Origin of the sequence: Nonomuraea deserti, assembly GCF_004348685.1 — a bacterium.
In the GTDB taxonomy this organism is placed as follows: Bacteria; Actinomycetota; Actinomycetes; order Streptosporangiales; family Streptosporangiaceae; genus Nonomuraea; species Nonomuraea deserti.
Window position 1 is genome coordinate 1 of record NZ_SMKO01000003.1, and the last position, 57,671, is coordinate 57,671.

49 protein-coding genes (1 of these 49 running past the window's edge) are annotated in these 57,671 nt (G+C 71.8%); 22 read left to right on the top strand and 27 right to left on the bottom strand.

Annotated features, from left to right (window positions below; all coding sequences use genetic code 11):
- Positions 1-1,002: ATP-binding protein (locus tag E1292_RS01785; protein ID WP_246089862.1), on the top strand; the 1,002-nt coding region annotated here is incomplete at its 5' end.
- Entirely contained in the window at positions 999-2,186 is a 1,188-nt protein-coding gene (locus E1292_RS01790) for a tetratricopeptide repeat protein (protein ID WP_165974317.1), read from the top strand. The genes E1292_RS01785 and E1292_RS01790, both read left to right, overlap by 4 nt.
- On the opposite strand, the gene E1292_RS01795 is transcribed toward E1292_RS01790, so the two are convergent.
- Positions 2,187-3,167 carry an aldo/keto reductase gene (locus E1292_RS01795; RefSeq protein ID WP_132591308.1) on the bottom strand — a complete coding sequence of 327 codons (981 nt, stop codon included), beginning with the start codon at positions 3,165-3,167 and terminating at the stop codon, positions 2,187-2,189.
- 62 nt (positions 3,168-3,229) lie between these two features.
- On the opposite strand from E1292_RS01795, the gene E1292_RS01800 reads away from it, so the two are divergent.
- From E1292_RS01800 to E1292_RS01810, 3 genes are all read left to right on the top strand, one after another.
- Positions 3,230-4,108 (top strand): LysR family transcriptional regulator, encoded by an 879-nt coding sequence (locus E1292_RS01800; RefSeq protein WP_132591310.1) that lies wholly within the window; start codon positions 3,230-3,232, stop codon positions 4,106-4,108.
- A gap of 31 nt (positions 4,109-4,139) precedes the next feature.
- Positions 4,140-4,340 carry an EF-hand domain-containing protein gene (locus tag E1292_RS01805; protein WP_132591312.1) on the top strand — a complete coding sequence of 67 codons (201 nt, stop codon included), beginning with the start codon at positions 4,140-4,142 and terminating at the stop codon, positions 4,338-4,340.
- A gap of 64 nt (positions 4,341-4,404) precedes the next feature.
- Positions 4,405-5,580 (top strand): PucR family transcriptional regulator, encoded by a 1,176-nt coding sequence (locus E1292_RS01810; protein ID WP_220446605.1) that lies wholly within the window; start codon positions 4,405-4,407, stop codon positions 5,578-5,580.
- On the opposite strand, the gene E1292_RS01815 is transcribed toward E1292_RS01810, so the two are convergent.
- A complete protein-coding gene (locus E1292_RS01815) occupies positions 5,581-5,991 on the bottom strand; it encodes a PPOX class F420-dependent oxidoreductase (RefSeq protein WP_132591314.1) in 411 nt (136 codons plus the stop codon).
- A gap of 104 nt (positions 5,992-6,095) precedes the next feature.
- Here E1292_RS01815 and E1292_RS01820 point away from each other — a divergent pair, with 104 nt between their 5' ends.
- Positions 6,096-7,028 (top strand): nucleoside hydrolase, encoded by a 933-nt coding sequence (locus E1292_RS01820; RefSeq protein ID WP_132591316.1) that lies wholly within the window; start codon positions 6,096-6,098, stop codon positions 7,026-7,028.
- 30 nt (positions 7,029-7,058) lie between these two features.
- Positions 7,059-8,720: an alpha-amylase family protein gene (locus E1292_RS01825; RefSeq protein WP_132591318.1), complete on the top strand. Its 1,662-nt coding sequence runs from the start codon at positions 7,059-7,061 to the stop codon at positions 8,718-8,720.
- Positions 8,721-8,755: 35 nt separating this feature from the next.
- On the opposite strand, the gene E1292_RS01830 is transcribed toward E1292_RS01825, so the two are convergent.
- The 4 genes from E1292_RS01830 to E1292_RS01845 all read right to left on the bottom strand — a co-directional run bounded on the left by E1292_RS01830 (position 8,756) and on the right by E1292_RS01845 (position 12,695).
- Positions 8,756-9,496, bottom strand: coding sequence for a cytochrome d ubiquinol oxidase subunit II (locus tag E1292_RS01830; protein WP_132591320.1), 741 nt, complete (start codon positions 9,494-9,496; stop codon positions 8,756-8,758).
- 9 nt (positions 9,497-9,505) lie between these two features.
- On the bottom strand, positions 9,506-10,756 hold the full coding sequence (locus tag E1292_RS01835; protein WP_132591322.1) for a cytochrome ubiquinol oxidase subunit I: 1,251 nt from the start codon (positions 10,754-10,756) through the stop codon (positions 9,506-9,508).
- A gap of 149 nt (positions 10,757-10,905) precedes the next feature.
- A complete protein-coding gene (locus E1292_RS01840; RefSeq protein WP_132591324.1) occupies positions 10,906-11,574 on the bottom strand; it encodes a response regulator in 669 nt (222 codons plus the stop codon).
- Positions 11,574-12,695, bottom strand: coding sequence for a sensor histidine kinase (locus E1292_RS01845; protein WP_132591326.1), 1,122 nt, complete (start codon positions 12,693-12,695; stop codon positions 11,574-11,576). Before E1292_RS01845 ends, E1292_RS01840 begins: the two co-directional genes overlap by 1 nt.
- Before the next feature lie 68 nt (positions 12,696-12,763).
- Here E1292_RS01845 and E1292_RS01850 point away from each other — a divergent pair, with 68 nt between their 5' ends.
- The gene (locus E1292_RS01850; RefSeq protein WP_132591328.1) at positions 12,764-12,982 is read left to right on the top strand and encodes a hypothetical protein; all 219 of its coding nucleotides are present in this window, start codon (positions 12,764-12,766) and stop codon (positions 12,980-12,982) included.
- A gap of 29 nt (positions 12,983-13,011) precedes the next feature.
- On the opposite strand, the gene E1292_RS01855 is transcribed toward E1292_RS01850, so the two are convergent.
- A complete protein-coding gene (locus E1292_RS01855; RefSeq protein ID WP_132591330.1) occupies positions 13,012-13,914 on the bottom strand; it encodes a fatty acid desaturase family protein in 903 nt (300 codons plus the stop codon).
- Between the two features lie 199 nt (positions 13,915-14,113).
- On the opposite strand from E1292_RS01855, the gene E1292_RS01860 reads away from it, so the two are divergent.
- Positions 14,114-14,998: a phosphotransferase enzyme family protein gene (locus tag E1292_RS01860; RefSeq protein WP_132591332.1), complete on the top strand. Its 885-nt coding sequence runs from the start codon at positions 14,114-14,116 to the stop codon at positions 14,996-14,998.
- Positions 14,999-15,121: 123 nt separating this feature from the next.
- Positions 15,122-16,501: an FAD-dependent monooxygenase gene (locus tag E1292_RS01865; RefSeq protein ID WP_132591334.1), complete on the top strand. Its 1,380-nt coding sequence runs from the start codon at positions 15,122-15,124 to the stop codon at positions 16,499-16,501.
- Here the strand turns inward: E1292_RS01865 and E1292_RS54755 are convergent.
- The 3 genes from E1292_RS54755 to E1292_RS01880 are packed head-to-tail and all read right to left on the bottom strand — an operon-like array spanning position 16,423 to position 21,532.
- Positions 16,423-19,269: an AfsR/SARP family transcriptional regulator gene (locus E1292_RS54755; protein WP_132591336.1), complete on the bottom strand. Its 2,847-nt coding sequence runs from the start codon at positions 19,267-19,269 to the stop codon at positions 16,423-16,425. The two genes, E1292_RS01865 and E1292_RS54755, sit on opposite strands and share 79 nt — an antisense overlap.
- Positions 19,270-19,309: 40 nt before the next feature.
- Entirely contained in the window at positions 19,310-20,047 is a 738-nt protein-coding gene (locus tag E1292_RS01875) for a hypothetical protein (RefSeq protein WP_132591338.1), read from the bottom strand.
- A gap of 42 nt (positions 20,048-20,089) precedes the next feature.
- The gene (locus E1292_RS01880) at positions 20,090-21,532 is read right to left on the bottom strand and encodes an FAD-dependent oxidoreductase (RefSeq protein ID WP_165974318.1); all 1,443 of its coding nucleotides are present in this window, start codon (positions 21,530-21,532) and stop codon (positions 20,090-20,092) included.
- Between the two features lie 65 nt (positions 21,533-21,597).
- On the opposite strand from E1292_RS01880, the gene E1292_RS01885 reads away from it, so the two are divergent.
- Positions 21,598-22,200, top strand: a complete 603-nt coding sequence (locus tag E1292_RS01885; RefSeq protein WP_132591342.1) for a TetR family transcriptional regulator — start codon at positions 21,598-21,600, stop codon at positions 22,198-22,200.
- 160 nt (positions 22,201-22,360) lie between these two features.
- Here the strand turns inward: E1292_RS01885 and E1292_RS01890 are convergent, their stop codons facing one another.
- From E1292_RS01890 to E1292_RS01925, 8 genes are all read right to left on the bottom strand, one after another.
- On the bottom strand, positions 22,361-23,299 hold the full coding sequence (locus tag E1292_RS01890; RefSeq protein WP_132591344.1) for a beta-ketoacyl-ACP synthase III: 939 nt from the start codon (positions 23,297-23,299) through the stop codon (positions 22,361-22,363).
- Positions 23,300-23,585: 286 nt separating this feature from the next.
- Positions 23,586-23,798, bottom strand: a complete 213-nt coding sequence (locus E1292_RS01895; RefSeq protein WP_132591346.1) for a hypothetical protein — start codon at positions 23,796-23,798, stop codon at positions 23,586-23,588.
- 37 nt (positions 23,799-23,835) lie between these two features.
- The gene (locus tag E1292_RS01900; protein ID WP_132591348.1) at positions 23,836-24,186 is read right to left on the bottom strand and encodes a nuclear transport factor 2 family protein; all 351 of its coding nucleotides are present in this window, start codon (positions 24,184-24,186) and stop codon (positions 23,836-23,838) included.
- Between the two features lie 3 nt (positions 24,187-24,189).
- Positions 24,190-24,507 carry a DUF3140 domain-containing protein gene (locus tag E1292_RS01905; RefSeq protein ID WP_132591350.1) on the bottom strand — a complete coding sequence of 106 codons (318 nt, stop codon included), beginning with the start codon at positions 24,505-24,507 and terminating at the stop codon, positions 24,190-24,192.
- Positions 24,508-24,592: 85 nt separating this feature from the next.
- On the bottom strand, positions 24,593-25,039 hold the full coding sequence (locus E1292_RS01910; RefSeq protein WP_132591352.1) for a YdeI/OmpD-associated family protein: 447 nt from the start codon (positions 25,037-25,039) through the stop codon (positions 24,593-24,595).
- Positions 25,040-25,112: 73 nt separating this feature from the next.
- Complete coding sequence (locus E1292_RS01915) at positions 25,113-25,907, bottom strand: alpha/beta fold hydrolase (RefSeq protein ID WP_132591354.1); 795 nt, start codon at positions 25,905-25,907, stop codon at positions 25,113-25,115.
- A 250-nt stretch (positions 25,908-26,157) separates the two neighbouring features.
- Positions 26,158-27,168, bottom strand: a complete 1,011-nt coding sequence (locus E1292_RS01920; protein WP_132591356.1) for a LacI family DNA-binding transcriptional regulator — start codon at positions 27,166-27,168, stop codon at positions 26,158-26,160.
- A 139-nt stretch (positions 27,169-27,307) separates the two neighbouring features.
- Positions 27,308-28,321: a LacI family DNA-binding transcriptional regulator gene (locus tag E1292_RS01925; protein WP_132591358.1), complete on the bottom strand. Its 1,014-nt coding sequence runs from the start codon at positions 28,319-28,321 to the stop codon at positions 27,308-27,310.
- 110 nt (positions 28,322-28,431) lie between these two features.
- On the opposite strand from E1292_RS01925, the gene E1292_RS01930 reads away from it, so the two are divergent.
- The 5 genes from E1292_RS01930 to E1292_RS01950 are packed head-to-tail and all read left to right on the top strand — an operon-like array spanning position 28,432 to position 37,211.
- Complete coding sequence (locus tag E1292_RS01930) at positions 28,432-29,691, top strand: ABC transporter substrate-binding protein (protein ID WP_132591360.1); 1,260 nt, start codon at positions 28,432-28,434, stop codon at positions 29,689-29,691.
- Positions 29,688-30,614: a carbohydrate ABC transporter permease gene (locus tag E1292_RS01935; RefSeq protein WP_132591362.1), complete on the top strand. Its 927-nt coding sequence runs from the start codon at positions 29,688-29,690 to the stop codon at positions 30,612-30,614. The genes E1292_RS01930 and E1292_RS01935 overlap by 4 nt, the downstream gene beginning before the upstream one ends.
- On the top strand, positions 30,611-31,375 hold the full coding sequence (locus tag E1292_RS01940; protein WP_132591364.1) for a carbohydrate ABC transporter permease: 765 nt from the start codon (positions 30,611-30,613) through the stop codon (positions 31,373-31,375). Before E1292_RS01935 ends, E1292_RS01940 begins: the two co-directional genes overlap by 4 nt.
- On the top strand, positions 31,368-33,200 hold the full coding sequence (locus E1292_RS01945) for a glycoside hydrolase family 127 protein (protein ID WP_132591366.1): 1,833 nt from the start codon (positions 31,368-31,370) through the stop codon (positions 33,198-33,200). Before E1292_RS01940 ends, E1292_RS01945 begins: the two co-directional genes overlap by 8 nt.
- 15 nt (positions 33,201-33,215) lie before the next feature.
- Positions 33,216-37,211 carry an Ig-like domain-containing protein gene (locus E1292_RS01950; protein ID WP_220446606.1) on the top strand — a complete coding sequence of 1,332 codons (3,996 nt, stop codon included), beginning with the start codon at positions 33,216-33,218 and terminating at the stop codon, positions 37,209-37,211.
- A 158-nt stretch (positions 37,212-37,369) separates the two neighbouring features.
- Here the strand turns inward: E1292_RS01950 and E1292_RS01960 are convergent, their stop codons facing one another.
- Positions 37,370-38,980, bottom strand: a complete 1,611-nt coding sequence (locus tag E1292_RS01960) for a cellulase family glycosylhydrolase (RefSeq protein WP_132591368.1) — start codon at positions 38,978-38,980, stop codon at positions 37,370-37,372.
- Positions 38,981-39,157: 177 nt separating this feature from the next.
- Complete coding sequence (locus tag E1292_RS01965; RefSeq protein ID WP_132591369.1) at positions 39,158-39,805, bottom strand: TetR/AcrR family transcriptional regulator; 648 nt, start codon at positions 39,803-39,805, stop codon at positions 39,158-39,160.
- A gap of 120 nt (positions 39,806-39,925) precedes the next feature.
- On the opposite strand from E1292_RS01965, the gene E1292_RS01970 reads away from it, so the two are divergent.
- Genes E1292_RS01970 through E1292_RS01985 form a run of 4 tightly spaced genes read left to right on the top strand, consistent with a single transcriptional unit; the run spans position 39,926 to position 44,186 of the window.
- Complete coding sequence (locus E1292_RS01970) at positions 39,926-40,414, top strand: (2Fe-2S)-binding protein (protein WP_181958172.1); 489 nt, start codon at positions 39,926-39,928, stop codon at positions 40,412-40,414.
- On the top strand, positions 40,411-41,406 hold the full coding sequence (locus E1292_RS01975; RefSeq protein ID WP_132591371.1) for an FAD binding domain-containing protein: 996 nt from the start codon (positions 40,411-40,413) through the stop codon (positions 41,404-41,406). The genes E1292_RS01970 and E1292_RS01975 overlap by 4 nt, the downstream gene beginning before the upstream one ends.
- Positions 41,403-43,673 carry a xanthine dehydrogenase family protein molybdopterin-binding subunit gene (locus E1292_RS01980; RefSeq protein ID WP_132591372.1) on the top strand — a complete coding sequence of 757 codons (2,271 nt, stop codon included), beginning with the start codon at positions 41,403-41,405 and terminating at the stop codon, positions 43,671-43,673. The genes E1292_RS01975 and E1292_RS01980 overlap by 4 nt, the downstream gene beginning before the upstream one ends.
- A gap of 54 nt (positions 43,674-43,727) precedes the next feature.
- Complete coding sequence (locus E1292_RS01985) at positions 43,728-44,186, top strand: nuclear transport factor 2 family protein (RefSeq protein ID WP_132591374.1); 459 nt, start codon at positions 43,728-43,730, stop codon at positions 44,184-44,186.
- Here E1292_RS01985 and E1292_RS01990 read toward each other — a convergent pair.
- The 6 genes from E1292_RS01990 to E1292_RS02015 all read right to left on the bottom strand — a co-directional run bounded on the left by E1292_RS01990 (position 44,179) and on the right by E1292_RS02015 (position 52,863).
- On the bottom strand, positions 44,179-45,471 hold the full coding sequence (locus E1292_RS01990) for an ArsB/NhaD family transporter (RefSeq protein ID WP_132591376.1): 1,293 nt from the start codon (positions 45,469-45,471) through the stop codon (positions 44,179-44,181). The genes E1292_RS01985 and E1292_RS01990 overlap by 8 nt on opposite strands.
- Before the next feature lie 73 nt (positions 45,472-45,544).
- Positions 45,545-46,159 carry a mycothiol-dependent nitroreductase Rv2466c family protein gene (locus tag E1292_RS01995; RefSeq protein ID WP_220446607.1) on the bottom strand — a complete coding sequence of 205 codons (615 nt, stop codon included), beginning with the start codon at positions 46,157-46,159 and terminating at the stop codon, positions 45,545-45,547.
- Positions 46,160-46,221: 62 nt separating this feature from the next.
- Positions 46,222-47,394, bottom strand: coding sequence for an AI-2E family transporter (locus E1292_RS02000; protein ID WP_246089864.1), 1,173 nt, complete (start codon positions 47,392-47,394; stop codon positions 46,222-46,224).
- A gap of 61 nt (positions 47,395-47,455) precedes the next feature.
- Positions 47,456-51,460 carry a S8 family serine peptidase gene (locus tag E1292_RS02005; protein WP_132591378.1) on the bottom strand — a complete coding sequence of 1,335 codons (4,005 nt, stop codon included), beginning with the start codon at positions 51,458-51,460 and terminating at the stop codon, positions 47,456-47,458.
- A 446-nt stretch (positions 51,461-51,906) separates the two neighbouring features.
- Positions 51,907-52,392 carry a general stress protein gene (locus E1292_RS02010; protein WP_132591380.1) on the bottom strand — a complete coding sequence of 162 codons (486 nt, stop codon included), beginning with the start codon at positions 52,390-52,392 and terminating at the stop codon, positions 51,907-51,909.
- Positions 52,393-52,443: 51 nt separating this feature from the next.
- Complete coding sequence (locus tag E1292_RS02015) at positions 52,444-52,863, bottom strand: Hsp20/alpha crystallin family protein (protein WP_132591382.1); 420 nt, start codon at positions 52,861-52,863, stop codon at positions 52,444-52,446.
- 175 nt (positions 52,864-53,038) lie between these two features.
- Here E1292_RS02015 and E1292_RS02020 point away from each other — a divergent pair, with 175 nt between their 5' ends.
- Complete coding sequence (locus E1292_RS02020; RefSeq protein ID WP_246089866.1) at positions 53,039-55,006, top strand: ABC transporter ATP-binding protein; 1,968 nt, start codon at positions 53,039-53,041, stop codon at positions 55,004-55,006.
- Positions 55,006-56,829 carry an ABC transporter ATP-binding protein gene (locus tag E1292_RS02025; protein WP_132591384.1) on the top strand — a complete coding sequence of 608 codons (1,824 nt, stop codon included), beginning with the start codon at positions 55,006-55,008 and terminating at the stop codon, positions 56,827-56,829. Before E1292_RS02020 ends, E1292_RS02025 begins: the two co-directional genes overlap by 1 nt.
- A gap of 128 nt (positions 56,830-56,957) precedes the next feature.
- On the opposite strand, the gene E1292_RS02030 is transcribed toward E1292_RS02025, so the two are convergent.
- Positions 56,958-57,671, bottom strand: the 3' portion of a protein-coding gene (locus E1292_RS02030) for a PP2C family protein-serine/threonine phosphatase (protein ID WP_132591386.1). The gene runs 510 nt beyond the window's last position; the window shows 714 of its 1,224 coding nt (coding positions 511-1,224); the start codon falls outside the window, past its right edge; the stop codon is at positions 56,958-56,960.

The following is a 57,671-nucleotide window of genomic DNA, read 5'->3' on the forward strand; positions in this document are numbered from 1 at the left end:
CCGCCGCCCCCGCCACAGGCGCCGCCGGCCCCGCCCTACGCCGCGTCCTCCGCCGGCCCCTATGCCGCGCACTCCGCCGGGCCCGCCTACCACGCGCCCTCCCCGGGGCCCGCGGACCGGGCCACCGCCGAGGTCGAGCACTCCAAGGTGAGGTTCGCCGACGTGGCGGGCATGGAGGCGGTGAAGGAGGCGCTGCGCGTCAAGCTGCTGCTCCCGCTCCAGCAGCCGGAGATGTTCGCCGCGTTCGGCAAGCGCGCAGGTGGCGGCGTGCTGCTCTACGGCCCTCCCGGCGCGGGCAAGACCCACCTCGCCAGGGCCGCCGCCGGGGAGCTCGGCGCGTCGTTCGTCAACGTGGGCCTGGCCGACATCCTGGACATGTACATCGGCTCCAGCGAGCGCAACCTGCGGGCCACGTTCGACCTGGCCCGGCGCAACCGGCCGTGCGTGCTCTTCTTCGACGAGGTCGACGCGCTGGCCGCCCGCCGCTCCGACATGCGCCAGGCCCACACCCGGCAGCTGGTCAACCAGTTCCTGGCCGAGCTCGACGGCGTGGACGAGCACGCCAACGAGGGCGTCCTCGTGCTGGCGGCCACCAACGCCCCCTGGTACGTGGACCCGGCCTTCCGCCGGCCAGGCCGCTTCGACCAGCCCGTGCTCGTCCCGCCGCCGGACGCCGCCGCCCGCGCGGCCATCCTGCGCATCCTGTGCCGTGACAAGCCCCTGGCGGAGATGGACTACGACGCGGTCGCCCGGGTCACCGACCACTTCGTCGGCGCCGACCTCAAGGGCCTGGTGGACCGGGCGGTGGAGGCCAAGCTCCAGCAGTCGATCAGCGCCGGCCGCCCCATCCCGCTGTCGACGCCCGACCTGCTGGCCGCCGCGCAGACCGTCCGTCCCACGGCGGTGCACGAGTGGATGGCCACGGCGCGCAACTACGTGATGCACGCCAACGACTCGGGCGCGTGGGACGAGCTGCTGCCCTGGGTCAAAGGCAAACGGTGACGTCCACGGCCGACCCGCTCGAGCGGGCCCGGACGCTGCTGCAGCTGCGCAGGCCCGCCGACGCCGAGCGCGAGCTGCGCGGCGTGCTCGCCCGGCAACCGCAGTACGCCACCGCGCACGCCTTCCTGGCCCTCGCCCTGGTCCAGCAGGGCAACGCGGCCGAGGCGGTCGAGGAGTCGGACGAGGCGGTACGGCTGGCGCCCGACCACTGGTCCACCCACTACGTGGCCGCGCAGGTGCACCACCGGGCCCGCCGCCCTGCCGCCGCGCTGGCGGCCGCCACCACCGCGCTGCGGCTCAATCCCGAGCACCCGCCGATCTGGGAGCAGCTCGCACGTACCCACATGCTGGTCGGCCAGTGGCCTCAGATGGCCGACGCGGCGCAGCGCGGGCTGGCCCTCGACCCGGAGGACTCCGACCTGGCGAGCCTGCTGTCGCTGGCCCGCACCCAGCTCGGGGACGCGGAGCCGGCCAGGGCCGCCGCCGCGCACGCCGTAGGGCTGGATCCGGAGAGCGCCACCGCGCACGTCGCCTACGGCCGCGCGGAGCTGGCCTTCGGCGACCCCAGGCGGGCCGCGGAGGCCTTCCGCGAGGTGCTCCGCCTCGATCCCGGCTACGGCCACGCCCGGGACCTGCTCGTGGCGGCGCTCAAGCAGCGCAACCCCCTGTACCGATGGCTGGCGGCGGTGCGCGGCAGGTTCCGCGGCGGGTGGCGGCTGCTGTTCCTGCTGCCCGCGATCCCGCCGGTCATCCTGGTCTTCTTCGTCGTCGCGCTGCTGCACTGGGCGGCGTGGGTCGCCGAGGCGGTCACCACGCTCCGGCTGGCCCGCGGCAAGGCCACCCAGTTGCTGTTCGACGTCGTCGAGTCCCGCGTGGCCGTGCTCTGCTGCGGCCTGGTGGCCGTGGGCGCGGTGGCGCTGGGCCTCGGGATCTCGCTCGGCAGCGAGCCGCTCGGCACCGCGGGCGTCGGGGCCATGGCCCTGGTCACCCCCGCCCAGGAGGCCGCGCACACCGGTTCGGAGCCCCGCCGCAGGATCCTGTACGGCTGGGCGGTCCTGCTCGCCCTGGCCCTCGTCGTGTCGGTGGTCCTCGCCTCGGTGGGCGTGGCGCTGCTCAGCGTGTACGCCTGCCTGGCCACGGTCTGGGTGGCGGCCGGCGTACGCGGCAGGCCCGAGCTCCTTTGACTAGAGGAGGGTCCCGCCGGACACCTCGAAGGCGGCCAGGGCCTTGCCGATCGCGTCGAGCGTGTCCGGGTGCAGGGTGAGGTCGGCCGCCGCCAGGTTCTCCTCGATGTGGGAGGGGGTGCGGCTGCCCGGGATGGTCACCACGTGCTCGTCCTGGTGCAGCAGCCAGGCCAGGGCCAGCTGGGCGGGCGTGATGCCGAGCCGCGCGGCCATGGCCCTGATCGGGGCGTAGCGGTCGTTGTTGCTCGCCAGGTTGACCGCGTCGAAGCGCGGGGCGTTGTGGCGGAAGTCGCCCTCGCCGAGCGACCGGACCGTGCCCGTCAGGAAGCCGCTGCCGAGGGGGCTCCACGCCACGACGCCCACGCCCAGCTCACGTGCGGTGGCCAGGAGGCCCGGGTCCACGTGCCGCCACATCGACCACTCGTTCTGCACGGCCGACACCGGGTGGACGGCGTGCGCCGCGCGCAGCTGGGCGGCCGTCACGTTGGACAGGCCGACATGCCTGATCAACCCGTCGCGCACCAGGCCGGCCATCGCGCCGACCGTCTCCTCGATCGGCACGCCGGGGTCGGGGTAGTGCGCGTAGTAGAGGTCGATCACGTCCGTGCCGAGGTTGCGCAGGCTGCGCTCGGCGTAGCGGCGCACCAGGCGGGGCTCGGCGTTCACCCGGAGCTCGTTGAAGGCGTAGCCGACCGGGTGCGACCTGCTGGGCTCGCTCTCCGGGATCGCCAGGCCGAACTTGGTCGCGACCACCACCTCGTCGCGGCGGCCCTTGATCGCGCGGCCCACGAGCCGCTCGTTGTGCCCGTCCGCGCCGTAGGCGTCGCTGGTGTCCACGTGGGTGCCGCCCGCGTCCAGCGCCGTCCTGAGCGCCGTCTCGGCACGCTCGTCGTCGATGTCGCCGTACACGCCGGGTGAGAGCACCATGGCGCCGAAGCCGATGGCGGGGACCTGCAGGTTTCCAAGGGTGCGCGTCTTCATGGCAGCGAGCCTGCCGGGCGGGTGGGACGTACGTCCAAGACCCTTTGCTATAACCATTGGCTATGGACGTGCATCTACGGGAGCTGCGCTACTTCGTGGCGGTGGCCGAGGAGCTCAACGTGACGCGCGCCGCCGAGCGGCTGTTCGTCTCCCAGCCCGCCCTGTCCAAGCAGCTCAGGGTGCTGGAGCGGCAGCTCGGGTTCGGGCTGTTCGAGCGGGTGCCCAGCGGGGTGGCGCTGACCAGGCAGGGCGAGGCGCTGCTGCCGGTCGCCCGCGACCTGCTGGGGCGGTGGGCCGCCGGCGTGGAGGAGGCGCGCGCGGCGGCGCCGGCGGGGACGCTGGTGATCGGCATGCAGACGGCCGTGGGCAGGGGGCTGCAGCAGGCGGCCCTGCGCCGCTTCCGCGAGCGGCTGCCGGGCTGGGAGGTTTCGCTGCGGCTGGTCGGATGGGACGACCCCAGCGGCGGCCTGTCCGACGGGAGCTCCGACGTGGCGTTCATCTGGCTGCCGGTGCCGCCGGGGGTGCGGACGCACGTGGTGGCCACGGAAGGGCGTGGCGTGGCCATGCCGGCCGATCATCGGCTCGCCGGGCTGGCGGAGGTGCCGTTCCCGGCCCTGCGCGACGAGCCGTTCATCGCGCTGCCCGCGGTGGCGGGGCCGCTGCGCGACTTCTGGCTCGGGCTGGACGCCCGCGACGACGAGCCGGTCGTCGGGGTCACCGCCAACACGCCCGAGGAGGTGTTCGAGGCCGTGACCAGCGGGCTCGGCGTGGTGCTCGTGGCCGAGGGCAACGCCGAGCTCTACAGCAGGCCGGGGCTGGCCTACCGGCCCGTCACGGGGCTGCCTCCAGGCGAACTCGCCATCGCGTGGCGAGAGGGCGACAGGAGACCACAAGTCGTGGCATTCATCGACGCACTACGACAAGTCGCTACTAAGGTCTGACGCGACAGCGGATCCCGCAGAAGGGCGACCCATGAGCGACTACGCGACCACCTTCGACCTGATCGACGCCGACAAGGACGGGAGGATCTCCGCGGTCGAGCTCGTACGGCTGATGGAGGTGCTCGGCCGGCCGGTGACGCTGGAGGCCGCGCAGGCCGGTGTGCAGCAGCTCGACAAGGACGGCGACGGCCTGATCGACGTGGAGGAGTTCGCCGCCTTCCTCCAGAAGTGACAACAAACAAGCTCTTGCTACACAACTCTTGTCTCCTGGGTCACAATAGGTGTCAGGAGGGACGATGGTCATCAAGAGTGACAGCAGCGAAAGCCGTACCACCGCGGACATCGCGAAAGCGCTCAGGCCGGGGATCGGGCGGGTCTCCGACGAGGTGATCGAGGAGATCCAGACCCGGATCCCCGAATACGCGAGGCCGTCGGACGAGCTCTACATCAAGGTCATCAGGATCGCGGTCGAGCAGGCGGTCGAGGGTTTCCTCGACCGCGTCGAGGACCCGGACGCCCCGTGGGACCCCGAGCCGTTCCGCATGATCGGCAGGGGCGAGGCGGCCGAGGGCCGCAATTTGGAGCCGCTGCAGGCGGCGATGCGGCTCGGCGCCAGGGTGGGCTGGCGGCGGCTGACCGAGCTCGCCGGCCCGTGCGCGCTGTCCCCGCAGAACCTGTACGACCTGGGCGAGGCCATCTTCGTCCACCTCGACCAGCTCGCCGGCGCGGCGGGCGAGGGCTTCGCCGAGGCCAGGGCGCACGCCGCCGGCGAGATCGAGCGCCGCCGCACCCGCCTGCTCGACCTCCTGCTCAGCCGGCCGCCCGCCAGCGCCGAGGCCATCGCCGACCTCGCCAGGGCCGCCGGGTGGCGGCTGCCCAGGACGGTGGCCTGCGTGGCGCTCGACGACGGGCTCGGGCCCTGCCCCGCGCTCGCGTTCCCCTCCGACGTGCTCACCGCCATGGACCGGCCGGAGCCGTGCCTGCTGGCGCCCGACCCCAACGGCCCCGGCCAGGCCAGGATGCTCGACCAGGCCCTCCGCGGCCGCCGGGCCGCCATCGGCCCGGCCGTGCCCCTGACCGCCGCCGCGACGTCGTTGCGGTGGGCCAGGGAGGCGCTCGGCCTGTCGCGCCGCGGCGTCCTGCCCGGCGGGCTGGTGCGGTGCGCCGACCACATGGCCACGCTGGTGGTCTTTAAGGACGAGGAGCTCGTCAGCGCGCTGGCCGAGGTGCGGCTGGCGCCCCTGGCCCACCTGCGGCCCACCCAGCAGGACCGGCTGGCGGAGACGCTGCTCGCCTGGTTGCGGCACGGCAGGGGCGCCGGCGAGGTGGCCGCCCGGCTGCACGTGCACCCGCAGACCGTGCGCTACCGGTTGCGGCAGCTCGAAGAGCTCTACGGCGACCAGCTCACCGACCCCGACATCCGCTTCGAGCTGGAGATCGCCCTCAGGGCCCGGCAGGCCGCCAGGGCCTGACTAGTGGACGGCCCTTCTCGACGGGTACCAGGTGTCGCCGACGGGCTCGCCGGCCATGTTCCAGCTCCACGAGACGGTCGGCGTGATGCGCGCGTAGAGGCCGGGGCCGATCATCCCCGTCCGCTCCACCGGACGCTCGGCCTCGCCGTAGACGCGCACGCCGCGGGCGACGAACGGGTCGAGCGACACCATGTCGTCCACGACCAGGGCCACCTTGAGGTGTCCCGCCTCGAGGTTGCGGAACTTCCTGGTGCGCAGGACGTCCCGGCCCGAGCCGCCGACCCAGAAGCACGTCCCGTCGAACTCGAAGGCGACCGGCACGACGTCCGGCTGATCGTCGCCCGAGAGTGTCGCGAGCCGGGCGAGCGGCTGCGACCGCAGGTAGGCGATCTCCTCGTCGGTGAAAGACATGGGGTCCTCCCTTTCCGTACGCGATTCCTTCTCTCTACACGAACGGCGGCCGGCCGGATCGACGCTTGTAGCATGACCACAAAGGCGTAAAAGAGGGGGATTTCGTGCCGACACCGGTGATTCTGGACTGCGATCCGGGGCACGACGACGTCTTCGCGATCTGGCTCGCCGCGGGGCATCCGGAGATCGACCTGCGCGCCATCACCACCGTCGGCGGCAACGGGCGGCTCGATCACACCACCTACAACGCCAGGGTCGCGGCCCACGTCGCCGGGATCACCGGGGTGCCTATCTCGCCCGGCGCGGCCGGCCCCCTCGTCCGCCGGTTGTCGACGGCCGGCTCCATCCACGGGGAGAACGCGCTCGGCGGGCCAGAACTGCCCGTGCCCTCCGTGGCGGCGGATCCGCGCGGCGCGATCGACCTCATCAGGGACACCATCGACGCGGCGGGCCAGCAGGTGACGATCGTCGCGACCGGCCCGTTGACGAACATCGCGCTGTTCGCCCGCACCTACCCCGAGAGGCTCTCCCGCGTGCGGGAGATCGTCTGGATGGGCGGGTCGACGGGCCGGGGCAACGTGACCCCGTACGCCGAGTTCAACGCCTGGCTCGACCCCGAGGCGGCGGCCATCGTGCTCGGGGCGGGCCCGTCGTTCACCATGATCGGGCTGAACGTCACCCACCAGGCCCTGGTCACCCCCGACGTGCTCGCCCGCGTCAACGCCGTCGGCAACAGGACGGCCGCGTTCGGCGTGGAACTGCTCAACTTCTTCAACTCGACGTACGAGACCGGCCAGGGCATGCCCGACGCCCCGCTGCACGACCCGGTGGCGGTGGCGCTGGTCGCCGCGCCCGGCGTGGTGACCACCGTGCGCACCAGGCTCGACGTCGAGCTGCACGGCACGGAGACGTCGGGCGCGACCAGCGTCGACCTGCTGAACTCGCTGGGACGCCCGCCCAACGCGAGCGTCGGCACCGGGATCGACGTCGAGCGTTTCTGGGGCATGGTCGAGGACGCGATCCGCACACTGTCGTGACACCGCGGCCATCAGGGGTAGCGGGCATGGATGCGACTGACGTACACCTCCGATCTGTGGTGGAAGAACGCCGTCGTCTACTGCCTGGACGTCGAGACGTTCAGGGACGGCAACGGCGACGGCGTGGGCGACTTCCGCGGGCTGACGCAGCGGATCGACTATCTCGCCGGTCTGGGCGTGACCTGCCTCTGGCTCATGCCGTTCTTCCCCACCCCCAACAAGGACGACGGGTACGACATCACCGACTTCTACCGCGTTGACCCGCGACTGGGGACGCTGGGCGACTTCGTGGAGTTCATGCGCACCGCCCACGACCGGGGTCTCCGGGTGATCGCGGACCTGGTCGTCAACCACACCTCTGACCAGCACCCCTGGTTCAAGGAGTCGCGGTCGGGCAAGGACTCGCCCATGCGCGACTGGTACGTCTGGTCCGACACCCCCGAGCCGGACAACCCCGAGCAGATCATCTTCCCCGACAAGGAGGACAGCGTCTGGGAGTACGACGAGGGGTCGGGACAGTACTACCTGCACACCTTCTACCGGCACCAGCCGGACCTCAACATCGCGAACCTCGAGGTGCGGGACGAGATCATGCGCGTGCTCGGCTTCTGGATGGAGCTGGGGCTGGCCGGGTTCAGGGTGGACGCGGTGCCGTACCTCATCGAGAACGTCGACCCGGAGCTGGCGAACCCGCACGACTTCCTGGCGGACCTGCGGGCGTTCATGACCCGCCGCCAGGGCGGGTCGATCCTGCTCGGCGAGGTCAACCTCCCCTACAAGGACCTGATGACCTATTTCGGCGAGGGGCTCGGCGACCAGGTCACCGTCTGCTTCGACTTCGTCGGCATGCAGAAGGCCTGGCTGTCGATGGCCCGCGGCGACGCCCGCCCGCTCGCCGCCGCCCTGCGCGAGCGCCCGAAGCCGCCGAAGGACTGCCAGTGGGCCATGTTCCTGCGCAACCACGACGAGCTCACCCTCGACAAGCTCAGCGACGAGGAGCGCCAGGAGGTCTTCGCGGCGTTCGGCCCGCAGAAGGACATGCAGATCTTCGGCCGCGGGCTGCGGCGGCGGCTGCCGGGCATGCTCGGCGGCGACCTGCGGCGGGTCAAGCTGGCCTACAGCCTGCTGTTCTCCCTGCCGGGCACGCCGGTGATCTTCTACGGCGAGGAGATCGGCATGGGGGAGAACCTCGATCTGGAAGGCCGCATGGCGGTCCGCACGCCGATGCAGTGGGCGCCGGACGGGGGCTTCGGCTCCGCCGAGCCGGAGCGCGCGATGCCGGACGGCCCCTTCGCCCCGGAACGGGTGAACGTGGCCGCGCAGAGGAAGGACCCCGACTCGCTGCTGCGCTGGTTCCAGCTCCTCATCGAGCGTTACCGGGAGTGCCCCGAGCTGGCGTGGGGCGACTGCACCGTGCTCGACACCGGCGAGAACGCGGTCTTCGCGCACCGGTGCGAGGCCGACGGGGCGACGATGGTGATCGCGCACAACCTCGGAGACACGGCGTGCGACGTGGAGCTGACGCTGCCGGGGCTGGAGGGCTCCCGGCTCACCGACCTGCTGGTGGACGACACGCTGGAGGTCTCGGGGGAGGGCGCGGTGCGGGTGGCGCTCGGCCCGCACGGCTGCCGCTGGCTGCGGGCCTCCGCTCCTGGAGTGTCGCCGGAGAACGCCTCGGCCAAGGCCATGTGAGCCGCCGGCGCGGTCGGGGTTCGTCGCCCGGACGATCACAGGTAGGACGGCCCGGTGACGCGGTGCCGGAACGTCCACCACACCCACGCCTGCGCCGCGACGAGCAGCGGCATCAGCGTGAGCACGACCGGCACCAGCACCACGCCCGCGCTGCCCGGCTCCAGCGGGAGCCGCAGCCCCGCCAGCACCCCGACCGTCACCAGCGCCGCCGAGGTCAGCGCGTACGTACGCGCCTCCCCGGCCCCGCCGGACAGCACGGCCGCCCGCGCCCGCAGCTCACCGCGGAGCCGCAGCGACGCGAACGTCATGCCGTGCGTGCCGAACAGCGCGGCCACCACCAGCGCCGGCAGCACCGCGAACGGCCCGGTGATGCCGAGCAGCACGTGCCCGAGCAGCAGGCCCCAGCTCAGCGCCAGCCCCCAGCTGCCGGCCACGATCGCGCCGTCCCAGAACGCCTGCCAGCGCGCCCCCGGCACCCGCCCCCGCAGCCACAGGCCCATGTCGCGGACCACCCACGCCAGCAGCAGCACCACGACCACCGTGTAGTTCCCGCTCAGCAGCTCGCCCTCCAATTCGGGGAAGAGCCCCGCGAGCACACCTGCCGTGGCCACCAGCCACACCTCATTGCCGAGGAAGAACGGCGCGATCGCGGCGATCACCTCGCGCCGTTCCGCCGCGGACCTGCCCAGGTACGGCAGCGCCATGCCGACCCCGATGTCGGCGCCGGCCAGCACGAGGTAGCCCAGCGCGAAGAAGGCCAGGATGAAGATCTCCATGACGGCTCCTCAGAAGGTAGGGGCGGGAACGGGCGCCTCGATCGGGCGGTCGCCGAGCGTCACGGCGGCGGGCCCGCGCCGGGCGTGCCGCGCCAGCAGCCAGTAGTTGACGGCGATCAGCACAGCGAAGACCGTGAGGAAGGCGACCACGGAGAACCGCATCTGCCCCGCCGACACAGGGGACATCGCCTGCGACGTCTTCAGCAGCCCGTACACCGTCCACGGCTGCCGTCCGAACTCGCGGAAGGCCCAGCCGGCGAGCATGGCCAGGAACGGGACGGGGATCATCAGCGTCATCAGCCAGTGCCAGAGCCTGAAGCCGCGCACGACCGGCCGGAAGAGCATCAGCAGGCAGCTCAGCCCCGCGAAGAACATCATCAGCGCGAAGAGGAGCATCATCGTCGTGCCGCTCGCCTGCACCCAGCCCACCGGAGGCAGATAGTCCCCCGGCCCGTGCGCGGCCACCATCTCCGCCTGGGCCGCGGCGAGCCGTTCGGCGTCGCCCGACCACGCCGCCAGCTTGGCCGGCTGCATCGTCTCGAACCCGATCCCGCCGAACGTCGCGGTGAGGAAGACGGCCGGCAGCGCCACGCCCATCCCGATCCGCAGCGACTTGCGGAAGACGTCCTGCTCGGCGGTGCGCCTGCGCAGGTGGTACGCGCTCACCCCGGCCATGAAGAACCCGCCGACGACCATCCCTGCGCTGACGACGTGCCAGAACGCCACCTGCGCCGCCGGGTTGGCCACCATCGCCCCGAAGTCCGCCAGCCGCATCCTGCCGCCCTCCAGCACGTGGCCCACCGGGTTCTGCAGGAAACCGTTCGCCACCATGATCCAGAAAGCCGACGCGTACGCGGTCAGCGTCACGACCCAGATCAGCGCCAGGTGCGCCCACCGGTTCAGCTTGTTCCAGCCGAAGATCCACAACCCCAGGAACGTGGCCTCGACGAAGAACGCCACCAGCGTCTCGATCGCCAGCGCCGAGCCGAACACGTCACCCGCGTACTCCGTCAGCCCGCTCCACGACAGCCCGAGCTGGAACTCCATCACCAGGCCGGTGACGATGCCCATCGCGTAGTTGATGATGTACAGCTGGCCCCAGAACCGCGTCATCCGCAGGTGCACGGGGCTGTCGCCGAAGGTGGCCCGCGTCTGGACGACCGCCAGCAGGGTCGCCAGGCCGAGGGTCAGCGCCACGAAGAGGAAGTGCGCGCCCGCGGTGATCGCGAACTGCAGGCGGGCGAGGTCAACGGTGTCCATGCCGAGAGCCTGCGCGTACGGCCTGGGCGGCGGCGTCATGCTCCGGCGGGCACCTGGCCTACACCCCGGGTCGCATGGGCCCGCAGGACGTACTTCCCGGGGCGTACGTTGCGCCCGTCGGTCCGGGGCGTGCGGGGCGTCCCCGCAGGTCAGGGCGTAAGCCAGCCCGGGGTGATCATGCCGGCTTCGTACGCGATGACGACGAGCTGGGCCCTGTCGCGCACGGACAGCTTGGTCATGATGCGGCTGACGTGCGTCTTCGCCGTGGCGGGGCTGAGCACGAGCTGGGCCGCGATCTCGTCGTTGGACAGGCCGGCCGCCACCAGTGCCATGACCTCGCGCTCGCGATCGGTGAGCGCGTTGAGCTCGGGGCCGGGCTCGGGGCGCTTGACCCGGCCGGCGAACTCGGCGATCAGCCGCCGCGTGATGGACGGCGCGATCAGCGCGTCGCCCCTGGCCACGACCCGGACGGCGTGGATCAGCTCGGCTGGCTCGGTGTCCTTGACGAGGAAGCCGCTCGCGCCGGCCCGCAGCGCGCCGTAGACGTAGTCGTCCAGGTCGAAAGTGGTCAGGATGATCACCTTGACGCCTTCGAGCCGGGGGTCGCCGGCGATCCGGCGGGTGGCCTCCAGGCCGTCGAGCTCGGGCATGCGGATGTCCATGAGGACCACGTCGGGCTGGAGCTCGCGGGCGCCCTGCACGGCCGCCGTGCCGTTGGGCGCCTCGCCCACGACCTCGATGTCGTCCTCGTCGCTGAGTATCGACCGGAATCCGGCGCGCACCAGGGTCTGGTCGTCGGCGAGCAGCACGCGGATCATCACATCCCCTTCGCCGGCAGCCGGGCGTGGACGCGGAAGCCGCCTTCGGGGCGCGGCCCCGCCTCCAGGGTGCCGCCCAGCACGGCGGCGCGCTCGCGCATGCCCGTCAGGCCGAAGCCGCTGCCCCCGTCATAGGCGGCGCCCGGCCCGTCATCCTCCACGCAGATCTCGATATTTCCGGACTTATTGTTGATCTTCAAGTATGCCTCGTTCGTGCCTGAATGGCGGGATACGTTCGTCAGGGCTTCCCTGACGATGCGGGCGGCGGCCAGGTCGACCTCGGTCGGGAGCGCGTCGAGCGGCCCGGACAGCTCGGTGCGTACCTTCAGCCCGGACGCCTCGACCAGCGCGTCCACCCGCGCCAGGCTGTCGGCCGGCGCGGTCGGCGCGTCCTCGTCGACCTGGCGCAGCACGCCCAGGGTGGTGCGCAGCTCGCGCAGCGTCTCCTTGCTGGTGTCCTTGATCGTCCGCAGCGCCGTCTCGGCGTCCTCGGGCCGCTTCCTCAGCCCGTGCAGCGCCGCCGCGGCCTGCACGTTGATCATGGAGATGTTGTGGCCGAGCACGTCGTGCAGCTCTCTGGCGATGCGCAGGCGTTCCTCTCCCGCCCGCCGCCTGGCCTCCTCGTCCTTGCTGTGCAGGGCGTCGAGCGCGTGGCGGCGCGCCTCCATGAGGTAGGCGCGCCGGTTGCGGGTGACGCCGCCGAACGCGATGGCCGCCACCACCCATCCGGTGATCATCAGGAACGCGCCGTCGTCCACGTGCCTGACCCCGCCGGTCTCGCCGAGCCCCATGCCGAGCAGCGCCGCCGCCCCCGCGACGATGGCCGCGGTGAGATGCCCCTTGTCCGCGGCGGTGTAGAGGGTGAACAGCGGCAGCGCGATGAGCGGCCCGTCGACCGTCGCCCACGGGTAGTAGGCGCCCGTCGCCGCGATCACGATGACCAGCGCCGCGACGGGATAACGCTCCCGCAGCAGCAGGCCGGCCGAGGCGATGAGCGGCAGCACGACGTCGGAGGCGTTGAGCCGGCCGGAGCCGCGCAGCACCACGGTGAGGACGACTCCTGCCAGCACCGCGGCGATCATGGCGAGCGACACGAGTGTGCTCTTCGACGGCCTCCGCATGGCTCCCATTCTGTACGTCACCGGCAGAGCCGGGTAATCGCCGCCGCCCTCGTGGGTAGAGCCGGTGAATGAGCACTAAGGACGAGCTCCGGCAGGTCGAAGAGGATCTGGCCCGGCTGCGCGCCGAGAACCAGGACATCCGCGACCAGATCCGCGACATGGGCGCGACCGACCAGGTGGAGATCTCCGCCATGATCAGCCAGGCGGACGAGCAGGTCGAGCTGATCGCCGAGCTCGAACGCCGCCGCGACAGCCTGCGCAGGCGGCTGGAGGAGGGCGAGGCCTGACCGGGCGCCCTCTCCGGGCGCCCGGCCGGTCATCGGAGCGCGGCCCCGACCTCGTGCAGGTGCCGAAGCGCCTGCCCGTACGACGTGATGAGCCCCGTCTGCAGGTAGTCGACGCCGATCTCCGCGCAGTACGCCTGGACGATCGGCTGCGCCCTGCGCAGGTTGGGCGCCGGCATGTTCGGGAACAGATGGTGCTCGATCTGGTAGTTGAGCTGGCCGAGCGCCACGTCGGTGAGCCAGCCGCCCATGACGTTGCGTGAAGTCAGCACCTGCTTGCGCAGGAAGTCAAGTTTGTCCTCCTTGGTCAGCACGGGCATGCCCTTGTGGTTGGGCGCGAACGAGAGGCCCAGATAGATCCCGAACAACCCCTGGTGCACAATCAGGAACACCAGCGCCTTGCCGAGCGGCAGGACGGAGAAGACCAGCCCGAAATAGAACACGAAGTGCACGATGATCAGGCTCAGCTCGGTCGTGCGCCGCTTGGCGCCCGGCTTGAGCAGCGCCTTGACGCTGGCCACGTGCAGGTGCCAGGCCTCCAGGGTGAGCAGCGGGAAAAACCAGTAAGCCTGATATTTCGCGACGAAGCGCGGAATGCCGCGGCTTCTGGCGACCTGGTCCTCCGACCAGACGATCACGGCGGGCGACACGTCCGGATCGTGGTCCTCGTGGTTGGGGTTGGCGTGGTGCCGGTTGTGCTTGCTGGTCCACCACCCCCAGCCGAGCCCGACGCCGAGATTGCCGATCACCAGCCCGGCGACGTCACTCGGCCGCCGCTTCCTGAAGACCTGCCGGTGCCCGAGGTCGTGGGCGAGGAAGCCGAGCTGCGCGAAGACCACGGCCATCGCGGCCGCGACGAGAATCTGCAACCAGGAGTCGCCCACCCAGGCGAACAGCGCCCAGCAGCCGAGATAGATCGCGGCTGCGATGCTCATCCTGACGGCGTAATAAAGGGGACGCCGGTCAAGGAGACCGGCGTTCATGATCCGATGGGCGAGTCGGGCGAAATCGCTGCCCCGAGTGTCAAGCGTGCCAGGACTGACCACAGGTCTCCTTACCTCGCGGTGCAAGTTGCCTAAACCATCGCGCATCCGCCGCCAAACCGGAAGCGTGACGTTGCCGTAGGCTGGCGAGGTGATCTACGCCACCACGCCGCTGACCCCCGCGATACGCGAAGCCGTGGGCCTGACCTGGGGTTTCACCGGTGAGGGCGAGCGACTGCACGGTGGCGAGGAGTCCGCCGCCTACCGCCTCGACGGCCATGTGATCCGGGTCGGCCCCGCCGGGCGCGACGCCGCCGAGCCCGAGTGGTGCCACACGATCGCCAGGCACGCCGCCGCCACGCTGCCGGAGGCGCTCGCCCCCCTTCCCGCCCCCGACGGGACGACGGTCATCACGGTCGAGGGCCGCCCGATCTCCTGCTGGCCCTACATCGACGGGGCCTGGCCCGACGCCGGGGTGGTCGCGCAGCGCGTGGCCGGCGCCCGCCTGCTGGCCCGGCTGCACCGGTCGCTGGCCGGCTGCCGGCCCGGCCCGCGCCCGGTGCCCGCCTTACAGGAGTCCGGCCTGTACGGCGACCCGCCCCACGATGCCGCCGAGCTGGACGACCCGGTGCTCGACCGCTGGCTGGCCGACTTCCACGCCCGGCATCCGCTGCGCCACCCGCTGCACGGCGACTTCTACGCCGGCAACGCGCTCGCCAGGGACGGCACGATCGTGGCCGTCCTCGACTGGGACGAAAGCTTCGTCGGCGCGCCCGAGACCGAGCTGGCGGCGGCCGCGCTCGAATGGGGCGACGACCTGGCGGGGCCGAGCAAGGAGTTCGTCGACGCCTACCACGAGGCGGGCGGCACGGCCTCCCGGCTCGACGAGGAGTCGCTGGCCCAGCTCGTCCGCCACAAACTGCGCAGGGAGTACGCCTACTTCCACAAGGCCGCCCGCTTTGGGGTCGAGCACGACCAGGCCGACCTCGACTACCACCACGCCAGGGTCGAGCTGTTCCACCGCCTGCGCCCCTGACAGCGCTCCGGCAGCGACACACGCGACACGGGAGTGATCCGGCAGCGAACCGGTAGTGATCCGGCAGCGATCTGGCAGTGGTCCGGCAGTGATGTGGCAGGGCGTCCCGGCATCGTCGGCGGCATGACCCACGTACTGATCGTCGGCTCCGGGCCGACCGGACTCACCCTGGCCATCGACCTCGCCCGCCGCGGCGTCGAGCTCCGCATCGTGGAGCGGTCGCAGGAGCCTCCCGCGGGGGTACGCGGCAAGGGCCTCCAGCCGCGCACCCTGGAGGTCTTCGACGACCTCGGCGTGATCGACGAGATCCTGGCCACCGGTGCCGAATACCCGGACCTGCGCGCCTACCGGGGCGACCAGGTGATCTGGGAGGGGCGCATGGACGAGATCCGCGCGCCGTCCGCGGGAGTGCCGTACCCCAACCTGATCATGCAGCCGCAGTGGCGGACGGAGCGCATCCTGCGCGACCGGCTGGCCGAGCTGGGCCACCGGGTCGAGTTCGGCACCGAGGTGACGGACCTCATGCAGGACGCGGACGGCGTGACCGCCACGCTCGGCACCGGGGAGCGCGTGCGCTGCGCCTACCTGGTCGGGGCGGACGGCGGCCGCAGCACCGTGCGCAGGCGGCTCGGCGTCGGCTTCGCCGGGGAGACCTTCGACAGCGAGCGCGCGCTGCTCGCCGACATCAGGACCCGCGACCTGGACCGCGACCACTGGCACGTGTGGGGGTCGATGGCGGACCAGACCATGTACTTCACGATCTGCCCGCTGCCGGGCACCGACGTCTTCCAGCTCGTGGCGCCGCAGCCGGCCGGTGACGACCTGCCGGCGCTGGTCGCCGCGCACGCGCCGCACGTCCGCATCGACGAGATCGTGTGGCGGTCGGAGTACCGCGTCAACGTGCGCATGGCCGAGCGGTTCCGGGCGGGCCGGGTGTTCCTCGCCGGCGACGCCGCCCACGTGCACTCGCCCGCGGGCGGGCAGGGGCTCAACACCGGCGTGCAGGACGCCTACAACCTGGGCTGGAAGCTGGCCGCCGGCTCCGAGGCGCTGCTGGACACGTACGAGGACGAGCGGATGGCCGTGGCGGAGCACGTGCTGGGCCTCAGCACCCGCCTGTACCGGGAGGGCGACGCCCGGCGCGGCGACCACACCAACCAGCTCGACCTGGCCTATCCGGGCAGCCCGCTGTCCGCGGGCCCGCGCGGCGGCGAGCGGCTCGGCACGCTGTTCGAGGAGCAGCGCGGCACCGGCTTCCTCCTGCTGGCCGGCACGGTGGCCGGCACGGAAGCCGGCACGGAAGCCGGCACGGTGGCCGGCACGGTGGCGGGAGCCGTGGGCGGGAACCATCCGGTCAGGGTGCATCCGCCGCTCGACGGGCAGCAGGGGGTCATCCTGGTGCGGCCCGACGGTTACATCGGCTATCACGGCGACGAGAGCGGCCTCAGCGCGTACCTTTCTGGGTTCGGCATCGACGCGCCCCTCCTCAGCGCCTCCCGGTAGGCGTCCGCGCCCAGGGCCGCCGTACACCGCCGCGCCAGGTCGTTGACGTAGGGGTCGGCGGACTCGTCGATCCCGCGCAGCGCCCGCGCGGCGCCCAGCAGTTCGGCCGCCGGCAGCGGGTCGACGTGCCCGGCCACGCCTTCGAGCACGGTCGCTCGTACGGTCCGGTCGGAGCAGCCGGCCATGAGCTCCAGCGCCGCCCGCAGCGGCCCGCCCGGCGCGGGGCTCACCTTGGCCAGCTCCACCCGCATGAGCGCCCTCAACTGCGCGGGCATCTCGAGGTCGAGGTCCAGGGCCGGCGCCAGCAGCCGCGCGGCCTCGCCCGGGTCGCCGCCGCGCCTGGCCAGCTCGGCCCTGGCGTGCATGACCCGGGCCACGATCGTCTGGTCGTCGGAGCGCAGCGCCGCCTCCCAGGCCTGCTCCAGCGCGGCGGTCGCCCCCGCGCGGTCGCCCGCCCGGCACTTGAGCTGGCCGAGCCGCAGCAGGAACGTCATGGGACCCATCGGGCTGTCGAGCCCGGACAGCTCGGCGGCCGGCCTTTCGGGCTCCTCGGCGAGCGCGACGGCGGCGGCGAAGTCACCGCGGTTCTCGGCGACCAGCGACAACCAGTAGAGCGCCGCCCACTGCCCCCACCGGTCGCCCGTACGCCGGAACCCGGCCAGCGCCGGCTCCAGCAGATCCTCGGCCCCCGCCACCGGCCCGTACTCGAACCGTACGATTCCGGCGAGCAGCAGCGCCGCCGACCTGGTCCAGAGGTCGGGATGCGCGTGCAGCCGCGCGAGGTGCCGTTCGGCGAGATCCACCACGTCGGGAGGCGCCTCCACGACATTCCCGAACATCCAGGAGAGCAGCGCGGCCGGATGGTCGGACCCGAGCACCACGCCGGGCGGCTCGGCTCCGGCCAGCATCCGGCAGAGCCCGTGCGCCAGCTCCCGTCCCTCCGGCGGCACGGCGCCGACCCTGCGCAGCACCGCCGCGGCCTGCTCGCGCATCTCGCGCCGCCTGCCGCGCACGTGCCAGGGCCAGAACAGGGGCAGGACCAGCCGGAGCGGGTCGTCGGAGTGCCGCAGCGCCGCGTCGAGGTTGCCCTGCTCGGCGTCCAGGACGGCCAGCCACTCCAGCTGCTCGCCCGTGCGCAGGCGCGGATCCGCGGCCTCGGCCAGCTCGGTGTAGTAGCGGGCGTGGGCCAGGCGGTGCCCGGGGAGGTCGGCCGCGGCGTACTGCCTGATGGTAGCCAGCATCGTGTAGCGGTCGCCGGAGACCGTGATGAGCGACTTGTCCACCAGCGAGGAGAGCAGGTCCAGGTCGCCGCCGCAGACGCGGGAGATCGCGTCGTACGTGGCGCCGCCGGAGAAGACCGTCAGCCCGCGCAGCAGGTCGCGCTCGCGTTCGGACAGCAGGTCCCAGCTCCAGTCGATGACCGCGCGCAGCGTGCGGTGCCGCGGCTCCGAGGTGCGCCCGCCGCGCAGGGACAGCCGGTCGCCGAGCTGCTCGACCAGCACGGACATGGGCATCGCCCGCAGGCGCGCGGCAGCCAGCTCGATGGCCAGCGGGATGCCGTCGAGCTCGCGGCAGATCCGGGCCGCGTCCGCCGCCGGCACGGCCAGGTCTGGTCGGGCGGCAGCCGCCCGGTCCGTGAACAGCTCGACGGCGGGCCCTTCCGGCAGCGGCAGTACGGGATGCAGGACCTCGCCGGGAATGTCCAGCGGCTCCCTGCTGGTGGCGAGGATGCGCAGCCCCGGCGCCTCGGACAGCAGCCACCGCGCCACCCTGGCGGCCTCCTCGATGACGTGCTCGCAGTTGTCCAGCACGATGAGCGGCGCGGTGCCGCGCAGCGTGGCCACGAGGTCGGTCGTCCTGAGCACGCCCTCCACCGCCGCGCGCACTCCCGATGCGGCGGCCAGCTCGACCAGCCATACCCCGTCGGGCACGTGCGGGCGGGTCGCCGCCTCCACCGCCAGCCGCGTCTTCCCGGCCCCGCCCGGCCCGGTGAGCGTGACCAGCCTCGCCGTGCCGAGCAGCTCTTCCAGCCGGGCGAGGTCCGCCGACCGCCCGACGAAGCTGGTGAACCGGGCGGGCAGGTTGCTCCTGGGCCCCGGCTCGGCGTCGCGCAGCGCCGCCAGATGCGCCTCCCGCAGCTCCGGGCCGGGGTCGACGCCCAGCTCCGCCGCCAGCTCGGCCCTGATCCGCTCGAAGATCTTCAGCGCCTCGCCGCGCCGCCCGTCGGCGACCAGCGCGCGCATGAGCAGCGCGTGGAACGGCTCCCGCAACGGGTGCGCGGCGACCAGCTCCTCCAGCTCCGCCACCAGCCCGCCCGCGCCGCGTTCGAGGTCGGCGGTGATCCTGGCGGCCAGGGCGGTGAGCCGCAACTCGCGCAGCCGGGCCGCGGGGGCCGCGGCGAACGGAAGCCCGCCCGCGCCCGCCAGCGGCGTGCCCCGCCACAACGCCAGCGCCGCGCCGTGGTCGCCGCCGCGCACCAGGCGCTCGAACGCCCACGCGTCGACCTCGGCGGCCGGCACGTCGAGCAGGTAGCCGGCCGGATGCGACGAGATCATCCCGGGCGCCTCCCTGCGCGCCCTGGACACCAGCGACTGCAGCGCGGCCATCGGATGCGCGGGCGGCTCGTCCGGCCACAGGTCGTCGATCAGCCGATCGGCGGTCACCACCCGCCCGGGGTCGAGCGCCAGGCGAACCAGCAGCGCCCGCACCCGGGCTCCGCCGATCTCGGCCCCCGCCACCCGGAGCGGCCCCAGAATCCCGATCCGCATCCACCCTCCACGATCGCGCGCACTCCACAGTACGCGCGTCTCATGGGCCCAGCCGCTCCCGTAGCAGCTCGACGGACAGGTGCGGCACCGTGGCCTCGCTGAACTCCGGCAGCCCCACGACGAGCTCGTTCTCGGCGATCCGCAACCCTGCCCGCGCCGAATAGCCCCTGCTGCGCCGCGGCCCGATGGTGTAGAACGTGCCGGTGCCGTAGTCGATCCGCACGCTCTCCAGCGATGGCCGCGCGCTGGCCAGGCACGCCCCCATGGGCAGCCCCAGGTCGGTCCACGACGTCCTCGTGTGGGCGTTGCCCGCGACGACGAGTGCGGGCTCGACGTGCGCCTCCAGCACCCGCCGCGCCATAGAGGCGTCCCGCTGCGACCAGTCGCCGGTGAACATCCCCCCGTCGAAGAGCCTGACCCGCAGCCCCGGGATCGCCATGAACGTCGCGAAGTGCCCCGCCGTCACGCGCCCGTCGCCGATCCACCACAGAGGATGGTCGAGCCCTTTCCCGCTTCTGAGAAAGGCGTCGAGCTGCGGTTGCAGGTCGGCCGGCCACTCCAGGGCCAGGTTGGTCAGGCCGAGCGCCCGCATGAGACCGAGGATGATCAGCGGGTTCTCCTTGACGCCGTGCACCTCGCCGAGCAGCAGCAGCCCGGCCTCGTCGATCGACCGCCTGGCCCGGTCGAGCGCAGGGGTCTCGATGGCCAGGTCGTACGCGTGCGTGTCGAACTCGGCCACGGCCTCCAACAGGCCGTCCAGCGTGTCGATGCCCGGCATGCCTCCACATTCCGCGCACCGGTCGATCCGCGCAACAGGCGGCTAGGAGAACACCTTGGCCTTGAGCGAGGGGAATCGCTGGACCAGGCGCAGGAAACTCTTGAATCCCATGCGCGCCACCCGGCTGTCGCCGATGAACTGCTCGGCCGAGCGCAGCGAGTCGCGTACGGCGGCGAAGCCGTACTCGCGCATTCGCGACTCGTAGCGGGCGATGGCCGCGACAGGGTCACCGCCGCCCGCGGGACCTCCCGTGACCGCGTTCGTGCCCCCGTCCGCGAGCCCGTCCGCGAGCCCGTCCGCGAGCCCGTCCGCGAGCCCGTCCGTGGGTGCCCCCGCGCGTGGGCCCGCGAGCCCGTCCGGGACCCTGTCCGTGAGTTGGCCCGCGAGCCCGTCCGTGGGTGCGCCCGGGAGCCTTCCCGTGAGTGCGGTCGTGAGCTCGCCGCAGAGCAGGCGGGCGTCGCGGAGCGCGGTGTTCGCGCCGATGCCGCGCATCGGGGTCATGCTGTGGATGGCGTCGCCGATGAAGGTGATGGTGGAGGCCGGCCACGGGTCGATCGGGATCGAGGTGCGGATCGGCAGCAGGGTGACGGTGCCGGGGTCGGTCATGCCGACCAGCCTGCGCAGGTCGGGGTGCCAGGAGCTGATCAAGCCGGCCACGGTGTCTTTGAGCTGTGAGCCTGACATTCCCGAAATATCTGTCGGGAAGCGGCCGGCGGTCGCGCCGAACGCCCACAGGATGTAGCTGCTGGTGTTGTCCATCAGCGCCCCCTCCTGCTCTGTCGCCCCGATCCCGCCGTACGTCACGGGCTCGCCCAGGTCGTGCGGAGCCGTGAAAAGGCCCATGCCCCTGGGCGGGATGACGGTGTTCGGCCCGTCGGCCAGTCGCGGGGCCAGGCGCTTCCTGGTCGCGTCGGTGAGCGGGAACTTGCCGGCGACCGTGATGATCCCGGTGTCCACCCGCTTGGCGTGCGGCAGGTGCTGCTCGCGGACCCGCGAGTTGCCGCCGTCCGCGGCGACCACGATGTCCGCGTCCTCGCTGGTGCCGTCGGCGAAGAAGAGCCGGATCCGCCCGTTGGGCAGCCTCTCGTACCGCTCGTACGTCTTCCCGAACCGTACGACGTCGTCCAGGCCCGACAGCAGCACCTGCCTGAGCGTGATCCGGCTGACCGAGTGGTGGTCGTCGGCGGGGTCGCCGGCCTTGGGCGTTTCGAGCAGCGCGAGCAGGCCCAGCCGTTCGGTGAGGAAGCCGAAGTCCTGACCGCCCCGCCCGGTCGTGCCGAGGAAGGCCTCCCACAGGTGGGCGGGCAGGCAGTCGTGCAGCGCGCGGGCGCCGTGCGGGTCGATGTGCACGCGGTAGCCCTGCAGCCGGTCTGCCGGGGTGCGGTCCCGTTCGTGAACGGTCACGTCGAGACCGGCTTTGCGCAGCCCCTGGGCCAGGCAGAGGCCGCCGATCCCGCCACCGATGATCGCGATGTGAGGTGTCATGAGAGCGATAATCATCCATATGGGTGATTCTGTCAACCAAACGGTTGGATGATAATCTGCCGACCATGAGACGAGCACCCGAGGAGAAGCAGCGCGACCCCGAGCGCACGAAGGCCCGCATCCTGCAGGCGGCGCTGGAGGAGTTCGCCGCGAAAGGGTTCGCGGGGGCACGGGTCAGCGAGATCGCCGCCAGGGCCGGCGTCAACAAGCAGCTGATCTCGTACTATTTCGGCGGCAAAGAGGGCCTCTACCAGGCGCTGAACGCACGGTGGCAAGAGGAGGAGGGCACCTTCGCCGACTCCTCGTCCGAACTCGCCGAGCTGGTCGCCGGCTACGTCCGGGCCAACTCCTCCCGCCGCGACTACGGCAGGCTGATGCTCTGGCAGGGGCTCACGGACGACGGCTCGCCCGACCCGGCGTTCGTGGCCGACGTCCGCCGCGACCTCGAGCACCTGCGCCGGCGCCAGCAGGAAGGCGAGTTCCCCGCCGACCTCGACCCCGGGGCCGTTCTGGTGGCGCTGTTCTCCATGGCCGCGGCCGGCATCTCCTTCCCCCAGCTCGTCCGCGCCGTCTGGGACGACGACCCGGCCTCGCCGGAGTTCGCCGAGCGTTACGCGCGGGAGATCCAGAAACTGGTCGGCCACCTGCGCACCGTTCCGGCTCCGTAAGATCCGCGCGGCGGGCGAGGGTCCTGGATCGGTGATCTCCGCACCGGCTCGGCGGCCACATCGGGCGGTGCGGATTTCGGGCGGTGCGGGCCTGCGGGGGTGGGGCGTTCCGGGGTGGTGCGGGCCGGTCGGCTGGCGGGTCGCCGAGGCCGAGGTGACGTCACGGGCAGCGGACGACCATTCCCGCATAGGACAGGTTGCCGCCGAAGCCGAACAGCAACATCGGCGCACCGCGGCGGATCTCACCGCGTTCGAGGAGCTTGGACAGCGCCAGCGGTACGCTCGCGGCGGAGGTGTTGCCCGACTCCACCACGTCACAGGCGATGATCGCGTTGACCGCGCCGAGCTTCTTGGCGATGGGCTCGATGATGCGCAGGTTCGCCTGGTGCAACACCACGGCGGCCAGTTCCTCCGGGGTCACGCCGCCGCGTTCGCACGCCTGCCGCGCGATCGCGGGGAGCCGGGTGGTGGCCCAGCGGTAGACGCTCTGGCCGTCCTGGGAGAAGCGGGTCGGCGTGCCCTCGATGCGTACGGACCTGCCCAGCTCCGGCATCGATCCCCACACGACCGGTCCGATCTCCGCCTCGGGGGCCGCGCTGACCACGGCCGCGCCCGCGCCGTCGCCCGTCAGGACGCACGTGGTCCGGTCGGTCCAGTCGGTGACCGCGGTCATCTTCTCCGCGCCCACGACCAGGGCGTTCGTCGCGGCGCCCGCGCGGATCGTGTGGTCGGCCACGGCCAGGGCGTGGGTGAAGCCCGAGCACGAGACGCCGACGTCCATCAGGGCGGGGGAGGGCACGCCGAGTGCGGCGGCGACGCGGGAGGCGACGTTGGGGGCGCGCTCGGTCTGGGTGCAGGTGGCGACGAGTACGAGGTCGATGTCGGACGCGTCGAGACCGCTGCCGGCCAGGGCTTTGGCGGCGGCGTGGGCGGCGAGGTCGGACACGCTCTCGTCGGGCCCGGCGACATGCCTGGTGCGGATCCCTACCCGCTGGGTGATCCACTCGTCGTTGGTGTCCACCATGGTCGCCAAATCCTCATTAGTCAGGACTTGTGCGGGTTGGTAGTGGCCTGTGGCGACGAGTCGTGATCCATTCATGGGGCGGACTATAGCCCCCGTATCCGTACAGAGACGCGAAGGGCTCCCGCCCACCGTTCGCCGCCGTGCCCCCGGCTGCGCCGCCGTGCCCCCGGCTGCGCCGCCGTGCCCCCGGCTGCGCCGCCGTGCCCCCGGCTGCGCCGCCGTGCCCCCGGCTGCGCCGCCGTGCCCCCGGCTGCGCCGCCATGCCCGCTGCGCTGCCCGGGTCCGGCCCCTTGGCGGGGCAGCGGGCATCGCGGGCCGGTGTCGCCTTCGACCGCCGGCCTCGGGCGATGAACCTGCCGGGCTAGTCCGCCGACAACCGGTCGAAGATTGCGAGCGCCGCCGTGCGCACCTCAGCCGGGGTGAGCCCGTCCAGCGTCTTCCTGGCGTCGGAGATGTCGCGGGTCGTGGCGAGCGTGATGGCCACGGACGAGGCGGCGGCGCGGTCGATCGATCCCGTCGGGGCGGCGTCGGCCAGCTGCTGGGCGCTCGCGGCGAGGTCGAGGTTGTCTTTCAACGGATCTCCTCGGGTGAAGGCGGCTCGGGCCATTGCATCATTTGACATCGTGCAGCATCCACCATTCGGTGAATTCCCGGCACCGCCCGTCCGGCACGAACCGGATGACCCAGAGGTTGCTATAGGTCTTATCGGGATATGTCGTGACTCCTTGGATGACGCTCACGTCGTCCGTCACGCACACCGGATGCCACTCGAACGTGGCATCGCCCGGCTTGTCCTGCCGCGCCAGCCATTCCGAGACGATCGCTTCGCGCCCCTGCCAGGGCGAGCTGTACGGCTCGGTGTAGTAGACGGCGTCCTCGGTGAACAGCGCGGAGATGTCGTCGGGATCGTTGGAGTTCCAGGCTCGTACGTATCCCTCGATCCACGGGCGCGGCTGGATCATGTGCTATCCCCTCAACGGATCGTGACCGACGGACATGAGCTCGCGCCGCGACTCGTCGTCCGTCCGGTCACCCATCGTCTCGACGAGGTCGACGACCTGCCGCATCACGTCGAGGTCGGCGCTGGTCAGGTCGCCCTTGCGCTTGCTCAGGACGTGCAGCACGCCCCGGCCCAGCTCGTCGATGCCCAGGTCGGGGTCGGGCGGGAAGCCCTCCTCGTCGGAGGCGTCGGCGAGCAGGTGCGCGCGCAGTTCCTCGGAGTTCATGTTGACCGTCCGGTGGAACTCTTCCCACAACATCTCGGTGTCGAAACCCTCAGTCATGGAGCCCCGCCTACCCGCGAGCCCACGCGTTACGCCCCTGCTCAAGGCCCTGTCGGGCGGCGTCACGCGGCTGGTGGGAGTGCGGTCACGCCACCCCGTCGGCGAGCCTGGCGACGGTGTCGGCGACGCGCCGCTGCCGGGTCTCCGGCTTCTTCGCGCCCTCCACGAGGAGCACGTAACGCCTCTGCCGTGAGTACGACAGGCTCTCGAAGAACGCCTTGGCCTCGGGAGCGCGGCCGAGCGCCTCCGCCAGGTCGGCGGGCACCGACACCTGCCTGGGCGCGGTGTCGAGCTCGATGTCCACCTCGGCCTCGTCGCCGGCGGACAGCCCCGCGCCCTGCCGGTTCTCGGCGCTCAGGGGCAGCATGAACCGCCCGCCCATCGTCGCCACCGTGCTGCGGTAGGAGTGGGAGCCGATGGTGACGGTCACGGCGGGCCGCCGGCCGGCGCCGAGCTTCTCGACGACCTCGGCCGGGACCTCGAAGCCCGTGGCGGTCTTGCCGCCCAGCTCGATCGTGGTGCGGAACCTCATCGCATACCTCCGGGAAAGCCCGCCGCGAAGAGACGGGGGAGCAGGTCAGTGCCTCGAAGAGACGGGGAGCAGGTCAGCGGAAGAACTCCGTCAGCACGGGCGCCAGCGCCGCCGGCTTGACGATGTGGGTCTGGCCGTCGAGCGTGCGGTGCTCGGCGCCGGGCAGCAGGCCGGCCAGCGACCTGGCGGCGTTGCGGATCCACGGCCGGCTCTTGCCGCCGTCCATGACGAGCGTGGGCGTCTTGACCGCGGCCCAGCTCGACTCGGGGTAGGGCTCGCCCTTCTCGTACGGCGCCACGAACGCCACGTCGTACGGCAGCGTGTGCGCCACCGACTTGAGCGTGGACCAGGCCGGCATGAACCGCATCATGGCCACGACCACGCCCGGCAGCCCGACGCCCGCGCGCATGAAGTAGCGCACCGCGTCGGCGCGGCGGTCGGCGGCCACCAGCTCGTCCAGCGTGCGCTCGTAGCCGGCGGGGATGGCGGGGCGGGTGTCGTCGACGATGAACGGCGGTTCGTACAGCGCCAGCTTCTCGACCGGCACCCCCGCGTCGGTGGCGGCCAGCGCGAGGGCGGCCCCTGACGACGTGCCGTACAGCCGCACCGGGCCGCCGGTCTCGGCGGCGAGCGCGGCCAGGTCCTCGATCTCGCGCTCCGTCGTGTACGGCGGGGTGTCGCCGCTCTCGCCGCGCCCGCGCCTGTCGTAGGTGTAGACCGTGAAGTCCCCGGCCAGCGCGGTGGCCAGGCCGGTGTTGATGCTCTGCGCGCGGAAGCTGAGCGCGCCGTCCACGAGGATGACCGCGGGGCCCTGGCCGGCGCGGGTGTAGGCGATGGGGGTGCCGTCGGCCGAACGTACTGTGCTCATGCGTTGAACCTAGGACCGACAAAAAAATTTGTCAAGATAGGTCACGGTCGCATCTCGGTTGGGCGTGGGCGTACTCAGGAGGGCTGCCCCGCGCTCTGTGTGGACGGGATGTGCCGCGAAGGAGGGGACGGCGCGTGCCGCGGCGGGAACGCGCGGTCTGCCAGCCGCGCACCTGGAGCCCGCGGCACGCGCCGCGGACCTGCGTGCACGGGGCCCGCGCAGGACCGGAAGCGCACGAGGGCCCGCGCGGTCAGGAGCGCGCGGGCCCGGTGCTGCCGCGCGGCGTGAGCACGGCCGCCTGATCCTGGTAGGGAGGCACGCTCTCGCCGGAGATGAGGGCCAGCAGGCGCTGGGCGGCGTGCGCGCCGTAGGCGGGGATGTCGCGGGTGAGCGCGGTCAGCGGCGGCCGGACGACCTGGGCCAGCGGCGAGTCGTCCCAGGCCACGATGGACAGGTCGCGCGGCACCTCCACCCGCATCTCCTGCGCCACCGACAGGCCGGCCACGGCCATGATGTCGTTGTCGTAGACGATCGCCGTCGGCCGGTCGGGCGAGCTGAGCAGCCGCCTGGTGGCCCTGGCGCCCTCCTCGCCGGTGTAGTCGGTGTGCACGATGACCTGCTCGGCCACGCCCTCGCAGGCCTGCGCGAACGCCTGGTCGCGCACGGTCGTGTGGACGAGCTCGGGCAGCCCGGCGACCCGCGCGAGGCGGCGGTGGCCGAGCGCACGCAGATAGCCGACGGTCTCGCGGACGGCCTCGCCGTCGTCGGACCAGACGGCCGACAGCGAGCCGGACTCGGAGGGATGGCCGATCACCACGACCGGCATGCCGAGCCGCTCGAGCTCGGCCACGCGCGTGTCGGCATAGTGCAGGTCGACGAGGAACGCGCCGTCGATGCGGCTCTCGCCCCACCAGTGCCGGTAGACCTCGCTCTCCTGCTGGTGGCTGGTGACGACCTGGAGCAGCAGCGCGTAGGAGCGGTCGGCGAGCACGCCCTCGATGCCGGAGATCAGCTCCATGAAGAACGGCTCGACGCCCAGGATGCGGGCGGGCCTGCAGAGCGCGAGCCCGACGCAGTTGGCCCTGGCGCCGTTGAGCGCCCGCGCCGCGCTGTTGGGCCGCCAGCCGATCTCGTCGGCGATGGCGACGATCCTGGCCCGCGTCGCCTCCGACACCCCGGGCTGCCCGTTGAGCGCGTAGGAGACCGCCACCTTGGACACTCCCGCCCGGCTGGCGATGTCGGCGATCGTCGGTCGCTTCACGGACGTCCTCTCCTGAACCGGATAACCCTCTCTACTGTAGGTCACCGGCACCCAGCTGGACCGTTCCCCTCGGGGAGAGCGTTAACCGTTTAAGCCAGAGGAGATCCCGTCCCGCGCGGGTGTCAAAGGATACAGAGGGTCAGGAGACGCCGGGCGGGGAGGTGGAGTCTCTGATCACGAGCTGGCAGGGCATCCTGTGCACCCCGGGCGTGGCCTTGCCGTCGATGGCCGCGAACAGGTGCTGCGCCGCCGTCCGCCCGAGCAGCTCCAGGTTCATGTCGACCGTCGTCAGCGCCGGCCGGGTCTCCGTCGACAGCACCTCCCAGTTGTCGTAGCCCACCACCGCGATGTCGTCGGGCACCCGCCGCCCGCGCTCGCGGGCGGTCTCCACGAAGCCGGCCGCGATCTGGTCGCTGCCGCAGAACACCGCGTCGATCTCCGGCTCGGCCATCAGCAGCATCTCGGCGGCGTGCCGCCCCCACCGCTGCGACCACGCCCCGGACAACGTCCGCCCGGCCTGCTCCAGGCCGGCGTCCGCGAGCGCCAGGCGCAGCCCTTCCTCGCGGTCGCGGGCCGCTTTGTAGTGCGCGGGACCCGTGACGTGCGCGATGCGGCGGCGGCCCAGCGCCAGCAGGTGGTTGACGGCCATCGCCGCCGCCCCCACGTCGTCGGGCACGAACGACACGTCGGCGGGGTCCTCCGACGGGCCGTAGGCGTACACGACGGGGATCGGCAGGTTCCTGCTCACCGAGGGGCGCGGGTCGGTGCTCTCGCCCACCACGATCAGCCCGTCGACCCGGCGTGACAGCAGCGCGCGTACGTGGTGCTGCTCCCTGATCGCGTCGCCGCGCGCGTCGCACAGCAGCACGGCCATCTCGCCGGCCCCGAACGCGTCCTCCGCGCCGAGCAGCACCGGGATGCCGAACCGGCCGACGCTGTCGGAGGTCAGCAGCCCCACCGTGCGGGTCTGCCCGGACAGCAGCCCTCTGGCCAGGGCGTTCGGCTGGAAGGAGAGCTCCGCCGCGGCGGCGAGCACCCGCTCGCGCGTCGCCGCCCGCACATCCTGGCGCCCGTTGAGCGCCTTGGACGCCGTGGCGATCGACACCCCCGCCAGCGAGGCCACATCGTTGATGGTCGCCCGCTTACTCGCCATGTTTCGAAACCCTTTTCGTCACCTCTGAACTGCATAGCACCCTAGCACCCATTGACATGCGGTCATGTTTCTTCTACGTTTCCGAAAACCTTTAAGTCCAGGAGGCCACCATGAGACGAAGGCTGGCCGGGATCTCACTCCTCGGTGTGTTAACGCTCACAGCAGCGGCCTGCGGCAGCGGCGGCGGCTCGCAGCCGGCGGACGGTCCCGTGACGATCACCATGTGGACCCGCGCGGCCACCCAGGCGCAGAGCGAGCGCCTGGTGAAGGCCTACAACAGCAGTCACAAGAACCAGGTCAAGCTCACCGTCATACCGACCGACAACTACCAGCCGCGCATCGCCGCCGCGGCCGGCGCCAAGCAGCTTCCCGACGTCTTCGCGGCCGACGTCATCTTCGTCCCGAACTACACCTCCCAGGGCCTGTTCATGGACGTCACCGACAGGGTCGCGGCCCTGCCGTTCAAGGACAAGCTCGCGCCCTCGCACATGAAGCTCGGCACCCTCGACGGGCGGCAGTACACCCTCCCGCACACGCTCGACCTGTCGGTCTGGTTCTGGAACAAGGACCTCTACACCAAGGCCGGGCTCGACCCGGAGAAGGGGCCCACGACCCTGAAGGAGTTCGCCGAGCACGCCACCACCATCCAGGACAAGCTCGGCAAGGACGGCAAGGTGCACGGCACCTTCTTCGGCGGCAACTGCGGCGGCTGCTACGTGTTCACGTTCTGGCCGTCGGTGTGGGCGGCCGGCGGGCAGGTCATGAATCCGGAGGGCACCACCTCGCTCAACGACCAGCCGGCCATGATTGAGGTCTTCAAGACCTACCGCGAACTGTACGAGAACAAGGTCACGGGCCCGACGACCAAGGAGGAGCAGGGGCCGACCTGGACCGGCTTCTTCCCCAAGGGCGAGATCGGCGTCATGCCGATGCCCTCGACCATGCTCGGCCTGATGCCCGAGGACATGGAGATCGGCGTCACCGCGATCGCCGGGCCCGACGGCGGCGAGTCGACGTTCGTCGGCGGCGACTCCATCGGCGTCTCCGCCACCTCCGAGCACGCGGACGCGGCCTGGGAGTTCCTGTCCTGGACGGTCGCCGACGAGGCGCAGGTCGAGATCATGGCCAAGAACAAGGACGTGGTCGCGCGCATCGACCTGGCCGGAAACAAGTACTCCGCCGAGGACCCGCGCGTGGAGCTGATCAACTCGCTGGTCGCCAAGGGCCAGACGCCGTACGCGCTGCGCTTCGGCCAGACCTTCAACGACCCGCAGGGGCCGTGGTTGCGGCTGGCCCGCGAGGCCGTGTTCGGGGACGCCTCGAAGATCCCCCAGCTCAACGCCGAGATCACGAAGTCGCTGCAACAATGACGTTGACGAGCAGCCGATCCGGCACACGATCCGGGCGGCGGCCGGCCCACTCCGCGCCGCCCGCCCGGTGGCGGAGCAGGAAGGTCCAGGGCTGGTTGTACGCGGCCCCGACCGCCGTCATCGTGGGCGTGTTGTTCCTCGCGCCCCTGGTGCTGGTCGTCTGGATGTCGCTGAACCGCTGGCCGCTGCTCGGCCCGGCCCGGTTCAACGCCCCCGACAACTACCTCAAGATCGCCGACAACGCGCTCTTCGTGGACGCGGTGTTCTTCACGCTCAAGTACACCGCGATCACCACGGTCCTGCTGTCGGCCGTCGCGCTCGGCCTTGCCCTGCTCGTGCAGGAGCGCGGGCCGGGCATCGGCTTCTTCAGGACCGCGTTCTTCCTGCCGGGGGCCGTCGGCTTCGCCGCCGCGGGCCTGCTGTTCTACGGCATGCTGAACAACGACTTCGGCCCCGTCGACCCCATGCTCCAGGCGCTGGGCATCACCAGCGAGCCCGTCAAGTGGATCGGCACGCCCGACATGGCGTTGTTCTCCACGATCGCGCTGGTGCTCTGGCGCTTCGCCGGGTTCAACATGCTCATCCTGCTGACCGGTCTCCAGGCGATCCCGGTCGAGGTCTACGAGGCCGCCAGGAGCGACGGCGCCGGCCGCTGGCAGATCTTCACCAGGATCACGCTGCCGCTGCTGCGCCCGACGCTGGCGCTCATGCTGATCCTCAGCGTCACGGGCTCGCTGCTGGCCTTCGACCAGTTCTTCGTCTTCACCAACGGCGGCCCCGACAACAGCACGGTCTCCATGGTCATGGTCATCTACCGGGCCGCGTTCTTCCGCTTCGACCTCGGCGGCGCGGCGGCGATGTCGGTCGTGCTGCTCGTGGCCCTGGTCGGGCTCAACACGCTGATGATGCGGAGGCTTCGGTGAGCCGGTATCTCACGCTGTCCGCCCTGGCGGTGCTGTTCCTGTTCCCGCTGGTGTGGAGCGGGTACGCGTCAATGGAGGAGCCGTCCAACTACCTGGAGATGGCTCGCTTCGGCGAGGGCGTCGGCACGTACACGACCAACAGCGCGCTGGTGTCGTTCATGACGGTGGCGGGCACGCTGGCCGTCTCGGCGCTCGGCGGCTACGGCTTCGCCCGCTTCGACTTCCCGGGCAAGAACCTGCTGTTCCTGGCCACGCTGGCGATCCTCATGGTGCCGTACGCGACGATCCTGATCCCGCTCTACGTCCTGCTCGGCTACCTCGGCCTGCAGAACTCCCTGGTCGGGCTCTCGCTGGTGTTCGTGATGTTCCAGCTGCCGTTCGCGCTGTTCATGATGCGCAACGCGTTCGAGGCGGTGCCGCGCGAGCTGGAGGAGGCCGCGCTGGTGGACGGCTGCGGCACGTTCAGGGCCTTCTCCAGGATCCTGCTGCACGCCGTGCGGCCCGCGCTGATCACAGTGGGCCTGTTCGCGTTCCTCGCCTCGTGGAACGACTTCTTCGCGCCGCTCATCCTGCTCAACGACGGCGCGTCGTTCACCCTGCCGGTGGCCGTGGTCAGCATGACGTCGCAGACGATGGGCGCGATCGACTACGGCATGCTCCAGTCGGGCGTCATGGTCATGGCCATTCCCTGTCTCATCCTCTTCATCGTGCTGCAGCGCCACTACGTGCGCGGATTCATGTCAGGAGCTCTGCGTGGCTGACCCCGTCGTGCCCTCATCGGGCGTCCTCTCCCCGCTCGGCCTCGACGCGGTACGGCTGTCGCCCGGTTTCTGGGGCGACCGGGTCGCGCTGAACCGCGAGGTCACGATCGCCCACTGCCAGGAATGGGAGGAACGCGAAGGCTGGATCGGCAACTTCCGCGGCGAGCGCCCCCGGAGGGGCCGGGAGTTCAGCGACTCGGAGATCTACAAGCTGCTGGAGGCCATGGCCTGGGCGGACCACCCGGGCCTGCCGGCGCTGGCGGAGACCGTGGCCCAGGCCCAGGAGGGCGACGGCTATCTCAACACCCGCTGGTCCGGCAGCCGCTACACCGACTTCGAGTGGGGTCACGAGCTCTACTGCTACGGCCACCTCATCCAGGCCGGGGTCGCCCGGCTGCGCGTGCACGGCGAGGACCTGCTCACGCAGGTCGCCGTCAGGGCCGCCGACCACGTGTGCCGCCGCTTCATGGAGGGCACGCGGACGTGCGGGCATCCCGTGATCGAGATGGCCCTCGTCGAGCTCTACCGCGCGACCGGGACCGAACGTTACCTGGAGATGGCCCGCCGCTTCGTCGACCGGCGCGGCCTGCCCGCGCTGGCCGACATCCCCTTCGGCCGCGCCTACTACCAGGACGACCTGCCCGTCAGGCAGGCGCAGGTGTTCCGCGGCCATGCGGTCCGCGCGCTCTACCTGGCCTCGGGCGTGGTGGACGTGGCCGTCGAGACCGGCGACGAGGAGCTGCTGAAGGCGGTCGAGGCGCAGTGGGAGCGCACGGTCGCGCGGCGCACCCACCTGACCGGCGGGATGGGGTCGCGGCACGCCGACGAGTCGTTCGGCGAGGACCACGAGCTGCCGCCGGACCGGGCCTACAACGAGACGTGCGCGAGCATCGCCTCCATCATGCTGTCGCACCGGCTGCTGCTGGCCACGGGCGACGCCCGCTACGCCGACCTGGCCGAGCGCACGCTGTACAACATGCTGGCCACGGGGGTCGCCCTGGACGGCCGGTCGTTCTTCTACGCCAACCCGCTGCAGGTGCGGGTGCCCGCGGTGCCGCTGGAGGGCGTCAATCACGCCCCCGAGGGCGGGCTGCGCTCGCCGTGGTTCGACGTGTCCTGCTGCCCGAACAACATCGCCCGCACGATGGCCTCGTTGCCCGCCTACGTCGCGACCTCCTCGGACGACGGGATCCAGATCCACCACCTCACGCCGTCGGAGATCCGGCACGGGCGGCTGGCGGTCAGGGTCGAGACCGGCTACCCGTGGACCGGCTCGGTGCGCGTGCGGGTGCTGGAGGGCGGTCCAGGAGGCATCACGTTGCGCGTGCCCGCCTGGGCCTCGGACGCGACGATCGCGCACGTGCCCGCGTCGTCTCCCGGAGCGCCGCTGCCCGACGGCCCCGTGGTCAGGCCGGCGCCTCCCGGTTACGTCTCCGTGGAGGGGCCGTGGCGGGCCGGCGACGAGATCCGGCTGGAGCTGCCGATGGCGCCCCGGTGGACGTTCCCCGACCGGCGGATCGACGCGCTGCGGGGGAGCGCCGCGGTCGAGCGGGGACCGCTGGTCTACTGCGCGGAGTCGGTGGCCGACGAGCCGCCGCTCGGCGACCTGACCGCGCGGGTCGAGCCGCCCGTGGAGCACGAGGTGGACGGCGTGGTCGAGCTGGAGGTGGCGGCGGCGCTCGGCTCGGGGGGCGAGGGCGGCTGGCCGTACACGCCGGTCGCCGGCGGGCGGGCGGGCGGCCCGGACGTCACGCTGCGGCTCGTGCCCTACCACCGGTGGGGCAACCGCGGCCCCGCGACCATGCGTGTCTGGCTACCGATCTGACCCCTGGAGATGCACATGCGTGAACGGCTGGCCCTTCTGGCGGTGTTAGCGCTCACAGCCTCCCTTGCCGCGGCGCCTTCGCACGCGGCGCAGGACGACCTCGGCATGCCGGTGTTCACCGGCGGCGACCCGGTGCCCGCCGAGCCCGTGAAATACCACCCGCGCACGATGATGAAGGCCATCTACGACAAGGAGAAGGGCGGCGACTCGTACTGGATCGACCGCATGCTCGCCCGGCCGGGCGACGACCCGGCGGGCTCGTGGCTGATGTCGCGCGGGCGGGCGTTGTTCATGAAGGAGCACGACCCCGGCAAGATCGGCTTCGGCGGGTACGTCGCGTACTGGGAGAGCATCGACGACCGCGACGCGTACACGATCTCGCTCGGCGCCGGCCTCACCGAGGAGGTGGCCGAGCGGCTGCAGATGCCCAGCCACTGGACCGGCCGCTACACCGGGGACGGGCTCGCGGTCGGGGTGAAGAAGTTCATCACGCACGAGAACGTCGCCGTCACGACCCTGGAGATCACCAACACGGGGCCGGAGCCGCGTTCCGTGCCCGTCACCGTGACCTCGCCCTACGCGAAGACCGCCGACGGCGACCGGGAGCTGACCGGTGTCGTCGCGGCCAGGAACGAGCTGACCACGATCTTCCCCCGGCTCAGCGGCGACGGGCTGAAGGTCGCCGGCGGTGAGCTGAAGGGCTCGGTGGACGTCGCGCCGGGCAGGACCGTGCGCACCAAGGTGCAGATGGGCTTCGTCACGGAGGAGCTGCCGGGCTCGCGACCGGAGTACGACGACTACCGGGAACGGTCGCCCGAGAAGGCCCTGCGACGCCAGCTACAGGACTACAACGCCTGGTGGGCGGAGAACCTGCCCTACATCGACGTGCCCGACGAGAACATCAAGAAGTTCGTGTACTACCGCTGGTGGCTCATGCGCTTCAACTTCCTCGACGCCGACATCCCGGGCAACGACTTCCAGTTCCCGACGTCGGTCGAGGGAGCGCTGGGTTACAACAACGCGATCGTGCTGACCGTGCCGATGTTCGTGCAGGACCTGAAGTATCTGCGGAACCCGATCTACTCGTACGGGCCGTGGGTGTCGGCGGGCGAAGTATCGCGAAACTCGAAATATACGGATAATCCGGGCGATCCCGAGAACTGGTCGAACAGCTACACCCAGTACATCTCGGCGGCGGCGCTGGAGAGTTACCAGATCCACGGCGGGCAACCCGCGATCCTGCGCAACCTCGCCCGCTACGCGGAGAAGGACGTCTACGGCCAGCTCGCCGCCTACGACTCCAACGACAACGGCGTCATCGAGTACGACTGGGAGGCGATGACCGGCAACGACGCCGACGCGGTGTCGTTCCACTACTACGACCGGGCCAACGAGCGGCTGGAGGGCGCCTACGTCTACGCCAACGCGATGGCGGCGGCGCAGGCGTACGCGTTGTCCGGCGACCCGGCCAGGGCCGCCGAACTGCGCGGTGTGGCCGGCAAGGTGAAGAACGGCATCCTCACCCTGCTCTGGGACGAGGAGAACAACCTGTTCAAGCACCGCGACCTGCAGACGGGCAACCTGATCCCGTGGAAGGAGTCCAACAACTACATCCCGTACGCGACGGGGCTGGTGCCGACCGACGACCCGAAATACCGGGAGGCGCTGCGCTTGTGGGCCGACCCTGCGGAATATCCGATATTTCCGGCGTATACGGCTAATCAGAAGGACAAGGCGGAGGCCGCCGCCGCCGGCAAACCGGGCTCCAACAACTTCTCCCAGATCAACTCCACCAGGAACTTCGCGCTGTTCTCCAAGGCGCTGCGCCAGTACGCCTCGCCGTACATCACCGCCGGCCAGTACAAGCAGCTGCTCTACTGGAACGCCTGGTCGCAGTTCGTCGGCGGCGACACCCGCTATCCCGACGCCAACGAGTTCTGGTCGAACTGGAACCCGCGGACCAAGACCATCGACTACCGGTCCTGGATCCACCACACCATCCTGGGCAGCAGCAACTGGACCATGATCGAGGACGTCATGGGCCTGCGCCCCCGCTCCGACGGCAAGGTCGAGCTCTGGCCGGTGGACATCGGCTGGGACCACTTCACCGTCAATGGCGTCAACTACCGGGGCGACGACCTGACGATCGTCTGGGACAGGCCGGGCGACGGCACGAGGCACTACGCCGGGGTGCCCGAGGGTTACTCGATCCTCGTCGACGGCAGGCGCAAGGTCACGCTCTCCGGCCTGGCGCACGCCGTCTGGGACCCGGAGACGGGCAAGGTCGAGGGCGGGCAGGTGGTGCACGCCGAGAAGGCCAGGTCGCTCAAGGCCCCCGCCGAGGTGGAGCTGACCGGCGACCGCATCGAGGACCTGTTCCAGAAGGCCGGCGTGGACCTGCGCTCCACCCGCCCCAACCTGGTCGAGTCGGTCACCGCCTCCCACGGTGACGCCGTCGGCGCGGCCGACGGGTTCACGATCAACGAGCCGTACTGGAGCAGCGAGGGCTCCGGCAAGGCACAGGACTGGCTGGAGGTGGACCTCGGCTCGGCGCGGCCCGTGGACCGGCTCAAGCTGTACTTCGTCAACGACCGCAGGGAGGCGGGCCACAGCGAACCGGCCTTCTACTCGGTGCGGTACCTCGACGGCGACACGTGGAAGGACGTGCCCCGGCAGGCCAGGCAGCCGGTCTACCCCCGCGCCAACCTCAACGAGGTGAGCTTCCCGCCCGTCACCGCGCGGAAGCTGCGCGTGCTCGTCACCCACCGGCCCGGCCACGCGACGGGCGTGAAGGAGGTCCAGGCGTACGCGACCGGCCGGCGGCCGCCGCAGCCGCGCAACCAGGCGCCGTACGTGCTGGCCGTGCCCGACCCCACGTTCGGCAGGCCCGGTCAGGCCCGCGTCGACGCCGTGGTCAAGGACGACGGGCTGCCCTCGGGCAAGCTCACCACCCAGTGGACCAAGGCAGACGGGCCCGGCGACGCGTTCTTCACCGACCCGACCGGGACGAGCACGGTCATCTCGTTCACCGAGGCGGGCACGTACACGCTGGAACTCACCGCCGACGACGGCGAGCGCAGCACCACCGCGACCGTGACCGTCACCGCCGGCGCCCAGGGCGAGCAGGCGAACGTGGCCCCCTACGCCACGCCCACCGCCTCCTACACCTCGCCGTGGGAGCAGGTCGCCGCGGTCAACGACGGTATCGACCCGCCACGCTCCAACGACGGCGCAAACCCGCGCTGGGGCACCTGGCCGCAGCAGGGCACGCAGTGGGTGCAGCTCGAATGGCCCGCGCCCGTGCGGGTGAACAAGGCCGAGGTGTACTTCTTCGACGACGGGGGCGGCGTGCGCGTCCCGGCCTCGTGGCGGATCCAGCAGTGGGACGGCGACTCGTTCGAGGACGTCCCCGGCACCTACCCGGTGGCGGCCGACGCCTACAACACCGTCTCCTTCGACACCGTCTCGACCTCGAAGCTCCGCGTCCAGCTGGAGTCGGGCGCGGGGTCGGTCGGGTTGCTGGAGTGGAAGGTGTACGCGATCCCGCCCGACTCGGTGCGTCCCGTGCACGTCCCGACCCCGGCCGGCACGCTGCCCGAGCTGCCGCGCACCGTCGAGACCCGCTACGCGGACGGCGCCCGCGGCCAGGCCGCCGTCACCTGGCAGCAGGTGACCCCCGACCAGGTCGAGACCGGCGGCACCAGCTTCACCGTCGCCGGCCTCGCCGAGGGCGTCCGCCAACCCGCCCAGGCCACCGTGTACGTCAGGACGACGTCGGAGGTGACGATCACGTCGATCGCCGAGGAACCGGTCACGACCCGGCCCGGGGTCGCGCCGGCGCTGCCGGAGACCGTCGTCGCGACGTACAACGACGGCTCCAGGGACAGTTCGGTCGCGGTCACCTGGGAGGCGGTCGATCCCGGCGACTACGCCCGGCCCGGCACCTTCACGGTGACGGGCCGGGTCGAGGGCACCACGATTCCCGCCAGGGCTGCGGTCACCGTCGAATGAGCGCCGAGGCCCGCCGCGGCCGGGCCGGTCACCGCGCTCACCTCCGATCCCGCGGACCTCGCCGCCCTGTGCGGCAACCGCGTCACCGTCATCAAGATCTGAGACGGTCCCGCCGTGTCCCCGCCCGGTAGCAACCGCGGCGGGGACGCGGCGGACGGTCAGGACGCGGCGCAGGTGTAGGAGCCCGCCGTGGCCGTGTCGCCGCCGGGGCGGCTCGCCTGGAAGCCGAAGCTGGTGGAGCCGCCGGCGGCCAGGCTGCCGTTGTAGCCCGCGTTCCGCGCCGTGACGGTCTGCCCGCTGACGCTCAGCGTGGCGTTCCACGAGCCGGTGACGGTGTGCCCGCTGGGCAGCGTGAAGGTGACCGTCCAGCCGCTGATGGCGGAGGAGCCGCCGTTGGTGACGGCGACCTGCGTGACGTAGCCGCCGTCCCACTGGCTCTGCACCGTGCCGGTGGTCGTGCAGCCGCCGCCGGGGCCGCCGCCGGACGACGTGGTGAACGTGGTCGTGGCGGAGTTGCCGGACAGGTTGCCCGCGCCGTCGCGGGCGCGCACGTACACCTGGTACTCCGTCGCGGCGCTGAGCCCGGTCAGCGTGATCGCGTTGGTGGCGGTCTGGCCGAGCAGGGTGTCGGTGCCGCCCTGCTCGCGGTAGACGTTGTAGCCGGCCAGGCCGGAGCCGCCGGAGTCGGTGGCGGCCGTCCAGCTGAGGGCGGCGCCGCTCGCGGTCACGTTCGTGGCCGACGGAGTGCCGGGTGTGGTCGGCGCGGTGGTGTCGTCACCGGTGCCGCCGCCGAAGAACGTCGCCTCGCGTGAGGTCTGCCCGATGCCGTCGGCGCCGTGGAAGATGCGCTCGCCCCAGGAGGTCAGGCTGGAGGCGTTGAAGTCGTTCACCATGTCGAGGTATTCGACGCCGCCGCCGTTGCCGCTCCACGACCAGCCGATGTAGCCGATGCCGCGCGACCGGGCCTCGGACATGATCGTGTCCTCGTCCGGGTTGCCGTCGGAGTGGTCGTGCCCGAACTCGCCGATCACCAGCGGCAGGCCGGCCGACTGGAAGGCGCCGAGGTAGGCGGTGATCTCGGAGGCCGTGTCGAAGACGCCGTACATGTGGACGGAGAAGACCGTGTTGTCCTGGGGGTCGGCGGCGGCGACGGTCCTGGCGTTGTCACGCATGGTGAACTGCCAGTCCTGGCCCCAGTTGGGCGCGTCCACCATGAGCAGGTGGTCGAAGCCGAGGCCGCGCATCCGGGTGATCGCGTTGGTGGTCGCGCTGGTCCAGGCGGAGACGTCGTTGTTGCCGTAAGGCTCGTTGCCGATGTTGATGACGATGAAGTCCTCGGTGCCGGTGAGCGCGCTCCTGACGCTGCTCCAGTAGTCGACGGCCTGGCTGAGCGTGTACGCGCCGCTCTGCTCGCCGTATCCGGTCGTGTCGTGGTTTTCGAGCACGCATATTAACCGGTTCTGTCTGCACAGGGATACGACGTTGGCCACGTCGGCGGCGTCGTTGGGGGTCCACCTGCCGCCGCTCAGCACCACGCGGACCGTGTTGGCCCGCAACGACTTGATGCCGGCGAAGGAGCCGGTCTGGCTGGTGAACCAGGTGTGCGCATGGCTGACGCCGCGCATGACGAACGGGTTCCCGTTGGCCTCCACGATCCTGGTGCCGCTGACCCGGAGCCCGGCCGCGGCGTGCGCGGGAGCGGGGGCGACGATCATCGAGACGAGGAGCGACAGGAACGCCGCGGCCACGAGCCCGAGCCGGTTGGTCATGAGGGTGCCTTTCCGCTGGGGTTAACCGGTTATGTAACCGGCATGGTCTGCGGATTCGGCCCTCGTGTACAGCGCCGGGCGGGAGGCGGCACGCGCTTCCGAGCCCCGGGGAAGGGCCCTACATGGGAAGACGCCCGGCCCGGCCCGGCGCGCGCCGGCGGCCCAGGGGTGAAACTTTCATCTGAGCGTGGGCAGCCCGGCTGCCAGCGCCATGAGGGCGCGGACGAGGCTGGGCCGCAGCTGGGGGCAGTGCGCGGCGAGCTCGGGATTCTGGGCGTAGACCTCGGCCATCGTGGGGGGCGGGTTGGCGGCCGGATAGAGCATGCCGGCCAGCCCCGCGGCGGCGGAGACGAGCTCCGCCCCCTCGCTGTCCGTCAGCCCCGTTGCGCGGCCGACCCGCGCGCCCAGGTCGGCGGCCGTGCGCAGCGCCGTGACCTTGAACTCGCGGGCCGCCGGGACCGACACGTTGTGCTCCAGGCTGGTGCTCGCATGGCTGAGCAGGTCGCAGAAGAGTGGCTGATCGGTGATCGTGTCCGCCAGAGCCGCCGCCACGTCGGCCGTGTCGCGGGCCGTGCGCAGCCGGTCGGTGACCGCGTCCGCCCACCGCTGCCACTCCTCGCAGGCGAGGACGAGGTAGATCTCCTCCCGGGTGCCGAAATAGCGCACGACGTTGGACTTCGCCAGCCCGACCGCCTCCGCCACGGCCCCCAGGCTGACGTTGCGCACGCCGGACGCGGTGGCGAGCTCGCGCGCGGCGGAGAGGATCGCCTCACGCCGCTGCTGTTTGTGCTCGGGTCGCCTGGCCCGCAGGAAGGTCCGCGTCATCGTCGCCCAGCATACGACGCCCATTTAAAAGAACACCGTTCTCTTGTTAAGGAAACGCTGTTCTGTTAGCGTCGCCGGAACACCGGTTCCGACGGAAGGAAGCGCGTGACGGAGATACGGATGCGAGTGAACGGCGCCGCCGAGTCCCTCGACGTCGAGCCGTGGGTCAGCCTGCTCGACGCCCTGCGGGACCGGCTCGGCGTCACCGGCCCCAAGAAGGGCTGCGACCAGGGCGCCTGCGGCGCCTGCACGGTGCTCGCCGACGGCGTGCGCATCAACGCCTGCCTGGCCCTGGCCGTCCAGTACGACGGCAAGGAGATCACCACGATCGAGGGCCTGGCGACCGGCGACGACCTGCACCCGTTGCAGGCGGCGTTCATCCGGCACGACGGCCTCCAGTGCGGCTACTGCACACCCGGCCAGATCTGCTCGGCGGTCGCCATGCTGGCCGAACACCGCGCGGGCATGCCCAGCGCCGTGACGGAGCGGTCGGGAGAGCTCGACGAGGCCGAGATCAGGGAGCGCATGAGCGGCAACCTGTGCCGCTGCGGCGCCTACAACGGCATCGTCGACGCCATCAAGGACGTCGCGGGGCAGGAGGCACGGTGAAGCCGTTCGCCTACGTCAAGCCCGCCGACGTCGCCGGCGCCGTCCGCGCCGTCTCCGACGAGCCCGGCGCGAAGTTCCTCGGCGGTGGCACCAACCTGGTCGACCTCATGCGCGAGGGTGTCGAGCGTCCCGACACGGTCGTCGACGTCACCGGCCTGCCCCTCGACACCGTCGACCAGCTGCCCGGCGGCGGGCTGCGGATCGGCGCGATGGTGCGCAACAGCTCGCTCGCCGCCGACGAGCGGGTGCGCGCCCGCTACCCGATGTTGTCGCAGGCGATCCTCGCCGGGGCCTCGGCCCAGCTCCGCAACATGGCGACCGTCGGCGGCAACCTGCTCCAGCGCACCCGCTGCCCCTACTTCTACGACCCCGCCGCCGCCTGCAACAAGCGAGAGCCGGGCGGCGGCTGCGACGCGCTCGGCGGGTTCAACCGGTCACACGCCGTCCTGGGCGTCAGCGGCAGCTGCATCGCCGCGCACCCCTCCGACATGTGCGTGGCGCTGGCCGCGCTCGACGCCGTGATCGAGGTGGAGAGCGTACGCGGGACGCGGCGCATCCCCATGACGGGCTTCCACCGGCTGCCCGGCGACACACCGGAGATCGAGACGGAGCTGGCCCCCGACGAGCTGGTCACGGCGGTGGAGCTGCCGCCCGCCCCGTTCGCGGCCCGCTCCCGATACCGCAAGGTGCGCGACCGGGCGTCGTACGCGTTCGCCCTGGTCTCCGTGGCGGCGGCGCTGGAGGTGCGGGACGGCGCCGTGACGGCGGCGCGGCTGGCGCTCGGCGGCCTCGCGGCCAAGCCGTGGCGCGCGCACGAGGCGGAGCGGATCCTGCTCGGCGGGCCGGCGAGCGAGGAGTCCTTCGCCCGCGCGGCCGAGGCCGAGCTCGCCGGGGCCGACGTCCGGCCGGGCAACGCGTTCAAGGTCCACCTGGCGCGCGCCACGATCGTGGCCACGCTGCGCGAGCTGAACACCGGGAAGGGCACGGCATGACCACGAAATACGCCGAGACCGAGCCGCGGCAGGACGCCGTCAAGCACGTCGGACGCCCGGTCGACCGGGTCGACGGCCGGGCCAAGACCACCGGCGAGGCCCGCTACGCGGCCGAGCACCGCTACCCCGGGATGGCCCATGCCGCGCTCGTCCACGCCACGGTCGCCCGGGGCCGCATCGAGGCCGTCGACACCGAGGCCGCGCGGGCCGTGCCCGGCGTCATCGAGGTGCTCACCCACGAGAACGCCCCGGCCATGAAGCCGGCGCCGAAGACCAGCCTGATGAACCTCAGCTCGCTGGCCTCCGGCACGACGGTCAGCTACCTGGCCACGGACGAGGTGCACTGGAACGGCCAGCCGGTGGCGGTCGTGGTGGCCGAGACGCCCGAGACCGCCAGGCACGCGGCGTCCCTGGTGCGGGTCGCCTACCGCGAGCTGCCCGCCGTGGTGGACTTCGCGGCCGAGGAGCCGAACGCGTCGCCGCAGAAGAGCAGCGTGCTCCAGCCGGCCGGCGGCGACAAGGGCGACGCGGTGGCCGCGCTCGCCGCCGCGCCGGTGTCGGTGGACCTGCGCTTCACCACGCCGCCGGAGCACCACAACGCGATGGAGCCGCACGCCACGATCGCCGTGTGGGACGGCGACCGCCTGACCGTGCACGAGGGCACGCAGAACATCGCCTGGCTGCGCGCGCACCTGGCGCAGAGATTCGGCATCCCCGAGCGGGCGGTCAGGGTGCTGTCCCCCTACGTGGGCGGCGGGTTCGGCGGCAAGGGCTTCGTCTGGGCGGGCACGCTGCTCGCCGTGCTGGCCGCCCGCGCGACCGCCCGCCCCGTGCGGCTCGCCCTCACCAGGGAGGGCGTCTACCGCACGGTCGGCGGCCGGACCCCCACCGTGCAGCGGGTCGCGCTGGGCGCCGACGGCGACGGCGACCTGACCGCGCTGATCCACACCAGCGTGGCCATGACGGCCCGGATCGGCGGCATGCCCGAAGGGGTCGTCTCGTCCTCCCGACACCTCTACGACGCCGCCACCATCCACCTGCGGCAGCGCCTCGTCCGGCTCGACCTGCTCGCCAACACGGCCATGCGCGCCCCCGGCGACTCCGTCGGCTCCTTCGCCCTGGAGTCGGCCATGGACGAGCTGGCCTGCGAGCTGGGCATCGACCCGATCGAGCTGCGCAGGCGCAACGAGCCAGAGCGCAACCCGATGGACGGCAAACGGTTCACGCACCGGATGTTGCGCGAGGCGTACGAGGTGGGGGCGGAGCGCTTCGGGTGGCGCGAGCGCGATCCCCGGCCGGGCTCCATGCGGGACGGGCGCTGGCTGGTCGGCATGGGGGTCGCCACGGCGTACCACCCGTCGTTGACGATGCCGGCTGACGTCACCGTGCGGCTGGCCGCCGACGGCGCGGTCGTGGTGCGGTGCGCCCTGCAGGAGATCGGCGTCGGCGCGGCCACCGTGCAGGCCCAGATCACCGCGGACGAGCTGGGCGTGCCGCTGGAGGCCGTGCGCGTCGAGATCGGCGACTCCGAGCTGCCGGCCGGGCCGGGCGCGGGCGGGTCGGCGCAGACCGCCGGCGCCGCCGCGGGGGTGCTGGACGCGTGCCGCAAGCTCAAGGAGTCCGCGCTCGCCCTGGCGCGGCGGGCGCCTGACTCGCCGTTGCGCGGGCGCAGGCTGGACGACCTGGAGGCCCGCGACGGCGGGCTCTACCACGGAGGGCGCGGCGAGACGTACGCGGCGATCCTGGCCCGCGCGGGGCGCGACCACCTGGAGGCGGGTGGGGGGACGGGCATGCTCAAGTTCCTGGCGAAGACGCTGAACGAGCGCAGGCGCTGGGTGAAGGCCGCGAGCGGCGCCCACTTCTGCGAGGTGCGGGTCGACCGGGACACCGGCGAGGTACGCGTGTCGCGCTGGCTGGGCATGTTCGACGTCGGCCGGGTGATCAACGCGAAGACGGCGGCGGGGCAGCTGCGCGGCGGCATCGTGATGGGCATCGGCATGGCGCTGACGGAGGCGACCCAGGTGGACCCGCGCACCGGCCGCATCATGAACCCGAGCCTGTCCGAGTACCACGTTCCCGTGCACGCCGACATCCCGCGCATCGACGTGCACTGGCTGGACGAGCCCGACCCGACGATGCCCCTGGGGCTGCTCGGGATCGGGGAGGTGGGCATCACCGGGGTCGCCGCCGCCGTCGCGAACGCCGTCAGGCACGCCACCGGCAAGCGGGTCCTCGACCTGCCCATCACCCTCGACAAGCTGCTGTAGATCCACGGTTCGCCGGGCCGCTCCCGTTAGGCTTCCGTGGAAAAGGAGGCGCCCATGTCCCGCCCGCCCGTCCCGCCGTTCACCGAGGAGAGCGCTCGCGTCAAGGTGCAGGCCGCCGAGGACGCCTGGAACACCCGCGACCCGGAGAAGGTCGCGGGCGCGTACACCGAGGACTCGGTGTGGCGCAACCGCGACGAGTTCGTGACCGGCCGCGACCAGATCGTCGAGTTCCTGCGCCGCAAGTGGGCGAGGGAGCTCGACTACGCGCTGCGCAAGGAGCTGTGGGCGGTGCTGGGCGACCGCATCGCGGTGCGCTTCCAGTACGAGTCGCGCGACGCCTCCGGGCAGTGGTGGCGCAGCTACGGCAACGAGCAGTGGGAGTTCGACGAGTCGGGCCTGATGCGGCGCAGGGAGGCGAGCTTCAACGACGTGCCCATCACGGAGGCCGAGCGGCGCATCTTCGGCCCGCGCGGCGAGGCCGAGCACGGCGTGGACGTCCTGCCGCTCAGGTGAGGTAACGCAGCCACAGGTACGGCGTCGACAGCGCCACGGTCACGAACGTGACGACCAGCCCGTACTTCGTGAACTGCCAGAAGCTGATCGGGGTGCCGTTGCGGGCGGCGATGCCGAGGATGACGACGTTGGCCGCCGCCCCGACGGCCGTGGCGTTGCCGCCCAGGTCGGCGCCGATGGCCAGGGCCCACCACAACACCTGCGCCGACTCGCCGCCGCCCGCGGCCTGGACGAGCTCGGCCACGATGGGGCTCATGGTGGCGACGTACGGGATGTTGTCCACGACGGCCGAGAGCACGGCCGAGCCCCACAGCAGCACCATCGTCGAGAGCGCCAGCCGCCCGCCCGTGGCCTGCGCCGCCGCCTCGGAGATCAGCCCGATGACCCCGGTCTCCACCAGCGCCCCGACCATGACGAACAACCCCGCGAAGAACACCAGCGTCGGCCACTCGACCTCGCGGATGGCGTCCTCGGTCGTCACCCGGGTGGCCGCGACCAGCACGCCCGCGCCGAGCAACGCGACCACGGACGGCTCGTAGTGCAGCACGGGATGGAGCACGAACGCCGCCATCACCAGCACCAGCACGGCCAGCGACTGCCGCAGCAGCCGGCGGTCGGCGATGGCCTCCCGCTCGTTCAACGTCATGATCTCGGCAGCCCGCTCGGGGTCGTACGTGAACGCCGACCTGAACAACCACCGGCACAGCCCGATGAACACCGCCACCAGCACCACGATGAGCGGCCCCATGTGGACGAGGAAGTCGTTGAAGGTCAGGCCGCCGCGGCTGGCGATGATGATGTTCGGCGGGTCGCCGACGAGCGTGGACGCGCCGCCGATGTTCGACGCCAGCGCCTCGGCGATCAGGTAGGGGACCACGGGCAGCGCCAGCCGCTCGCACACCAGGAACGTCACGGGCGCGATCAGCAGCACGGTGGTCACGTTGTCGAGCAGCGCCGACGCGGACGCCGTGATCACGATCAGCAGCGCCATCAGCCGGAACGGCCGGCCCTTGGCCCGCTTGGCCGCCCAGATGGCCAGAAACTCGAAGACGCCGGTCTGCTTCAGCACCCCGACGATGATCATCATGCCGAGGAGCAGGAAGATCACGTTCCAGTCGATGCCGGAATGTTCGCTGAAGAACGCCGAGCCCGCGTCGGTGGCGTGGATCACCAGCATGATCGCCGCACCGCCGAGCGCCGCCGCGACCCGGTGCACCTTCTCAGTGGCGATCAACGTGTACGCGCACAGGAACGCGGCCACCGCCACCCAGGCCGTAACGGTCAAACGAACTCCAGACTCGGTGACAGGACCGCCGACCACACGTTATCAACCGCTGATCAGCGGGCCTGCGCGGGCCTCAGCCGAGCACCGGCTCCTGGGGCGGCCCGCCCTTCAGCTCGTGGAAACCCGGGGTGCCCGCCACGAGCAGCGTCCCGTCCCACAGCCGGCCGGCGTCCTCACCGCGCGGGATGCGCGACACGACCGGACCGAAGAACGCGACGCGCCCGCCGCCGCCCGCGCCCGTGACGGCCACGACGGGCGTGCCCACGTGCTCGCCGACCAGGGCGATGCCCTCGGCGTGCGAGGCCCGCACGTCGCCGTCGTAGTCGGTGGACGTGCCGGCCGCGGCCAGCCCGGACGGGAGCCCCGCGCTCTCCAGCGCCGTGCGCAGGTCGCCGAGCCAGTCACCACCGCCGCCGGTGGTCCACAGCGCTGTGTAGAACCGGCCCAGCGCCTCCTGGCCGTGATGCCGCAGGACGGCCGCGCACACGCGTACCGGGACCCACAGGTAGCCCTCGGGATCGCCTTCGGGATCGTCGTCCCGGCCCTCGTTGAGCACGGACAGGCTCATGACGTGCCAGCGCACCTCGACGGGCCGGACCTTGCGCACCTCCAGCAGCCAGCGGGAGGTCACCCAGGTGTAGGGGCAGGACGGGTCGAACCAGATGTCGGCGACCTGACGCGTGATCACGATGCAACCGTATCCGGATCACACGGCCGTCGGGAGGCGCCGGCCGAGCCGGTGACGTGCCTTCACGCTCTGGCCGGCGGCGGTTCGCCGTCTCCCGGCACGGCCGGTCTGAGAGGCGACGGCTCATTACCCACCGGGGTCCCCGGCTTCGGGGGCGGCAGCTCCGGCGGCGGGTCACGGAAGAGCTCGGGTATCGACCGGTAGAGGATCGCGGCGATCGGCACGGCGACGACCGCGCCCGCGATGCCCGCCAGGATGCCGCCGACGGCGAGCACGATGATGATGGCCAGCGGGTGGAAACGCAGCACCCTGCCGACGATCAGCGGCTGCAGCACGTGGTTCTCGAGCTGCTGCTCCACCACGAGGATCCCGACGAAGATCAGCGCGTAGACGGGCCCTCTGGAACCGAGCGTGACCAGCGTCGCGACCGCCCCGGCGAAGAAGATGCCGACGATGGGGACGAAGCTCGCCAGGAAGATCAGCAGGGCGAGCGCCGGCCAGAGCGGGACCCTCATGATCGCCAGCACGATGCCGATGACGACGCCGTGCACCGCCGCCACGGCCACCGTGCCGTGCACGTAATGCGAGAGCGTGGCCCAGGCCGTCCGCCCCGCCCTGTCGACCCGCGGCGCCGCCGTGCCGAACCCCTTGAGGAACCAGGCCCAGATCCGGTCGCCGTCCTTCAGCAGGAAGAACGTCACGAACAGCAGCAGCACGATGGAGGCCAGCACCTCGAGCACCACCATCGTGCCCTGGAGCACGGTGGCGGTGATCTGCTGCTGCTGCGCCCTGATCAGGCCCGCGACGTCCTCGACCCACTGGCTGAGCTGGTTGGGCTCCAGGCGCAGCGGGCCGCTGTAGAGCCAGCCCTCCACGGTCTTCGCGGTCTCCTGCACCTGCTTGACCAGGCCAGGGAACTCCTCGTTGCCGCGTACGCCGATGATCCAGCCCGTCCCGCCCAGCACGGCGAGCGCGACGAGCATCGTCACCCACGTGGCGTAGATCGGCCGCATGCCCGCCTCGCCCAGGCGCCTGGTCAGCGGGAAGAGCAGCGCGGTGAGCAGCAGGGCGACCGCCACGGGCAGCGCGATGAGGCGCATCGCCGCCACCACCCCGATCAGGTAGTTGGCCACCACGCCGATGAGGATCAGACACGCACTCCACGCGGCCATCCTGGCCAGCAGCGGCGGCACCAGCCCCCACAGGGGATCCCGACCGGGCTTGAGGTTCTTCACACCATCACCTCTGCCCCGAATGGACGGGACTCCACGGCGAACGGTGATCTGAACGAGGCGGTCAGCAGCCCTCGCGGGTCAGCGTGACGTCGCGCCGGACGTCGGCGTGCGGCAGCGGCCGGACGTCGAAGGCGGACGTCCCGTGCCCACCGGCGGTGACGGTGATCCTCGCCTTCGACGGGCCGCCTACGAGCCACTGCTCGTAGCGGCCCTCGGCGTCGGCGCCCACGGTCCACGACTCGCGGTGGCGTTCGACCGTGACCGTCGCCCCCGCCAGCGGGGTCACCGTCCCGTCGCACGCCTTCGAGCGCACCTGACCGGACAGCCGCGCCCAGTGCCACGGCGCCCGCGCCTCCAGGGTCACGCCGAGGCTCGGCGCCGGGTACGGCGTGTCCTCGTTCACCACCAGCTCCGCCTCGTACGTGCCGGGCCTGGCGAGCTGGCGGGCGTCCAGGGTGAGGGTGACGCGGGCGCTGGCGCCGGGAGCGAGCGTGCCGCGCGCCGGCTTCGCGCTCAGCCAGGGAGCGTCCGTGCCGGCCGCGTCGCAGCCGTCATGGCCGGGCAGCAGCTCCGCGAACGGTGTGACGCGCGGGCCGTCCGCGCCGCCCACCTTGTAGAGACCGCAGGCGGCGGCGCCCCGGTAGAGGGCGTAGCGGGAGTTCGGCAGCGGCGTCCAGGCGTCGGCGTCGGGGTCGTAGGCGAACGCCTCGTTGGTGAGGGTGGTGCCGCCCTTCGTGACCCCGCCGGCGACGACCAGCCTGCCGTTCGCCACCGCGTAACTGCTGCCCCACAGGTCGAACGGCAGGTCGGCGATCCGGTCCCAGGCGTCGCGGGCCGGGTCGTACACGTAGGAGCGCTGCGTGCCGTGCGGCCCTTCGGCCAGCCCGCCCGCGCAGTAGACCTTGCCGCCCAGGCCGCCGCAGGCCGCCCAGGAGATCGGCTCGGGGTAGGGGGCGGCGGTGGTGAAGCGGTCGCCCGCCACGTCGTACACCGTGACCTGGTTCGTCGCCGTCTGGCACTCTCCGGCGCAACCCCCGACGGCGTAGATCCTGCCGTTGAGCACGGCCGAGCCGACCGCGCCCCACGGGTGCGGGTTGTCCGCGCCGGTGCTCCAGCCGTCGGTCGCGGGGTCGTAGACGAGGGTACGCGCGGCCGGCTCGCCCTTGGGGCCCCAGCCGGTGACGACGTAGAACCTGCCGTCCACGAACGCCGAGGCGGCCTTCTGCCGGGCTTCCGGCATGTCCGCGATGGGAGTCCAGGCGGTCGTGATCGGGTCGTAGACGTACGAGGCGGGCGTGCCGCCCTCGCCGCGCAGGGAGCCGCCGAAGGAGTACACCTTGCCGTCGTGGAGCCCGGCGGCGTTGTCCCTGATCGTGGTCGGGTAGTCGGCGACACCCGCCCACGGCGCCGCAGCCGCGGCCTGGCCGGTGGCGGTCCGGCCGGGCGCGGCCGCCGTGATCGCGGCGGGGCTGAGGCCGTCCGCCTCGACCCGGCGCACGGGCGCGCCCCGCAGCGCGGCCACGACGTCCCGCCGCGACTCGGCGAGGTCGTAGGTCAGCGGCGCGGTACCCCGGTTGGTGATGGTCAGGCGTGTTTTGACCTTCTGGCCGAGCCTGGCCCGCTCCGAGACGTCGTCCTCCTCGACCGAGAGCCGGCCGGCCTTCAACGTGAAGTCGGTCCTCGCCACCTCGCCGGCCCCCGCGGTCACGCGGGCCGAGGCCGACTGGTAGCCGCGCTGGGCGGCGGTGAGCACGCGCTCGCCCGACATGGGCGCGAACACCCAGTAGAAGCCGTCAGGCAGAGCGTCGTCGTCAGGGGTGGGCGCCGTCTCGCCCTCCGTGGCGCCGCCGCCGCTCGTGACGGAGGCCGTGTCGACCGGGTCGCCGGTGTTCGCGTCGGTGACGGCGCCGTACACGAGCGCGCCGGGCACCGGAGCGCACGCGCCGTTCGCGGCGGCGTAGCCGGGGGCGGCGCAGGCCGCCGCGTCGACCCGCGCGGACAGGTCGAGCGTGACGTCGCCGCCGACCGTGACCTGGCCGGTCACGGGAGCGTAACCGGGGTAGCGCGGGGTGGCGGTGATCTCGTACGTGCCGTCCAGGGGCAGGTCGAGAACCGCCCGCCCGTCGCCGGGGTCGCCGAACCAGGTGCGCCCCGCCCCGGCCACGGTGACCGCCGCGTACACCGGCCAGCCCTGCCCCGACCCGTCCGCGACCCGGACGGTCACGCGCCCCGTGGGCGCGGGGGAGAGCCCGACGTCGCGGGTCCGCGTCTCGCCGGCGCTCACCTGCACGTCCTTCAGGTCATGCGTCCGGTAGCCGAAGAACGACAGGCTGACGTCGTAGTCGCCCTCGTCCAGGTAGAGCCGGTACGTGCCGTCGGCGGCGGTCGTGGTGTCCAGCGTGCGCGGCCCGGTGGCGGACACCCGCACGCCCGCCACCGGCTCGCCGGTGCGCTCGTCGGTGACCGTGCCGGTCAGCGTGCCGGCCCCTGCCCTCGGCGACGCGCCGACGGCCCGGTAGGCGTCCAGCATGCCCTCGCCGTACACGTTGTTGTCGCCCGCGGTGCCGCCGCAGGTCGTGTCGGCGCGGTCCTGCGCGGTGCGGTCGAGGATGTCCCTGGTCGCGGCGATGTCTCCAACCAGCGCGGGCGCGGCCGACCACATGAGCGCCACCGCGCCGCTCACGTGCGGGGCGGCCATCGACGTGCCGCTCTGCACCGCGTAGCCGCCGCCGGGGGCGCTGGACCGTACGTTCTGGCCGGGCGCGGCGATGTCCGGCTTGCTGTCGGCGGCCCCTTCCTCGCCGCGCGAGGAGAACCAGGCCACCGTGCCGTTCTGGTCGACGGCTCCGACGGCGTACGACTCCGGGTACTCGCCGGGAGAGTGCTGGGTGCCGCAGTCGGACCCGTCGTTGCCCACGGCGAAGGCAGGGAAGATGCCGGCCGCCACCCACTGGCGCACGTAGTCGCGGTACCACTCGTCGCCCGGCGCCGAGGACCAGGAGTTGTTGAGGATGTTCGGCCGCTTGGCCGGGTCGGGCGCGGAGCCGTCGGCCGCCGTGGGGGCCAGCATCCACTGCGCGGACAACGCCAGCGCCAGCTCGCCGCACCGGTAGTCCTGGCAGCCCCGTGCCGCGATCCACCGGGCGCCGGGCGCGACGCCGATGCCCCCGGAGCCCACCATCGTCCCCATGGTGTGCGTGCCGTGGCCGTAGGCGTCGCACGGGCCCGGCTCCGTGCAGAGCCCCGTGGGGTCGTACCAGTTGTAGTCGTGCGTCCCGCCCGCGCCCCGGTACGCCCCGGCGAGCGCCGGGTGGGACACGTCCACGCCCGAGTCGATGTTGCCCACCACGACGCCGTTTCCGTCGCTCTTGTAGTCGCTCCACACCTTGTCGGCGTGGACGGCGGCCACACCCCACTCCACCGCCCCGGCGGCGGCCACGCGCTCGCCCGGCCTGGGCTCGGGCAGCCGGTAGGTGCGCGGCATCCGGACGCGCTCGACCGCCGGGTCCTCCGCCAGCTCACGCGCCAGCGCCGCCGAGCCGCTGTGCACGTAGATCGAGTTGTCGATGAACAGGGACGTGTACCGCGCCCCCGCCTCGCTCAGCAGCTCCTGCGCCTTCGCCTGGCTGGACTCCGCGGTCGAGCGCAGCTCCTCCACCACGGCGGCGCCCCGTGCGGTCCAGTCCTTGATCGTCGGGGCCCGCTTCAGCGCTGCCTGTGCCTTGAACTCCACCCAGAACGCCGAGTTTCCGCCCGCCAGCCGCGCTGCCAGCTCCGCCTGAACCCCCGCACGGCCCGCGTCACCGTCCTTGCCACCGCCAGGGTCGCCGGATGTGTCACCGGGCGTGTCACCGGGCGTCTCACCGTCCGTGCCACCGGATGTGTCACCGTCCGCGTCGCCGGGTGTGTCGCCGTCCACCGCCTGGGGGAGCGGGGTTCGAGCAGTTTCGGCCTGCGCCTGTGCGGGGACCGCCAACCCGGTCAGGACGAGCAGCGCCGTCATCGCGACCGAGATCGCGGCGGCGGTGCGGCGCGGTGGCCGGGCGGGAAAGACGTGCTGTCGCAACGGGGAGCCTCCACTCGCGGCGCCCGGCCATCGATGTCGACGAGCGCCACGAACGCCGTCGAGCAGCCTGGCCCATGACCTGCGCAATCTTCAAGCAATCCCCGAGGCGACATCACGCCATGTCATGAATACGACAACAGCGCAGGCAGTGGGACATGGCCGTCCCGTACGAGTGACCCCAAGCTGGTCCCGCTCGACTAAGGAGTGGAGGCCCGCCGATCGGCTTCGTACGAGAGCCATAGGAGAAGAGGGATCCCCGGCGAGCTCGCCGATACCGTGCGAGCGTGCTTCGCGGTGAGCTTCGGCCCTGGGCAGTCGCGGTTGGGGCCGCCTTCTCGTCCGGGCCCGAGACGAGCACAGCACCATGCGCGTCGGCGAGGGCGCGGAGAGTCCACGCGGGGAAGGTTCGGTCCCGGGCTCGGACCGGGCTGTCGCCGAGACCCCGGCTACGTGCGCCAGTTGTGTTTGATCAGCAGGTTGCGGGCGTCGTCGGCGACCGCCGCATCGGTCACGACGTCGTAGCGTTCGGCGATGACGGCCTGCTGGGAGACGAACCCGGGGCCCTTGTTGACCAGGTAGGTGACCAGTCCGAAGACGGCGCCGAAGAGCGCGCCGTACGCGATCCCGCCGAGCACGAGCGCCCCCGTCGAGCCCGTCGAGCTCGTGAAGAGCGGCATGAGCAGGCCGATCACCAGGCCGAACCAGAGGCCGGTGGCGGCCCCCGCGGCCGCGGCGCGTCCCGCGGTGGCGCGGCCCATGACGGTTTCGACCAGGCGCAGATCGTGGCCGACGATCGCGGATCGTTCCACGGGGAAACCGTTCTCGGCCAGGAAGCCGACGGCCTTCTTGGCCTGCTCGGCGGTGGTGTAGGTGCCGATCACCGGGCGGTCTTCCGCTGCCGGCAGGATGACCGTCGGTGCCGTCTTGAACATCGTGGTCCCCTTCCTTCGCGATGGGCGTGGCGAAACCGTCACGCCCATGGGTCACTTCGAGAGCGCCTTGGCGATCTCGACCTTGCGCGGCCGGGCCGAGGCCGGCACCGGCACGCGCACGGTGAGGACGCCGTCGTCGTATGCCGCCTGGGCGCCGTCGGCGTCGAGGCGGCCAGGCAGGTAGACCTGCCGGGTGCAGTCGCCGGTCGAGCGCTCCTGGACGAACACGCTCTCGTCCTCGGTGTACGGCTCCTCGCGCCTGGCGTGCACCGTCAGGACGCCGCGGTCGACCGTGACCTCGATCGAGTCGGGGTCGACGCCGGGAAGGTCGAAGCGGAGCAGGATCTCGTCCTGACGGCGGACGGCGTCCATCGGCATCGCCGCCCACGCGTCACCGAGCACGGGCCGGGCCAGCCGGTCGAACTGCCGCTCCAGCTGGCGGAGAGCCGAGTCGATCGACGTGAGCCGCATCGTCTGCCACCTCCGTACGTGTGGCTCGATCCTTCTATGTGTGGCTTCATAAAACATGAAACTACAGTTGCAGGTTTATGTCAAGCGCCACGAAAAGCGATGGGAATCTGTCAGACCCTGGTGATAGGAACAGGTCCGATGCCGCCACTGCGGCCAAGGGGGAAAGGACCTGCCGGTGACCACCAACAGCTCGGAGTTCTCCGTCTCCGGTCCGCGCTACGACCGGCGCGGTCCCGTGCGCTGGCTCTGGTCCCATCTGCGCCGGCACCCCCAGCACCTGGCCGGGTTTCTCGGCGGGTCGTTGGTCATGGTGGTGCTCAACGCCGCCGTGCCCCAGTTCACCGGCGACGCCTTCGACGCCGTCCTGGGCGAGCGGGGCGAGCCGGCCTCCGCCCTGTGGTCGATCACGCTGGCGATGCTGGCGCTGGTGACGGCCCGCGGCCTGTCCGACATGGTCGCCAGGATGGGGAGCGAGGTGCTGGCCAAACGGCTGGAGCGCGACACCCGCGACGAGCTCTACGTCGCCCTGCTCGGCAAGAGCCAGACCTTCCACAACCGGCAGCGGGTCGGCGACCTCATGGCCAGGGCGGCCAACGACATCCGGCAGCTGTCCATCATGATCAGTCCCGGTGTCGACCTGATCGTCGACTCCTGGCTGACCGGCCTGGTGCCGTTCTTCTTCATCGCCACGATCGACCCCCGGTTGCTGCTCGTGCCGGGCGTCTACGCGGCCGTCTTCGTGTTCGCGCTCCGCCACTACATGCGCAGGCTCAACCCGGTGTCGACCCGCATGCGCGACCAGTTCGGCGAGCTCAACGCCGGGCTCAACCAGGCCGTGCGCGGCATCGAGGTGATCAAGGTGACCGCGCAGGAGGGGCAGGAGCGGGGGCGGTTCCGCGCCAACGCGCGCCTCTATCGCGACTCGTTCGTACGCAACGGCCTCGTCCAGGCGCGCTACCTGCCCACCCTTCTCTACGCCTTCGCGGTGGCCGGCGCCCTGTGGCACGGCCTCCAGCTCCAGGGCACGGGGGCCATCACGGTCGGCGACCTCGTGGCCTACATGGGCCTGGTCGTCATGCTGGGCTTCCCGACGCAGATCTCGATCTTCACCTTCTCGCTGGTGCAGATCGGCATCGCCTCCTCCCGCCGCATCCTGAGCATCATCAGCGCCGAGGCCGAGCTGGAGCAGCGGCGCGACGGCCGCGCCGCGCCCATCGCGGGAGAGATCATCTTCGAGGACGTCACGTTCGCGTACGACGAGGGCGATCCGGTGCTGCGCGGCGTGACGTTCAGCGTGCGCCCCGGCGAGACCGTGGCGATCGTCGGCGAGACCGGTTCGGGCAAGAGCACGCTCACCAAGCTCGTGCCACGCATCTACGACGTCACCTCGGGCCGCATCCTGGTCGACGGCGTCGACATACGCGACTGGGACCTCGACTCGCTGCGCTCCCAGATCTCCACCATCGAGCAGGACATCGTGCTCTTCTCCCGCTCCGTGGCCGAGAACATCGCCTTCAGCCTGGGCCAGCGGGCCGACCGCGAGGCCGTGGTGCGGGCGGCGGAAGACGCCCAGGCCGCCGAGTTCATCGCCGAGCTCGACGACGGCTACGACACCGTCATCGGCGAGCGCGGCGTCACGCTGTCCGGCGGCCAGCGCCAGCGCCTGGCCATCGCGCGGGCGCTGCTGACCGACCCGGCGATCCTCGTGCTCGACGACTCGACGAGCGCCATCGACTCCGCCACTGAAGACAAGATCCAGCAGGCGATCGGCCGCGTCCTCGACGGGCGCACGACGTTGCTGATCACCCACCGGCTCTCCCAGATCCGCTGGGCCGACAAGGTCCTGCTGCTCAGGCGGGGCGAGCTGGTCGACTGCGGCACGCACGACGAGCTCATCCAGCGCAGCCGCCTCTACCGCCGGATCTTCGCCCACTACGACGAGGTCGACGTGGCCCCGCAGGGCGACACGCCGCAGGAGGCGGGAGGCCCGGAGGGGGCGGGAGGCCCGGCGTTCGGGGCTGATGAGGCGGGAGGTCCGGCGATCGGGCCGGAGGAGGCGAGAGGTCCGGCGATCGGGCCGGACGAGCTGGATCCCGCGCACGAGGCCCCGGTCCTGGAGAGCGAGCAGGGGAGGGCCCGCTGATGGGCTTCATCATGGACGGCCTCGACGCCGAAGACTACGACCGCACCTACAACGACCGCGACCTGCTCCGCCGGATCCTGTCCTACTTCAGGCCCAGGATGGGCGCGATGTTCGTGGTGGCCGCGATGATCGTGCTGGGCTCGGTCAGCCAGGCGGCCATCCCGCTGCTGGCCAGCCTGGCCGTCGACGCGCTCGCCGACGGCACGATCGCCGAGGTGGGCTGGCAGCTGGTCGCCGGCACCCTGCTGGCCGGGGTGCTCGGGTGGGGGTTCAACTTCCTCCGGCAGTGGCAGAGCGCGCGGGTCACCGGCGACGTCGTCCTGCGGCTGCGCGAAGACGCGTTCGACGCCGTGCTGGAGCGCGACCTGTCCTTCTACGACGAGACGCCGTCCGGCCGGATCGTCAGCCGGGTGACGTCCGACACCGACGACTTCGCCACGGTCTCCACCCTGACGATGGACCTGATCAGCCAGGTGCTGATGGTCGGCTTCGTGACGGTCCTGCTCTTCCTGCGCAGCGTCGAGCTCGCCCTGCTGACGATGCTGGTCGTACCGATCGTGGTGGGTCTCGCGCTGATCTTCCGCCGTCTCGCGCGGGCCAGCACGCGTCACGCGCAACGCTCGCTGAGCCGGGTCAACGCCAACCTGCAGGAGACCATGGGCGGCATCGCGGTGGCGAAGAACTTCCGCCAGGAGCGGCAGGTCTACGACGAGTTCCGGCCCATCAACCGGCAGAGCTACCGCGTGACGCTGCGGCAGGGGTTCGTCTTCTCCGCCATCTTCCCTGTGCTCTTCCTGGTGGCCGGGCTCGCCACGGTCGCCCTCATCCAACTGGGCGGCACGGCGGTGCTCGGCGGCGGCCTGAGCGCCGGCGACTGGTACCTCTTCCTGCAGGGGGTCGCGCTCTTCTGGTTCCCTCTGACGTCCATCGCCGCGTTCTGGTCCCAGTTCCAGCAGGGGCTGTCCGCGTCCGAGCGGGTCTTCGCCCTGATCGACGCCGAGCCGAGAGTGGTGCAGACCGGCGCGCAGGATCCCGGCAGGATCGCCGGCCGCATCGAGTTCCGCGACCTCACGTTCGGCTACGACCCCGGCAACCCCGTGCTCCGCGACTTCAACCTGCTCATCGAGGCGGGCGAGACCGTCGCGCTGGTCGGCCACACCGGCGCGGGCAAGTCGACGCTCAGCAAGCTGATCACCCGCTTCTACGAGTTCCAGGAGGGCCGCCTCCTGATCGACGGCCACGACATCCGTGGCCTCGACCTGCCCGCCTACCGCCGGCAGATCGGCGCGGTCCCGCAGGCGCCGTTCCTGTTCAGCGGCACGGTCGCCGACAACATCCGCTACCCGCGGCCGGAGGCGAGCGACGACGACGTGCTCGCGGCCGCGTCGGCGGTCGGCGGCGGCGACTGGGTCGACGCGCTACCGCACGGCCTGCAGACCGACGTGGGCGAGCACGGCCGCGCCCTGTCCATGGGCCAGCGCCAGCTCGTCGCGCTGGCCCGCCTGCTCATCCAGGATCCCGCGATCGTGGTGCTCGACGAGGCCACGGCCAGTGTCGACCCGCTGACCGAGGCCCAGATCCAGGAGGGCCTCGACGTCGTGCTGGCCGGCCGCACCTCGATCGTCATCGCCCACCGGCTCTCCACGATCGAACACGTCGACCGCATCATCGTGCTCGACCACGGCCAGATCGTCGAGGAGGGCGACCACTCCACGCTGCTGGCCCGGGGCGGCCGCTACTGCCAGGTCTACAACACCTACTTCCGCCACCAGTCCCCCAACTACCGAGCCGGCTCCGGATTCGTCCCCGTCGGCTCCCCGTGACCACAAGGTCACCGTGTCCGTCCGGTGCCGGACCGGCCTGACGGAGAACCGGAGGGCGTCCGGCGCAATGCGGCTTTCAGCGCACGAGCGCGCTGAGGGTTGCAGGGCGTCGGGTGTGGTGGGGGGCTTCAGAGCACGAGCCGTTCCGGCGTCCGGCTCTGCCATTCCACCACCAGCACGGTGGCGTCGTCCTGGAGCCTGCCGCGCTGGTGCTTGAGGATGGCCTGGATCAGCCGCCGCAACGTCTCGGGGACGGTCAGCCCGTCGGCCTCGTGGCGGATGAGGAAGTCGATGAACCGCTCCAGCCCGAACAACTCCCGGTCCGGGCTCTGCGCCTCGATGATCCCGTCGGTGTAGAAGACCAGACGATCGCCCGGCTGCAGCTGATAGCCGAGCAGCCCGGTGCCCGGGCCCAGCCGGAAGCCCATCGGCGGGTCGGGTTCGGCGGCCAGCGTGGCCACCCACCGGCCGCCGCGCAGCACGAGCGGCGGGTGGTGGCCCCGGTTCACCCAGCTGAGCTCGCCGGTACGCAGGTCGAGGTCGGCCAGGATCCCGGTGGCGAACCGCCCGGTGAACTGCTCCGCGATCGCCTCGTCGATCGCCTCGCCGGCGGTGGGCAGGTCCGCCCCCTGGATCCGGGAGTTACGGCAGGCACCCATGGCGACGGTGGCGGTCAGCCCGGCCGAGGTGTCGTGGCCCATGGCGTCGAAGATCGACACGTGCAGGATGTCGCCGTCGATGGCGTAGTCGTAGGCGTCGCCTCCCACCTCGTACGCCGGCTCCAGGGCGGCGCTGACCACCACGCGCTCGTTGGCGAACGTGCCCGGCGGCAGCAGGTTGAA

Coding starts and splice junctions, on each gene's coding strand:
- E1292_RS01910 (WP_132591352.1), bottom strand. CDS start 25,039: ATGAGGTTCCGCACCACGATCGAGCTGGGCGGCAAGACCGCCACGGGC.
- E1292_RS01915 (WP_132591354.1), bottom strand. CDS start 25,907: ATGAGCACAGTACGTTCGGCCGACGGCACCCCCATCGCCTACACCCGC.
- E1292_RS02025 (WP_132591384.1), top strand. CDS start 55,006: ATGGGCTTCATCATGGACGGCCTCGACGCCGAAGACTACGACCGCACC.
- E1292_RS01985 (WP_132591374.1), top strand. CDS start 43,728: ATGTCCCGCCCGCCCGTCCCGCCGTTCACCGAGGAGAGCGCTCGCGTC.
- E1292_RS01855 (WP_132591330.1), bottom strand. CDS start 13,914: ATGAGCATCGCAGCCGCGATCTATCTCGGCTGCTGGGCGCTGTTCGCC.
- E1292_RS01980 (WP_132591372.1), top strand. CDS start 41,403: ATGACCACGAAATACGCCGAGACCGAGCCGCGGCAGGACGCCGTCAAG.
- E1292_RS01885 (WP_132591342.1), top strand. CDS start 21,598: ATGAGACGAGCACCCGAGGAGAAGCAGCGCGACCCCGAGCGCACGAAG.
- E1292_RS01970 (WP_181958172.1), top strand. CDS start 39,926: ATGCGAGTGAACGGCGCCGCCGAGTCCCTCGACGTCGAGCCGTGGGTC.
- E1292_RS01865 (WP_132591334.1), top strand. CDS start 15,122: ATGACCCACGTACTGATCGTCGGCTCCGGGCCGACCGGACTCACCCTG.
- E1292_RS01805 (WP_132591312.1), top strand. CDS start 4,140: ATGAGCGACTACGCGACCACCTTCGACCTGATCGACGCCGACAAGGAC.
- E1292_RS01930 (WP_132591360.1), top strand. CDS start 28,432: ATGAGACGAAGGCTGGCCGGGATCTCACTCCTCGGTGTGTTAACGCTC.
- E1292_RS01795 (WP_132591308.1), bottom strand. CDS start 3,167: ATGAAGACGCGCACCCTTGGAAACCTGCAGGTCCCCGCCATCGGCTTC.
- E1292_RS01830 (WP_132591320.1), bottom strand. CDS start 9,496: ATGGAGATCTTCATCCTGGCCTTCTTCGCGCTGGGCTACCTCGTGCTG.
- E1292_RS01840 (WP_132591324.1), bottom strand. CDS start 11,574: ATGATCCGCGTGCTGCTCGCCGACGACCAGACCCTGGTGCGCGCCGGA.
- E1292_RS01960 (WP_132591368.1), bottom strand. CDS start 38,980: ATGACCAACCGGCTCGGGCTCGTGGCCGCGGCGTTCCTGTCGCTCCTC.
- E1292_RS01835 (WP_132591322.1), bottom strand. CDS start 10,756: ATGGACACCGTTGACCTCGCCCGCCTGCAGTTCGCGATCACCGCGGGC.
- E1292_RS01890 (WP_132591344.1), bottom strand. CDS start 23,299: ATGAATGGATCACGACTCGTCGCCACAGGCCACTACCAACCCGCACAA.
- E1292_RS01925 (WP_132591358.1), bottom strand. CDS start 28,321: ATGGCGAGTAAGCGGGCGACCATCAACGATGTGGCCTCGCTGGCGGGG.
- E1292_RS01965 (WP_132591369.1), bottom strand. CDS start 39,805: ATGACGCGGACCTTCCTGCGGGCCAGGCGACCCGAGCACAAACAGCAG.
- E1292_RS02010 (WP_132591380.1), bottom strand. CDS start 52,392: ATGTTCAAGACGGCACCGACGGTCATCCTGCCGGCAGCGGAAGACCGC.
- E1292_RS01905 (WP_132591350.1), bottom strand. CDS start 24,507: ATGACTGAGGGTTTCGACACCGAGATGTTGTGGGAAGAGTTCCACCGG.
- E1292_RS02015 (WP_132591382.1), bottom strand. CDS start 52,863: ATGCGGCTCACGTCGATCGACTCGGCTCTCCGCCAGCTGGAGCGGCAG.
- E1292_RS01875 (WP_132591338.1), bottom strand. CDS start 20,047: ATGCCGGGCATCGACACGCTGGACGGCCTGTTGGAGGCCGTGGCCGAG.
- E1292_RS01950 (WP_220446606.1), top strand. CDS start 33,216: ATGCGTGAACGGCTGGCCCTTCTGGCGGTGTTAGCGCTCACAGCCTCC.
- E1292_RS01880 (WP_165974318.1), bottom strand. CDS start 21,532: ATGACACCTCACATCGCGATCATCGGTGGCGGGATCGGCGGCCTCTGC.
- E1292_RS01800 (WP_132591310.1), top strand. CDS start 3,230: ATGGACGTGCATCTACGGGAGCTGCGCTACTTCGTGGCGGTGGCCGAG.
- E1292_RS01935 (WP_132591362.1), top strand. CDS start 29,688: ATGACGTTGACGAGCAGCCGATCCGGCACACGATCCGGGCGGCGGCCG.
- E1292_RS01845 (WP_132591326.1), bottom strand. CDS start 12,695: ATGCGGAGGCCGTCGAAGAGCACACTCGTGTCGCTCGCCATGATCGCC.
- E1292_RS01900 (WP_132591348.1), bottom strand. CDS start 24,186: ATGATCCAGCCGCGCCCGTGGATCGAGGGATACGTACGAGCCTGGAAC.
- E1292_RS01810 (WP_220446605.1), top strand. CDS start 4,405: ATGGTCATCAAGAGTGACAGCAGCGAAAGCCGTACCACCGCGGACATC.
- E1292_RS01815 (WP_132591314.1), bottom strand. CDS start 5,991: ATGTCTTTCACCGACGAGGAGATCGCCTACCTGCGGTCGCAGCCGCTC.
- E1292_RS01825 (WP_132591318.1), top strand. CDS start 7,059: ATGCGACTGACGTACACCTCCGATCTGTGGTGGAAGAACGCCGTCGTC.
- E1292_RS54755 (WP_132591336.1), bottom strand. CDS start 19,269: ATGCGGATCGGGATTCTGGGGCCGCTCCGGGTGGCGGGGGCCGAGATC.
- E1292_RS01850 (WP_132591328.1), top strand. CDS start 12,764: ATGAGCACTAAGGACGAGCTCCGGCAGGTCGAAGAGGATCTGGCCCGG.